Genomic DNA, 57,671 nt, shown 5'->3' on the forward strand with positions numbered 1-57,671 from the left:
AGCGGCGGCGCAGGCGGCGCAGGCGGCGCAGGCGGCGATGGCGGCAGCGGCGGCCCAGGCAGCGCAAGCGGCAGCGGCGCAAGCGGCAGCGGCGGCGCGGGCGGCGGCGGTCACGGCCATGGTTGCAGCTTCCGCGCGGCTGGCGACTCCGCCGGAGACGCGTCCCTCCTCGGCCTCGCCTTTGCTGGCCTGCTCGCCCTCCGGCGCCGCCGCGACTGATTGCATCTCTCCCGCAGTCCCACATCCGCGCCGAGAGCGCGCCCAGCCGCTCGGCTGCACGACGCGCACATGCCCCCGAATCCCGGCATAAAGGAAAAAGTCTTCCCCGAGGACTCGCCGCCGTGACCGCGCTTGATTCGATCCATGGACAGTGCAAGAAGGAGCGCCATGATTCTTCCCAAAAAACGTGACCCGCGGTTCATCACCGTCCGCCGCGGAGGGCTCCTGGATGAAGGCACCCATCACGCGTTGGCAATCTGGGCCGCAGATTGCGCGCAGCACGTCCTGGGGTTTTTCGATGAATACAGGCCAGACGATGACCGGCCGCGGAGAGCGATTGCACTCGTGCGAGCGTGGACCCGAGGTGAGGCCACAATGAAAGAGTGTCACAAGGCGGCGTTCGCTTCCAACGCCGCAGGCCGCGAGGCGCCCCCCGCCGCCCGGTTGGCTGCCCTGTCGGCGGGTCAGGCGGTGGCCGTGGCGCATGTCGCCGCCCATGAGTTGGGGGCTGCGGCGTACGCCATCAGGGCTGCCAGGGAAGCCGCACCCTCGGGCCAAGGGGACGCGGCTGCGCGAGCCGAACGCCAATGGCAGTGGGAACAACTGCCCGACGAAATACGAGACCTCGTTCTCGACGACCAAAAACTGCGAAACGCACTCTGTTGGAACGTGTTCGTCGACTGAGCCGACGGCACTGCAGCGGCGTGAGGCGACCTTTCAGGGGGCCGGCAGCAGGTCCCCGAACCGCGCGTCTCCCTCGAGCGACCAAGGGAGCGATTTGCGGGTCGCCTCGGCCACGGGGCCATTATAACGATGTCCCACGTCGGCGGTTTTTACGATACGCGTCGGAATCTTTGCCTCTCTCAGCCGCGCTGCCGCCCAGCGGGCGTCCCTCTCGCAGAACTTTTGAGAGCAGATGAAGAGCACGCGGTTGCCGCCGCCCTTGGCGAAAGCCTGCGCAACGTCGGGCTTCCACGCGTCATGGCCGCCTTCGATGAGCACGAGCCGCGGAAAATCCGCAGGGCGGCGGCTGGCGATCGCGACGCCTTGAATCGCGCCGAGGGAAAAGCCCATGTAAAGTGGAGGGCCGGGATCCACGTAATCGGGATAAGCCGCCGCGAGCGCCCGAAGGCCGGCGTCGATCTCCAGCTCGAGCACGGCGTTGCTCTCGTAGGTGAAGCGAATGTCGTCCGGGCCGGGAGAATCGTCGCGCGGGATGCCGCGAGGGCACAAGATGAACGCGCGATCCTCGAATAAGTCGCGAACGGCCTGACATTGCCATTCGGGCCGACCGTAATTGCCATGCACGGCGATGACGACGGGCCGGCGCGACGTCGCGCCGTTCGGCAGAGATACGACGGCCGCGGGATGACCGGGCACCGTGAGATCGACGAAGGGCGACGCGGCTCGGAGCGGACTCGGCTCCTTCGGCGCGACGACGGCCGAGGGCAGAGCCGGCGGCGCGCTCGGACTCGGGCTCGCGGTGGGCGCCGCGGCGCTGGGCTCGGCGCGGCGCGAGTCGCAGGAGGACGCGAGAGCCAAGAGGAGCGTGAGGATCGGCAGCGATCGAAACACGGGCTTTCGTGTTTAAGCGAAACATCTTCTTTGCACCAGCGATCCGCTCGTCGGCGGGGAGCTCTCTCGCGAGCGGGGCGGATCACAGCGGCGCGGGACGGGCTCGGGCAAGAAGAATGGGCGCGCCCCGAGCGAGGACGCGGACGCGGGGACGAAGCCGAGGCCCCGGCGCCGAAGAAGGCCGGCAAGGGCGCGAAAAAGGCGCCCGAGAAGCAGGGGAAGTTGTTCTAGACCTGCTCGGGGCTCCGGCCGCCCGTGGCGTGGGCGCCGACCCGTTGCGCGCGCCCTCGCCGCGGCGTGGACGAGGGCGCGGAAACGTGGACCCATCTCCCGCCGCGGCGTGGACGAGGGTGCGGAAACGACGCCCGACCCCCCGCCACGACGTCGACGAGGGATCGGAAACGTGTCGGAACACACCTCCACGGCGAGGCCGAGCCCTGCGCAACACGACGTGCCCCCTCGCCGCGCCGAGGCCGGGGCCCCGGCAGCGTCGCCGATCCCTCCGGCACGCCGCTGCGCCGCCTTCGGCAACGGCGCCCTCCCCGCGCCACGGTCGAGAACTTCCTCTGCGGACCAGGACGTTCCGCTGGCTACCCGCCTCTGACACCGTTGATGCACGGTACAATGCTCGGTTAGGATGGCCGCATGCCTACATCCCCAGCGCCCGACGCTGCTGCTCCCCCCGGCATGTGCCCCGGCGTGGTCGTCCTCGGTGGGGGCGGCGGCGCGGGTGGCGGGGATGGTGACGGCAGCGGCGGCAAGGACGGCAGCGGCGGCAGCGGCAGCGGGAGCGGCGAAGGGGGCGCGGGGGACGGGAAAGACGCGCGGGGAGCTCCCGATTACCAGAAGTATCCCGAGTGCGGGTATGCGTCGCACCCGGTCGACGTCGTCACCGGCCGAGCGTTCACGCATCCGATCACGGATCTGGAGCTGCCGGGCCCGCTGCCGCTCGCGTTCCAGCGCATGTACAGCTCCAAGATGGCCGCGCGCGATGCGGGCCTGGGGTACGGCTGGGGCCATACGTTCGGCTGGGAGATCGAGGTCGGGCGGCGTCGGATCACGGTATGGAACGAGCAAGGGATCGCCGTCGATTTTCCGATGATCGAGGCCGGGCGCGAGGTCATCGGGCCCTGGGGCTGGCTCCTGCGACGCGAGCAGGAGGGCTTCTCGCTCGACGCCGACGACGGGGTCTGGCGCCGGTTTTCCCCGGCGAGCGCAGGGAGCAAGCGTCATCGGCTCGCGGCGATCGAGGATCGCAACCATAACCGCATCGCGCTCACCTACCGAGACGGGGCGCTCGTCGAGATCGTGGACAGCGCCGGGCGGACCCTCCGCGTGCATACCACGCCGGAAGGGCGGATCGCGTCTCTCGAGGTCAAGAACGCCCTCGTGGGCGGGCGCTGGGTGGCGTTTGCCACGTACACCTACGACGAGCACGGGGATCTGATCGCGGCCCGGGACGCAGACGGCTTCGCCTCGCGCTACGCATACGACGACGAGCACCGGCTCACGGCCGATACGGACCGGACGGGCCTCACCTTCCATTTCGTGTACGATCACGAGGGCCGCTGCATCGAGTCGTGGGGCGACTACCCGGGCAAGCGCGATCCGAGCCTGTGCGACGGGCTGCCGGAGCGGCTTGCGGACGACAAGACGCGGGCGAAGGGGATCCATCACTGCCGGTTCGACTACCAGCCGGGCGGCTACAGCGAGGTCGCCGACTCGACCCAGGTGCGGCGCTTCTTCGGCAACGAGCACGGGACGCTGGACAAGCGCGTCGAGGGCAGCGCCGTGACGACGGCGACGTATCGCGCGGACGGGCATATCGTTTCACGCACCGACCCGCTGGGCGCGACCACCGTATTCGAGCGCGACGCGCGGGGGCGGCTGCTCGGGGTGAAAGACCCGCTGGGGCGGGTGACGGCGCTGGAGCGGGACGGCAATGGGCTGCCGATCGCGGTCACGGACCCGGCCGGCGGGGTGACGCGGATCGAGCGGGATCCGCGCGGGAATGTCCTTCTCGTCACCGACGCGGCCGGGGGCGTGAGCTCGTATCGCCACGATGACCGGGGCCTGTTGACAGAGGCGGTCTCGCCCACGGGGGCGCGCACGCAGTACGCGTATGATGCGCAGGGCAACCTGGTCGCGGCCACGATGGCGAATGGCGGGGTGTTTCGATTCGTCTACGACGCGCTGGGGAGGCGCTTGTCGTACACGGATCCTCTGGGCGCCGAGACGCGGTATGCCTATTCGGAGCGCGGTGATCTGGTCATGGTGCGCGACGCCGCGGGTGGGGTGACGCGTTATGGGTACGACGGCGAGGGTCACCTGACCCGGGTGGTGGAGCCGAAAGGGCACGTCATAGAGCTCGTATGGGGCGGTTATCACAAGCTCTGCCAGCGGACGGACGCGAACGGCAACGTCGTGCGCTTGCGGTACAACCTCGAGGGCGAGCTCGTCGAGGTGCACAACGAGCGCGGGGAGGTGCACCGGCTGACCTACAGCACGAGCGGGCTCTTGACGGGTGAGACGACGTTCGACGGGCGGGTGCTGCGCTACCGGAGCGACCTCGGCGGGCGGGTCGTGAAGATCGAGAATGGCGCGCGGGAGGTAACGGGGATGGAGTACGACCTCGCCGGGAAGCTCGTGAAGCGGTCGCTGCATGATGGCTCGGTGGAGGAGTACGCGTATGATTTGCTCGGCAATCTGGTCGCGGTGACGGGCCCAGCGGGCGAGTTCCGCTTCGCGCGCGACGCGCTCGGGCAGGTCGTGCGCGAGGCGCAGGTGGTCGGGGGGAAGGAGCACTGGGTCGAGAGCCTGTTCGACGGCGAGGGGGAGCGGATCGGGCGCAAGACGTCGCTCGGCCATACCGAGGCGGTGACGCGCGGGGCGCTCGGCGAGCGGGCGCGGACGGTGCTCGACGGTGGGCAGGTGGTGGAGCACCAGGCGGATATCCTGGGCCGGGAGACGGCGCGCGCGCTGTCGGGCGGCGGCTGGCTGCAGAGCCAGTACGACGCGATGGGCCGGGTGATAAGGCGGCGCGCGGGGGGCGCGGTGGTCGAGCCGTGGGGGCGCGCGGGCGAGCCGGAATGGCTGGGGGCGAGGCCGGAGGGGCTGACGGTCGACACGGCATACCGCTACGACGAGAGCGGCGAGCTCCTCGAGTCGTGGGATCGCGCGAAGGGGCCGACGCGATACGAATACGATCCCGTGGGCCAACTGCTCGCGATGGTCCCCGAGAAGGCGCGTGCGGAGCTGTTCCGGTACGATACAGCGGGTAACCTGCACGAGGCGGGCGAGGGCGCCGGGGAGCGGGTGTACGGGCGCGGGAACAGGCTCTTGCGCAAGGGGGATACGGAGTATCGGTGGGACGATGACGGGCGTCTCGTCGAGAAGCGGTGGCGGGACGGGACAAGCGGGAGGGAAGAGCTCTGGCGGTACGCGTGGAATGGTGCCGGGCTGTTGCAGGAGGTGGAGCGGCCGGACGGACTGCGCGTCGAGTTCGGGTATGATCCGTTCGCGCGGCGGGTCTCGAAGCGGGTGACGCGCGCGGGGGCGCTGCGACGTGAGCGGGTGGCCGTGTCGGAGACGCGGTTCGTATGGGATGGGGAGGTGCTCGTCCACGAGATCGAAGCACGTGCGCAGGCGGGCGGGGACCCGGTGGTCGAGGAGCGGACGTACTGGTTCGAGGATGATGGATTCGCGCCCGTAGCGCACAAGGAGCGCCGGCACGATGACGTGGGGAGGGAGCGCGGGGGGTGGTTCCATTATGTGAACGACCCAATCGGGACGCCGGAGCGGCTGATTGGGTCGGATGGCGCGGTGGCGTGCGAGCTGCGCCGGAGCGCGTGGGGCGAGACGGAGGAAGCGCCGGGCGGGAAGGCGAGCACGAGGATACGGTTTCAGGGGCAGTACGAGGATGAGGAGACGGGGTTACGGTACAACCGGTTCCGGTATTATGATGCGGGGTCGGGGAGGTTCGTCAGCGCAGATCCGATTGGGCTTCTTGGAGGGTTCAATGGCCACGCATATGTACCCAGCCCAATCACCGACATCGACCCGCTGGGGCTCAAAAAGTCCAGGTCCATCAGGAACGCGCAACAGGAGCTTCGAGACCTTGGAGCGCTCAGTGGACGATCGAGGAGCGACATTGAGAAGGAGTTGAAAAGTCGCGGATATAGATCCTGTGCCGCAGAAAGCGGTGGAACCGTTTGGACAAAGAAGATGTCCAAAGGGCAGACTGCGGTCGTTCGACTCGATCCCGCCGAGCAACGCGATCCGCCGAGGGGGTTTGCAGACGAGGTCCCGCATGCGCACAAGGAGATCATCGCGACCGCTGCGGTCAACAACCGCGGCAACTTCAAACGACGGGCGACGAAGCTCAACGACTCGGCTACGAAGACGGACGACCCGCGCCAAACGCATATTCCGATCCTATGGGACACATGAAGAACCGCGCCGCCCCCACCCCCGCTGAGGTCGAAGCGATCGCGAAGCTCGCACGCACAATCGGTGAGAACCCGCGCGATCGCGAATCCTTGTCACTGGCTGCCGAGCAGATCGCCACTGGGAATGGCGAACTCGTCTTCAATGGCTTGTTCGATACACAGCGCGGCACCGACGGAGACGACGCCTCGGCGATCAACGGCACGATGTCATTGCTGGAGTCGATGATGGGCACGAGCCCGGGCGTGGGAGGTTATCTCATGGCGAGGCTTTATCCCATCGCAAGGCGCCGGTATTTCCACCACACATGCGACGCCATCGAGCTCTGGATGGCCGACAGCACGAGCGAAGAGCTCGCCGAGAACCTGTCGAGGCTCGCGAAGGAAGGCGTCCGTCCGGTATTGCGGCGGAGCTACGAGGCATGGGCAGCCCAAATCCGCCAATTTCGTAAACCAGCCGGGTGAGCAAGCGGAAGCGTTCAGTCCCAGAGCCAGCCACGGTTCTCTCTGGTAGCCGACCTCCTCCCCCAAGAAACGCCGTTGACACCTCCGCCACGCTGTCGGTTACCCTGACCCGGGTACCCAGAACATGACCCAAGCCGACGTCCGAAAGCGCCTCGTCGAAGCGCTCGAAGCCGATCTCGTCGGTCCCTTCGTCCCCGACGCACACTCGAAGCGTGGGACCGAAGTCGCTGCGTTTTCTACTTCGTATGTGGAGAGCGCAAAGCTGTGCGGGCTCGACCCGAAAGCGTATCTGCGCACGGCGGTCATGGCTGCGCTGCGCGGAGAGCGGATCACGCTGCCGCACGAGGTCGCAGCCGCGCGATGGCGCGAGGAGAACAGCACGCCGTGTCCCACGAAAAGTGGACGTCGCCTGCAGCTCAGGTTACCAACCTCGGAGAGGAGTGACATGCGACAGTTTTTGTTTGGGCTCTCGTTCTCCGTCGTGTTCATGATCGGCTGCGCCGTTGGCACCCTACAGGCCCGCCAGGTCGCCATCGCGAATGAGCCCGCGCCACCTGGCGTCAAGCAGTGGGAGATCCGCTGCTACTCGGCGGAATCCATGGGTGGAAAGCTTGCCCTGTATGATGGTGATGGGTTGCAGGAGTGGAACAATGCGTTGGGAAAACTCGGCGCTGCGGGCTGGGAGCCTGCTTGGTTCGTTGACGCGAACGGGTATGGGCTGGGCGTGTGTATGAAGCGCCCCAAGCCATGACAACCGCCGATTGAAGGCTCGGGCCCTTCGCGAGACCAGCGCTCGGCTGTCGCGAGCTGCCAGGTCGAGCAATACGGGGCAAAGCTGAGCACCGAAAATGGTGGCCGGATGGATGCCCGGCCAGTTTCGCCTCGTGGGACCGCCGTACGCCCGCGTTCGGCGGTTGACGCGGCGCCGCGGGTTCGATAACCGCGATGCATGCTGATCCCGCGCTTCTCCGCCGTCCTGAACCGCGACCGGCTCGAACTTCGCGGCTGGCGGCTGACGCCGACCGGCGCGCGCCGTCTCGCCGACGAGCCCGCGCTGGCGACCGTCCGCGCGCTCGACCTGACGGGCAACGAGATCGGTGATGACGGCCTCGCGGCGCTGCTTGCCTCGCCGCACCTCGGGCGCGTGACGGAGCTGCGGCTCGCCGAGAACAACCTGACGGCCGCGGGCCTGCGTGCGCTCGCGGAGGCGCCGGCGCTCGCGGAGCTCGGCGAGCTCGACCTCGCCGACAACGCACTCGGCCCCGATGCGATCGCGGTCCTCGCCCCGCTGCTGCCGCGTCTCGAGATCCTCGACCTCGGCGACAACCGGATCGGCGACGCCGGGGCGCGCGCCCTGGCCGACGCCGGTTTCCGCGGCGAGGAGCTGGGGCTTGCGTTCACCGACATCGGCCCCGCCGGCCTGGCGGCGCTCGTCGACGGCGGCGCGCTCGCGCGGGCGTCCGGGCCGTCGCTCATTGGCAACCCCCTCGGCGACGAGGGCGCCGCCGTGTTCGCGCGCCTCGCCGGCCAGACCGACGGCTTCAGCAGCGTCGATCTCGGTTGGACCGGGCTGACCGCCGACGGCCTCGAGCGGCTGCTGGCGAGCGGCGTGTTTTCACGGGGGATCTCCCACCTCTGCCTGCGCGGCAACCCGCTCGGCGAGGCTGGCATGCGCGTGCTCGCGACCCACCCGGGCCTGCCGAAGGCGACCCTGCACCTCGACGATGTCCCGCCCGCGCTGCTCGCGGAGATCCGCGCGCGCACGCGGGCGATCGTCGCACCCTCGGTGGCGGAGGGCCGCGTGCTCGCCTGCCCTTATTGCTACGAGGCCCTCGATCTCGCGATAGCGAAGTGCCCGCATTGCCGGCTCGACGCCACCCGCGACGCGCCGACCGACGAGAGCGCCGCCCGCCACCGCGACGCCCCACGCCGGACCTGCCCGCATTGCGGCGGGGCGATGCACGCCCGCTATGCGTCGCGCTGCCCGCATTGCGCGCGCTGGGCCGTGGGCGCCGACGCGATCGCCCGCGATGGCGCGGTGGTCTGACGATTCGCGGTAAGCATCCCGCCGAGGGTCGGCCGGCTCGCCGAGGGGCCCCGGGCCCCTTGCGTGCGACTCCGCCGAACCCCTGCACGCCGAGGCTGTCGAGCGCCGTCCGATACGCCTATCGGCTTCGCCATCCCGGCTGCTAATCTCTCCGGCAACCCGGCGTTCGACACTCGGCCCCGTGCATGCCCATGAACGACCCTTCCCCGCTCGCTTTCCTCGTCCGCCCCGAGCTCGCAGAGCTCGCGGCATACGTCCCCCACCCGGGCACGTACGCCGTGCAACTCAACGCGAACGAGGCGCCCGATCTCCTGTCGCCCGACACGCGCAGGGCGCTCGCCGACGCGATGCTCCCGCCTTCGCTCGGCCGCTATCCCGAGTCGCATGCCGAATCCCTGCGCGAGCTGGTCGCGGCGCGTGTGGGCGCAGGGGCGCACGAGGTGCTCGCGACCGCAGGCTCGGTCGAGGCGATCTCGCTCCTCATCGGGACGCTCGGCCGGCCGCGGCAAGGGGCGGACGCGGCCACGATGGTCACCACGACCCCCACCTTCTTCATGTACAAGCACTGCGCACGGATGCACGGGATGCACGTCGTCGAGGTCCCCCTCGACGACGCCTGGGATCTCGACGTCGAGGCCATGCGCCACGCAATCACGCGCGCCCGGCCGAACCTCGTGTTCATCGCCACGCCGAATACCCCAACGAGCAACGCCGTGTCGGAGGATCGCCTGCGCGCAATCATCGAGGCCGCGCCCGATTCGCTCGTCGTGATCGACGAGGCCTACGCTGCCTTCGCCCGGCAGAGCGCCGGTCGCCTGCGGCGCGAATATCCCCATGTGGCCGTGCTGGGCTCGCTCTCGAAGCTCGGCTTCGCAGCGCTGCGCGTGGGCTGGGTGGTGGGGCCCGCCGCGATCCTCCACGAGGTCGACAAATTCAGGTTGCCTTACAACGTCCCGGGCCCCTCGCTGCGTGGCGCCGTGTTCGTGCTGCGCGAGCTCGGCGCCGAGCTCGTGCGGTTGACCTCGTTCGTGATCCACGAGAGGGAGAAGGTCGCGGTCGCGCTCGCGGGCATGGGCTTCGGCGTCGCGCCGAGCGAGGCGAACTTCCTCTGGGTCGATACGAAGGGGCCGTGCAAGGAGATCTTCGAGGGCCTCGCCGCCGACGGCGTGCTGGTCCAGAGCCATCATGCGCGCGAGGGCCGGATCGCGCGGCACCTGCGCATCACCGTGGGCATGTCGCACGAGAATGACCGGCTGCTCGAGACCATCGCGCGATGGGCGCCCGGCGCCGGCGAGAACGCCCGGCGCGGCTGAATACCCGCCTCATTCCCAGCGGAGCGCCTCGATGGGATTCAGGCGCGCCGCGCGCCAGGCTGGATAGAGGCCGAAGACGAGACCCGTGGCGACCGCCGCCCCCAGGCCGAGCAGGATCGCCTTCACGTCCGCGTAAAACGCCCATATCCCGAAGACGCCCTGCAACGCGAGCGCCGACAGGAGCGCGAGCACGAGCCCAACGCCCACCCCGAGCAACCCGCCGAGGAGGGCGAGCGCTCCGGACTCGATCAGGAATTGCACCAGGATCACCCGCGGCGTGGCCCCCACGGCGCGCCGGATCCCGATTTCGCGCGTCCGCTCGGTCACGGTCACGAGCATGATGTTCATGATGTTGATCCCACCGACGAACAACGCAATCGCGCCCGTGGCGAGCACGAGCGCCTGTATCACCCCGAGGATGAGCCGCTCCTGCTCCTTGCCCTTCTCCTCGACCAGCTCGTAGTTGCGCGCGCCGTGGTGCCGCCGGAAGAGCGTCTGATCGATCACCGCGCGGAGCACCTCCATGGGCGCAGCGACCGAGGGCTTGCGGACATGGATCCGCTTCACTTCATGCGTCGGCGAGAAGAGCGCGTCGTACGTCGTCTCGGGGATGAGCACCTTGCGATTCCAGATGTCCGTGCTCGTCGTCGCGCCGAGCAGCGGCTTGCGCCCGAGCACGCCCACCACCTCGAAGAGATGGCCTCCCACGAGGATCTGCACATCCTCGAGAGGTTTGTCGCCCATGATGAGCTTCGCCCAGACTTCATCGCCCACGACGCAGACCCGCCGCCGCTCCTGCACGTCCCCCTCGTTCACGAAGCGGCCGCGGGCGACCGCGAGCCGGTAGAGGGCGAGCGCAGAGGGCGTGACGCTGACCAAGCTCACCTTCTTCTTGCGGCCCTCGAAATGCGCCGTCGTCTGTCGTGATCCTTCGCTGCCCACGGCCGCGCCCGCGAGCGGCGCCGCCTGGCCGATCTCGTCGGCGTCGGCGCGGCTGAGAGGCCGCTGGGTCTTGTCGCGGTCTTTCCGCGGGACCTCGGCGCTGCCCACCTCGATGAGGTTCCCGTCCACGGCCTCCTGGCTCGCGTGCAGGAGCGCCGCCTCGCCCGCGTGCAGCAGGCTGGCGAGCAGGACGATCGAGCCCGTCCCGATGACGATGCCGAGCAGCGTGAGGGCCGCACGCGTGCGAGCCGCGAAGACGGCGCCGAGGGCGCGCAGGAGGTCACCCATTCTCATCGCCGCAGCGCCTCCACGACCACGAGCCGCGAAGCCCGTCGGGCCGGAAAGAACCCGAAAAGCGCGCCGATGCCGACCGAAACGCAAAGCGCCACCGCCGCCGCGCCCGTGGATACGCCCCCAGCCCACGTCTCGACCGCGCCGCGGAGCAGCGCCGACGCCCCCATCGCCGCGACCGCGCCGAGGCCGACGCCGAGCGCTCCCCCCAGCGCCGAGAGCAAGAGCGCCTCGCAGAGGAACTGCGCGCCGATGTCCCCAGGTGACGCGCCGAGCGCCTTGCGGATGCCGATCTCGCGCACCCGCTCCGAGACGCTGACCAGCATCATGTTCATGATGCCCACGCCGCCGACGACGAGCGCGATCGCCGCGATGAACCCGACGACGACCTGCATGATCAGGAAAATGGCGCGGAACTGGCCCATGATCCCGCTGAAATCGAAGATGGTGAAATCGTCGATATGGTGGTGGCGGCTCTCCAGGATCGCATTGACGATGCGCTTGACGACATCGTTCGACCGGGGATCGTCGGTCTTCACGAGGAACGCCAGGCTCGTGCGCGTCGCGGGCTCCACGGCGGCCATCGCCTCGGCCGGGACGACGAGCAAGTTCTGCCAGTCGAAGCCGAAGCTCACGCCGAACCGCGCCGCGGGCGCGATTTCGCCGATGACCCGACACCGGAATCCCCCCACGGTGAGCTTGCGTCCCACGGCCTCGCCCGACCACAGGCTCTTTTTCAGCGCGGGCCCAACCACGCAAACCCCGGCGTGCGCGAGGTCCTCCTCGTCCGAGAACGGTCTCCCGCGTGCGAGATCCATCCGGTATGCATCGAGGAAATGGGCGTCGGCGGCCACGAGGTCGGCGCGCGCCGTCTCTCCGGTATCCGCGACGATATCCCGCTTTCCGAGTGATGCGTACGCCGTGTGCCCCGCCACGTGCGGGAGGGCGGCGAGGATTTGCGCTCGATCGGCGCGCGTGATCCCTTTCGGATAGCTGTCCTTCTTGGCCGCCGCGCGCTCCGGCTCCTTGGGCGTGACGAGGACGAGCCGCGCGCCGCCGATCTCCTCGATCCCACGCACCAGCGTCTCGAGACCCCCCTCGGCGAGCGACATCATGAACACGATCGTGAACGCGCCGATCATGATGCTCGATATCGTGAGCAGCGAGCGGGTCCGGTGCGCGCCGAGCGCCCTCGTGGCCAGGACGAGGTAGCCGAGCCACATCACATCTTCGTCTCGTTCTGCGTGGCCGGGCCGGGATCGATGAGGAGCGCTTCCCCCTCCGCGATTCCGGAAACGACCTCCACCTCGCGGTCGTTGCGCGCGCCGAGCGTGACCTCGACCCGCTCGGTTCGCTGCAGGTTGTCCGGGCCCGTGATGACGCGGGTGAGCAGGTCCTTGCCTTTTTCCCGCCGGATGACCTCGAGCGGCGCGATGAGGACGTTTGGCTTCGCGTCGACGTGGATACGCACGTCCGCCGTCATTCCGGGCTTGATCTTCCCGTCGACCCTCTCGAGGCGCGCCTCCACGGGGAAGGCCTCGAAATCCTTGCCCGGCCGTCGCACCGAGGCGGGCGCGATTTTCGTGATCGACGCCTCGTACGTCTCCCCCGGCAGCGCGTCGAGGGTCACCGTGACCTTCTGGCCGCTTCGGACCTTGGCCGCGTCGATCTGGTTCAAATCGACCTCGACGAGGAGCACGGAGAGATCCGCGATGGTGAGGAGCGGTCTGCCCTCGAACGTGGACTGCACGCCCGGCACGACCACCTCCCCGGGGTCGATGTTGCGCTCGATCACCGTCCCCTCCATGGGCGAGGTAATCTTCGTATAGCGAATTTTGTCGCGCGCAATGCCGAGCGTGACCTGCGCCGCCTTCAGCCCGATCGATCGGGCGTTGACCTCGTGGTTGGCCGTGATGAGCTCGCTGCCCTGGATGACGTTCCCCGTGACGCCCGCTTCGATGCGGGCGCGGTTCGTCCGGGCAAAATCGAGCGCGGTCTTGGCCTGGGCGACGTCGGCATCGGCGCGAGCCGCCTCGCGCTCGTAATCGGTGGGGTCGAGCTGCACCAGCAGTTGCCCCTTGGTGACGTGCTCGCCCGCGTCGATCCGCACTTCGGTGACCTGCCCGGCGACGCGCGATTTGATCTCCACCCTGTCGCGCGGGGTGATCTTGCCCGTCTCGATGATGTCGATCGCCAGTGTGCCCCGCTTGGCGCGGACGACGAGGGCCGGGTCGATGGCGGGGGCCGCCTTGCCCTTTTGGCCGATGAGCACGAGGCTCGACGCGACCACGAGGAGCGTGACGAGCACCCATGGCCACCGCCGGCTCTTCCTTCGGGCGCTCACGGGCCACCCCCCGGAAGCTCATTCACATCGCCCTCTCGCCGGTCGCGGGCCGGCCCCTGGTTTTTCGTGCGCTCGTCGCCGACGATGCGACCGTCCTCGAAGGTGATCACCCGGCTCGCGTACGCCGCGACGTTCGGATCGTGGGTCACCAGGATCACGGTCATCCCCTGCGCGTGGAGCTCGCAAAAGAGCTCCATGATCTGCCGCGTATTGGTGGAGTCGAGCGCGCCGGTCGGCTCGTCTGCGAGTAACATGCGGGGCTCGTTGACGATCGCGCGGGCGATCGAGACGCGCTGCTGCTGGCCTCCGGAGAGCTGGGTCGGCAGGTGGTCGGCCCGATCGGCGAGCCCCACGCGCTCGAGGGCGCGCCTCGCCCGCTCCCGCCGGAGCGAGGGGCGCACGCGCGCGTAGACCATGGGCAGCTCCACGTTCGCGAGCGCCGTCTCCCGCGGCAGGAGGTGGAACGCCTGAAACACGAAGCCGAGCTTGCGGTTGCGCAGCTGGGCGAGCTCCTCCTCGTCGAGCTCCTCCACGGGCTCTCCATCGAGCGAATACCTCCCGCTCGTCGGTCGATCCAGCGTGCCGAGGACGTTGAGCGTGGTCGATTTCCCCGATCCGGACGCGCCCATGATGGCCACCATTTCACCCTGATGAATCTCCAGGGAGACCTCGCGCAGCGCGCGCACCTCCACCTGACCCATCGTATACGTCTTGGAGATCGACACGAAATGGGCGAGCGGCGGGGTCATCGCGGTCGTCCCCCACGGAGGTGACGGCGTTTCACGATGCCCCTCCCGCCGGCCTCGTCGACGTGGAGACCTCCGCGTCGGGCACGTCGCGCTCGACGTGGCGGATCGCCGGCGCGGTCGCGGCGATCACGCACGCGAGCCCGCCCAAGGCGCCGAGCACGAGGCACAGAAACCCCATCCCTCGCCCCGGTCCCGTGCCGAGCAGCAGGCCCACGCTGCCCGCGAGCGCGCCCCCGGGCTGGAGGAGCGGCTCGAAGACCCGATCCACGAGCGGCCCTGCGCTCAAGAAAGCGAGCGGCGCGCTCAGCGTCTGGAGGGTCCTGCGCGCCGAGAAGACGCGCCCCTGGAGCGAGGGCGGGACCTTGACCTGCCATATCGCCTGGGCCGCGCCGTTGATGAGAGGCGCGCTCGCGAACGCGAGCAGGACGCCGGCGGAGAGCAGCACGCGGCTCGGATAGAGGCCCGCGAGCGCCATCCCGGCGCTCATCACCAAGGCGAGAATCAGAATGCCCCGCATCCTGCGCCGCGGCACCCCGAAGGCGCCCGTGGCGACGGCACCGGCGAGCATGCCGAGCCCTGCGATCGAGATGATGGTCCCGAGCGCGGCGGGCGTGGCGAAGCTCAACACGAGGGGCGTGAGCAGCACCTGGAAGATCCCGAGGAGATAATTGAAGAAGCCGAGAAAGACGACGTTCGCGAGCAGGCCGGAGCGCGCCGCGATGAAGGAGAAGCCCGTGCGCATGTCCTTGTGCAGCGCCACGGCTTTCGCCGTCCGATCGGCGCCGTCCGAGGGGCGCGGGATGCGTACGAGGAGCAGCGCGGCCACGGCGACGAGGAAGGTCGCGACGTCGATGAGGATCACGCCCCCGATCCCCAAGGCGTGCAGGAGCAGCCCGGCCAGAAGCGGCGACAGGACGACCTCCGCAGCCTGCGGCAACTGGCTCAGACCACTCGCGCGGCCGAGATCGGACTTGGGGACCAGCAAGGTGGCCGAGGCCGCGAGCGCGGGCCCGAGGAAAGCCTCGAAGATGGAGCCGAGCGCGAGCAGTGGATACAGGATCCACACGGTGAGCATGCCCCGCATCACCAGGAGCGCGACCGCGAGGGTGGTCAGGAGGGAGACGACGTTGCTCGCGAGCATCACGCTGCGCCGGTCGTAGCGATCGATGATCGCGCCCGACAGCGGCGCAACGAGCAGCCCCGGGAGCATGGCGAAGAAAAGAAGCAACGCGAACAGGGTCGAGGAGCCGGTGCTCTCGTATACCCAGATCCCGATGGCGAAATGGGTCAAGCCGCTTCCGATGCGGGAGATGACCTGGCCGATCGAGAGGAGCGCGAATTGCTTCATGGCTGTGCTCCTGAACGAGACATATCAGGCCCCCGACGCTCGGAGCATTCCCTCGATCCGATCCGCGAGCGACGCGACGTGAGGCTCGTGGAGCATGCTGTAATGGTCGCCCTCGGCATCGATCGTCGAGAGCTCGCCGGCGAGGGCGCTCCACGCGCGATCGCTGTCCGGGAGCGGTGATTGCCGCGGCCGCGCGTAGATGACCACGCCGGGGAACGGCTCGGGCCGATGGCGCGCGGCGGCGACGACATTGCCCCGGAAGACGCGGTAGAGGCGCGTCCAGCGCGCGAGGTCGATCCCCGCGGCGGGGCGCCCCACGAGGTCGCGCGCGGCCGCGAGGAGCCGCTCGGCATCCATCGCCTCCCATTCGGCAGGCAATGCGCGTCCTCCCTCCCCCACGAGCCGCTGAAAATCCTGCACGAAGAGCTCCACCATCCGCGCCTCGGACAAACCGGCGAGGGCGTGATGATGGTCGGGCGGCTGCGTGTCGAGGAGCAGCAGGCGCGCGACGCGGCGCCCCGCGCGGTGCAGGCGTACTGCCATTTCGTGGGCGACGAGGCCCCCCATCGACCATCCGGCCAGCACGTAGGGGCCCTCGGGTCGGGCCGCGAGGACCGCCTGGAGGTAGCGCTCGGCCATGGCCCCGACGTCCTCGAGGGGCGTGTGGCGCGCCGTCAGGCCGAAGGCCTGGAGGCCATAGGACGGATACCGCGCGCCGAGGCGGCGAGCGAGCTCCGCATAACAGAGGACGTTCCCGCCGACCGGGTGCACCCAGAAGACGGGCGTGCCGGTGGTCGAGGGGTGGATGAGCACGAGCGGCGAAAAGGAGGGCTCCGCCTCGCGGAGGAGACGTGCGATCCCGCGCGGCGTCGGCGCGCCGAAGAGGGCGGCGATCGGAATGTCGCGACCGAACCGCTGCTCGATCCGGCCAGCGAACTGCACGGCGAGGAGCGAGTGTCCGCCGAGCTGGAAGAAATCGTCGTCGAGGCCCACCCGCCCGACACCGAGCACCTCGGCCATCACCTCGCAAAGCGCCTGCTCTCGTTCGTCCCGCGGGGCGACGTAGGAGGCCTTCGCCGCGGAGAGGTCGGGCCTCGGGAGCGCCTGCTCGTCGAGCTTGCCGCTCGCGTTGAGGGGCAGCGCGTCGAGCACGACGAAGGCCGCGGGGACCATGTGCGCGGGCAGCTCCGAGGCGAGCGCTCGGGCGAGCGCATCCGGGGCGAGCGGCGCGGGCGCGTCGACCGTCATTTCGGCGACGAGGTAAGCGACGAGCTGGACGTCGCCCGAGGCCATCTCCTTGGGGCGCACGACAGCGTGCCGGACGCCGGGCTGCGCGCGGAGCGCGATCTCGATCTCGCTGAGCTCGATGCGATGGCCGCGAAGCTTGAGCTGCTGGTCGCGCCGGCCGAGGTACTCGAGCGCGCCGTCGAAGAGCCTTCGCGCCCGATCCCCCGTGCGATACATGCGCGCGCCCGGCGTGCCGAAGGGATCCGGCAAGAATCGCTCGGCCGTCAGCGCCGCTCGCCCCAGGTAACCCCGCGCGACCCCTGCCCCTCCGACGTAAATCTCGCCGGGGACGCCATCGGGGACGGGCTCGAGCGCGTCGTCGAGCAGGTAGACCCGCGCGTTGTCGATCGGGGGACCGAGGCTGACCACGCGATCGCCGGCGGCGAACGTGCCGACGTTGGAGATGACCGTGATCTCGGTGGGGCCATAACAGTTGAGGACTTCGCGCCCCTCGGCCCAAGGCTCGAGCAGCTCGGGCCGGCTTGCCTCTCCGCCCACGGCCACGATGCGCAGCCGGGGCAGCTCCGCGCGCGGCAGGACGGCGAGCGCCGAGGGCGTGATGTGCAGGACCGTGACCCCGTGCCGCTCGAGGAACGCGCGCAGGTCGGGCCCCGGCAGCGTCGCCTCCCTCCGTCCGCAAACGAGCGTCGCCCCGAAGGCGAACGCGGCGACGATGTCGAGGATCGAGGCGTCGAAGACCGCCGACGCGAGCTGCAGGATCCGGTCGTCGGGGCGAGGCGCGAAGCTCCGACCCGCGGCGAGGGCCAAGTTGGTCAGGCCCCGATGGGGCACCATGACGCCCTTCGGTCGCCCCGTGGAGCCCGACGTGTAGAGAACGTACGCCAGGCTCTCGGGGAGCAGGGCGACATCGAGCGGGTCCGCGGACATGACATCGATCACGTCGTGCAGAGCGTCGAGGCAGAGGGGTTCGGCCGAGGCTGGGAGGCGAGAGGCGCCTTCATGGGTTGTCACCACGAGCCGGGCTCCGCTGTCCGAGAGCATCTGCGCGAGCCGCGGGCTCGGATACTCCGGGTGGAGCGGCAGGTAGGCGCCACCCGCCTTCAAGATCGCGAGGAGCGACGCGTACAGATCGACGGATTTGGGAAGGCAGACCGCGACCACGGTCTCGGGGCCGACGCCCCGGTCGCGCAAGAGCCGGGCGATCCGGTTGGCGCGCGCGTCGAGCATGGCGTAACTCGCCCGCTCGTCGTCCGTGATCACGGCCGGGTGATCGGGAGCGCGCGCGGCGTGCTGTTCGAAGGCACGGTGCACGCACCACGGGGGCAGCTCCCGCGCCGGGCCGAGACTGCGATCGTGCAGGACCGAGCGCCGCTCTTCCGCCGAGAGGAGCGGGAGATCGTCGATGCGACGCCCCGGGTCGTCGAGCGCTCCCGCGAGCAGGCGGAGGTAATGGCGCGCCATCGCCTCGATCGTCGCCGGCTCGAAGAGGTCCGCGTCGTACTGGAGGCTGCCGGAGAGCCCCTCGTCGGTCTCGACCAACCCGAGGGTCAGGTCGAACTTCGCCGCGGCGCCGTGCGACGCCTCCACCCGGACGTCGAGGCCGTCGAGGGAGAGCGTGGGCGCGGCCTGGTTCTGCAGCAGGAACATCACCTGGAAGAGAGGGTTTCGCCGCGGGTCACGCCGCGGGTTCAGCCGCTCGACCAGCTTCTCGAAAGGCAACTCCTGTCGCGAGAGCGCCTCGAGCGTCGTCACACCCGTCCGCCGCAAGACCTCGAGGAACGATGGCTGGCCGCGCAAGTCGCCGCGCAGCACGAGCGTGCTCACGAAGAGCCCGACGAGCGGCTCGATCTCGGGGCGGTCGCGGTTGGCCGCCGCGGTTCCGACGAGGATCTCGTCCTGCCCGCTGTAGCGGTGGAGCAGGAGGTAGAAGGTCGCGAGCAGGAGCATGTAGAGGGTCACGCCCTCGCGCTCGCAGAGGCGCCGCGCCGCGTCGGCCAGCGCGGGGGGCACGACGAACGGGTGGATCCCGGCGCGTGGCGGCCCTCCGCGGGAGCGACGTCCATCGGTGGGCAGCGCGAGCTCGGTGGGCGCGCTGCCGAGGGCTCGGGCCCAGGCGGAGAGCAACGCTTCGAGCGTCGGGCCCGCGAGACGCTCGCGCTGCTCGTAGGCGTGATCCGCGTAGCTCCGTGGCAGGGGGGCCAAGGCTGGGCGCTGGCCTGCACGGAAGCTCACGTAGGCGGCCTCGAGCTCGCGGAAGAGGACCGCGAGCGACCAGCCATCCGCGACGATGTGGTGGACCGTGAGCACGAGCGCGTGCCGATCCGGCCGGACACGAACGAGGAGGGCGCGGAGCACGGGGCCGTGCTCCAGATCGAACGGCCGCGTGACCTCGGCGCGCACCACCTCGGCGAGGGCGGCGTCCGTGTCGGATCGGCGTTCGATATCCCGTACGGCGAGCGTGAACGGGGCGGCGTCCTGCACGCGTTGAACGACCCGCTCGCCTTCCTGCGCGAACACGGTGCGCAGGGCCTCGTGCCGCTCGACGAGCGCGTGGAGCGCGCCCTCCAGCACGGGGACGTCGAGCGGGCCCTCCAGGTGGATGACCGTGGGGATGTTGTAGGCGGTGCTGGTGGGCGCCATGCGGTAGAGGAACCAGAGCCCCTCCTGCGCGAAGGACAGCGGCGCTTCCCTCCTGCCCGACGGGCCCACCGCTACCTCGGGCGCCGCCTCGGCCCTCCGCTCGCCTGCGATGTGCTGGGCGAGCGCCGCGATCGTGGGCGCCTCGAAGAACGAGGGCAGCGGCAACTCGACCCCCAGCCGCGTTCGGATGCGGGAGACGACCTGGGTCGCCAGGAGCGAATGGCCCCCGACCCGGAAGAAGTTGTCGTGGATGCCGATCCCTTCGCGACCGAGCACCTCGGACCAGATCTGCGCGAGGGCCTGCTCGGTCGGGTTCCGTGGCACCAGGATCGCGCCCTCGGTCGCGAAGATCGGGGCGGGCAGCGCCGCGCGGTCGAGCTTGCCGTTCGCCGTGAGCGGCAGGCGCGGCAGCCACACGAACGCTGCGGGCACCATGTAATCAGGGAGCCGTTGCCCGAGGTGCTCGCGCAGCACCTCGTCGGAGGGACGGCTCGGCGCGGCCACGTAGGCGACGAGGCGATCGTCTCCGTTGCTCCCGCGATGCAGGACGACGGCCGCCGCCTCGATGCCGGGATGCTGCCGCAGGGCGACCTCGATCTCGCCGGGCTCGATGCGGAAGCCTCGAATTTTCACCTGCTGATCGAGCCGGCCGAGGTACTCGACGGCGCCGCTCGGCAGCCTCCGCACCCGATCGCCGGTCCGATACATGCGCGCGCCGCCCTTCGGGTCGAAGGGGTCGGGCAAGAACCGCTCGGCCGTCAGGCCCGGTCGCCCGAGGTAGCCGCGGGCAACCCCGACGCCACCGATGTAGAGCTCCCCAGGGACCCCGTCGGGCACCGGCTCGAAGGCCTCGTCGAGGATGTAGCCGCTCTCGTTCTCGATCGGCGGACCGATGCTGACCACGGGATCGCCGGGCTGGAAGACGCCCACGCTCGAAAAGACGGTGGTCTCGGTGGGCCCGTAGTAGTTGAGGAGGGATCGGTCCGCCCTCGCCCACGGCTCGAGCAGCGCCGGTCGGCTCGCCTCGCCGCCCACGGCCACGACGCGCAGGTGCGGCACGTCGGCCACGGGGACGACGGCCAGCGCCGAGGGGGTGAGAATGAGGACCGTGATCCCGTGCCGCCGCACGAAGGCCACGAGATCGGGCCCCGGGTGCGTCTCGTCCCGGCTGCCGCAGACGAGCGTCGCGCCGAAGAGCAGCGCCGCGAAGATGTCGAAGATGGATACGTCGAAGCTCACCGAGGCGAACTGCAGGACGCGGTCGCCCGGGCGCGGCGCGACGATACGCTCGATGGCGAGGGCCAGGTTGGAGAGGGCCCCATGGTGGACCATGACGCCCTTGGGCCGCCCCGTGGAGCCCGACGTGTAAAGGACGTACGCGAGGCCATCGGGCGACGCGTCCTCGGCGAGGCCGTCGGCGGGCAGCGCCGCAAAGACCTCCCCCAGTTCGTCGAGGCAAACGACCTCGGTCACGCCCGAGAAGCGCGCGGCGCTCCGGCGGTGCGTCACGCAGAGCCGCGCCCCGCTGTCCGAGAGCATCTGCTGGAGTCGTGCGTCGGGGAAGCTCGGGTGGAGCGGCAGGTACGCCCCACCGGCCTTGAAAATGGCCAGGATCGACGCGTAGAGATCGACGGATTTTTCCAGACAGACGCCGACCACGGACTCCGGGCCCACGCCGGCCACGCGGAGGTGGCGCGCGATCCGGTTGGCGCGCGCGTCGAGCTCGGCGTAGGTCGCCTCCTCGCCGGGGGCGATCACGGCGATCTGCGCGGGCGCGCGCGCCGCTCGCTCTTCGAAGAGGCGGTGCACGCAGCGCGGAGCCGCGGAGGCGCGCGGGCCCAGGCTGCGCTCGCGCAAGATGCCCTCGCGTTCGGTGGGCGAGAGGAGCGGGATGTCGCGGATGCGCTGTCCGGGGTCCGCCACCACGCCCTCCAGCAGGCGGAGGAAATGCGCGGCCATGCGCTCGATGGTCGCCGCTGTGAAGAGGTCGGCGTCGTACTCCAGGGTGCCGACGAGGCCCTTTTCGGACTCGATGAACCCGAGCGTGAGATCGAACTTCGAGCCCGACGCGGGCAGGTTCTTCATGCGCACGGCGAGCCCGTCGAGGTGGGGCTCGGGCGTGGCCTGGTTCTGCAGCAAGAACATGACCTGGGTGAGCGGATTGCGTCGCGCGTCGCGCTCGGGGTTCAGTCGCGCGACCAGCTTCTCGAAGGGCAGCTCCTGGCGCGAGAGGGCCTCGAGCGTCGTCGCGCTCGTCCGCCGGAGCAGCTCGAGGAAGGTGGGATTGCCCCGGAGGTCCGCGGGCAGGACGAGGGTGTTCACGAAAAACCCCACGAGGGGCTCGACCTCGAGGCTCGTGCGGTTGCCGACGGGCGTGCAGAGCAGGAGCTGCTCCTGCCCGGAATATCGGTGGAGCAGGAGCTGGAAGACCGCGAGCAGGAGCATGTACGACGTCACCGACGCGCGCTCGCAGGCGCGCCGCACTCGGCCGGTGAGCTCGGGCGGCAAGGCAAACTCGTACGACCCGGCGCGCGCCTGTCCGAGGGGCGCGCGCCGCCCATCGGTGGGCAGGGCGAGCTCGGGTGGCACGGGGCCGATCTGGTCGATCCACCAGGCGAGAAGCTCGTCGAGCGCCGCGCCCCCGAGTTTGTCGCGCTGGCCTTGCGCGTAATCGGCGTACCGCATCGGGAGGTCCGGCACGCGCGGCGCCCGACCCTCGCGGAAGGCGCCGTACAGCTCTTCGAGCTCGCGCATCACGACGGCGAGGGACCATCCGTCGGAGACGATGTGGTGCATGTTGAGCACGAGCACGTGGCGCTCGGCGCGGGCGTGGATCAGGGTGGCGCGGAAGATGGGGCCGCGCTCGAGGTCGAAGGGGCGGCTGATCTCGGCGCGCTCCGCTTCGCCGAGCGCGCGTTCGAGGTCGGGCCCGCCCTCGAGGTCCTGGATCACGAGCGAGAAGGACGCAGGCTCCGCCGCTTCTTGTACGACGCCCGCGTCGGTCTCGGTGAACACCATGCGCAGCGCCTCGTGACGCTCGACGATGACGCGTAGCGCCTTCCCGAGCGCCTCGACGTCGAGCGAGCCCTCGATGTCGAGCGCGCAGGCGACGTTGTAGGCCGCGCTCCCGGGCTGCATCCGGTAGAGGAACCAGAGGCCCTCCTGGGTGAAGGAGAGCGGCGCGGGGCCCGTGGCGTGCACGCGGGGGGGCGCCGCGTCGGTGATCTTGGCCGTGGCGGAGATACGACGGGCCAGCCCTTCGATGGTGGGCGACTCGAAGAGCTCCCGGAGCGGCAACTCGACGCCGAAGGTGGTGCGGAGGCGGGAGACGAGGCGCGTGGCGAGCAGCGAATGGCCGCCGAGCTCGAAGAAATTGTCGCGGATACCCACCCGCTCCCGCCCGAGCACCTCGCGCCAGATCGTGGCGAGGGCCTCCTCGACGGGGGTACGTGGTGCCTCGCCCCCCGCGCCGGCGACGGTGGGATCCGGCAGGGCAGCGCGATCGACCTTGCCGCCCGGCGAGAGCGGCAGCCGATCGAGCACGACGACGGCGGCCGGCTGCATGTACTCGGGCAGGCGAGCTCGGAGGTGCTCGTGGAGGGCCCGGTCGTCGATCCCGGCCGGCGCCTCCACGTACGCGAGGAGCCGCTTGTCACCGCCCTGCCCCTTCACCACCACGATCGCGCCGACGACGCCCACGTGCTCGCGCAGGACGGCCTCGATCTCGCCCGGTTCGATGCGGAAGCCTCGGATCTTCACCTGCTGGTCGGCGCGGCCCAGGAAGTCGATCCTGCCCTCGGCGTTCCAGCGTGCGATGTCGCCGGTGCGGTACATGCGCGCGCCCGGCGCGGAGGAGAACGGGTCCGGGACGAAGCGAGCCGCGGTCATCGCAGGTTTTCCCTGGTAGCCGCGGGCGATGCCGTCCCCCGCCACGAACAGCTCGCCGGGCACACCGATGGGCGCCGGGTTGCCATGGCGATCGAGCACGTAGGCGCGCAGGTTGCCGACGCCGCGGCCGATGGGCACGGCGGCGGCGTCCTCGGCCAGCGCGCGCACCTCGTGCGTGGTCGAGAACGTCACGCATTCGGTCGGGCCATACCCGTTGATCACCCGCCGTTGCCCTCCCTCGGTGAGGGCCCGCCGCACACGCGTCGCGTCGAGCGCCTCGCCGCCGACGAGCACGTGCTCGACGGACGCGAAGGTCCGAGGCGCCTCGTCGACGCAGCGATTGAAAAGCGCCGCCGTGACGAACAGGGCGGTCGCGCCGCGGGCGCGCAGCGCCGCGCCCAGATCGCCGAGCACCTCGTCCCGATCGAAGACGGCGAGCCGTGCTCCATTCAAAAGCGCGCCCCAGATCTCCCAGGTGGCCGCGTCGAACGAGACGTTCGAAAGGTGCGCGACGACGTCCGCGGGGCCGAGCGGCGCGAAGCCGCTGTTGACCGCGATCCGGAGCACGCCCCGGTGCGGGACCATCACGCCCTTGGGCCGGCCCGTCGACCCCGATGTGTACATAACGTACCCGAGCGCGTCGCCGCCCCACGCCACGCCGGGATCCTCATCGTGGGGGCCGGGGTCCATGTGGCCGAGCTGCGGAAGCTCGTCCTCCACGCAGACCAGCCGAGAGCCCGTGCCCTCCATCCGCCCGAGCTCCGCCCGGCGCCCCAAAACGTGCCGGCACCCGGCGTCTTCGAGCATGTACCGCAGCCGTTCGTCGGGATACCCTGGGTCGAGCGGCACGTAGGCCGCGCCCGCTTTCAGGATCCCGAGCACGCAGACCACGAAATCGATCGAGCGTTCGAGACAAACGCCCACCCGTCCTTCGCGCTCCACGCCCAGCGCGAGCAGCCGGCGCGCGAGGCGGTTCGCTCGCTGCTCGAGCTCGCCGTACGTCAGCGTCCGATCTCCGTGCGAGATGGCCGTCGCGCTCGGGTGCCTGCGCGCCTGCGCGGAGAAGACGGCGCCCACGGGCACGTCCCGTGGATATTCCGCTTCGGTCTGGTTCCACTCCGAGAGGACACGACCGCGCTCCTCGTCGGACATGAGCGCGAGCTCCCCGATACGTTTGCCCGGGGCGCGGGTGATGGCGTCGAGCAGGACGCAGAAATGCTCGAGCAAGGGTGCGATCGTCGTCTCCCGCCATAAATCCAGGCTATGGTCGATGGCGAGCCCGATACCGCCGTCCTCGAGCTCCACCGCGTCGAGGCCGAGCTCGAATTTGATGGGCGCCTCCGCGATGGTGAGGGGCACGAGCGAGACACCCGCCATGCGACGCTCGCGCGCAGAGGACCGCGGCTCATACGAAAAGACGGCCTGGAAGAGAGGCATTCGGCTGGCGCTGCGATCGGGGGCGAGCTCGGCCGCGAGCACATCGAAGGGAACGTGCTGGTGCGCGAATGCATCGAGACAAACCTCACGTACGCGGCGCAAGAGCTCGGTGAACGTGGGGTCGCCGCCGAGGTCGGTGCAGATCGGCAGCATGTTGACGAAGAAGCCGACGACCTCCTCGAGCTCGGGTTGGCCCCGGTTGGTGATGGGCGTGCCGAGGACGAGCTTGCGCTGACCCGTGTATCGGTGGAGCAGCACCTCGAAGGCGGCGAGGAGCAGCATGAACATGGTCGCGCCCGTCGATTCGGCGAGCGAGCGCAGCGCGCGGGCCGTCTCGACGGAGAGGCGCGTCTCCACGTGGCCGCCCCGAGGCGAGAGGACCTTCGGGGGGGGCGCGTCCGTGGGCAGATCCAGCGAGGCGGGCGCGCCCGCGAGCTGCCGCCTCCAGTACGCGATTTCCTCCGCGAGCTGCGGCCCCTGGAATTGTTCGCGCTGCCAGTGCGCGAAATCGACGTACTGCAGCGCCGGCTCCGGCAGGGGGGAGTCTTCATTTTGGACAAACGCTTCGTAGAGGACGGCGAGCTCGTGCAGGAAGATCGCGTGCGATTGACCGTCGAAGACGGCGTGGTGCACGTTGACGTGCAGGATGTGCTCGTCCTCGGCGAGCCGGAGGAGATCGAATCGGCAGAGCGGGCCGCGATCGAGCGCAAAGGGCCGGAAGGCGAGCTCGCCGAGCAGCACGCGGAGCTTCCGCGCGCGTTCCTCGGCGGGCAGGTCGGAGAGATCCACGACCGGCAGCGGCAAGGAGAGCGCGGGCGCGATCTGCTGCACGATCTCCCCCTCCTCGTCCACGGCGAGCCGCGTGCGCAGCGCCTCGTGCCGGTTCGTGAGCTCGTGCAGGGCGCGCTCGAGGGCGCCTGCGTCGAGCGCGCCCACGAGCCGGAGCGGCAGCGGCATGTTGTACGCTCCGCTGCTCGGATCGAGCTGCTCCACGAACCACAGCCGCCGCTGCCCGAAGGAGGCGGGGAACTGGTAATACTCGTCCCCCCACGCGTCCTCGGCGCCCGCAGGCGCCTCCTTCGTCTCCGTGCTCTCCATTCGCTCGACCCTCGTCATCCGTGCGGAAACAAAGATTCATCCCGTCCGCTTGTGCGCCTCTCGCGGGAGGCGCTTGACGGGGGGCTTCGGCGAAGGCGCGCTCGGCGCGACCTTTCGGCCAAGGCGCGGCGCCCGGGGCAGGACCAGGCTCACGTAGAGGTCCCCTTCCTGGAAGAGCATTCGGCCGTCGACGAGCGCGGAGACCGTCGCCTCGGCCTCGGGCGTGCGCCCGAGATGACCCACGACGGTCGAGAGTCGAAGGGGTTTTTCGAATGCTTGCAGCGCCTTCAGGCCGAGCTCGCCGACATCACGCTCGACCACCTCGCCGAAGCGCGAATCCCGGATGACCGTGGGCCGCCCTTCCTCCGCCAGGAAATGCAGGTCCGGCGGGGCGCACCCGGGGGCGTGCGAATCGCGCCACGCGTCGACCCGCGCGCGGACCTTGTCGAGCCAGCTCACCATGTCCACGAAATACTCGGCCTCGAAATTGCGGTCGACGAAGTAATAGGCCATCTCGAAGATGTCCTCCTGCGGGAACGGATAAACGAGCTCGTAGAAATCGAAGGGGTGCAGATCGAGCTCGTACTCCTCGGCTTGCGTGAAATAAGGGCTGAACCTGTCGAAGCGTACGGGGTACGTGCCCGTGGGCGAAGGCAGGTGCACGAGCGACGGCAGGTCGCGCACGTATTTCTCGTACGTGTCCGCCGTCTCGCCCGGGAAACCGATGAGCAGGTTCCATTGCGGCTGCACCCCGTGGAGGGCGCAGTGCTTGAGGAGGCGGATGTTCTGGAACGACGTCGTTCCCTTGCGCATGAGCTTCAAGGTGGAGGTCGCGAGCGACTCCACGCCCGGCTGCACGGCCAGGACGCGCCCCTTCGCGAGCATCTCGATGTCCCGCTCGGTGAGGTTCGATTTCACCTCGTAGAACAGGTCCACGTCGGGCGGCACCTCGAGCTTGGCCACCACCTCATCGATGTAACTCTCCGGCAGGATGTTGTCGACGCTGTGGAAGGCCTTGCATTTCGAGGCGTACCGGCGCAAGAGCGAATGGATGAGGTCCAGCGCGAGCTCGGACTTCATCGAGCGGTACGCCATCGACGCCCCGTTCAGCCCGCAGAACGTGCAGTGGGCGCGCTCGCCCCACCAGCACCCCCGCGACGTCTCGAAGTAGAGCACCGTTTCCGTCGGGCGATCCGGGAAGTTCTTCTCCAGCGCCGCGAAGAAATCGTCGTAATCGAGCGCGACCGGCACGTCGATGGGGAGCTCCGCGCCGGCGGGGGCGACGTTGTTGCCGAGCGCCACGGGGCCGTCCTTCTCGCGCGTGTGGTTCTTCTTCGTGAACACGCCGTCGAGGCGCTCGTTCTTCGCCGCCTCGCCGCGCATGTGGTTCTCGACGAACTGCGGGAAATTGATGAGCGCCGGGCCGGAGAAGACGTAATCGATCTGCGGGGTGTTCTTCACGATCACCCGGCCCATGGGATGCTCGCAGTTCGCGCCGCCCATCACGGTGACGATGGTGGGGTCGAGCTCCTTGAGCTTCCGCGCCATCGCCATGCTCGCCGCGTTCTGCGAGAACATGGACGTGAGCCCCACGATCCGAGCCCCTTTCAGGTCGTAGGTCTCCGCGAGCTCGGAGAGGAACGCGTCGAGCCCCCGGCGCTTGGCGAGGAGCGTCCGGAGCACCGACGCGGTGCGCGGCGTGGGGTGCGCGAAATAACGCGTCGTGTACTCCTCGGTGTTGTCGGGCGCCTCCGGGAACGCCGCCTGCCGGAAGAACCACTCCCCCGTCCCCGCCGTGTGATGCTCCATCGAGCCCACCACCGCCTGGTACACGTCGTGACCGAGGTAATTGCAGAGGTCCTGGTTGAAATAGAGCACATCCACCCGCACGCGGTCGCCGAACTGCTCTTCGAGTCGACTCCGGAGCTGCGTGAGCGCGATGGACGGCGCGTGAATCCCCGCAAACGGCATGTTGAGCAGGCTGATTCGATACATCGTTTCTTCTCCTGATTCCCCGCACCCCGCCTCCAGGCGGCTCTTCAATCGAAATCACCGCGGCTCAACGCTGGCCGGTCCACCTTTCCCCCGAGGCCGATCGGCAGGCGCGAGAGAAAGACGATCCTCGTCGGGAGCATGTAATCGGGCAGCCGCGCCGCGACGTGCTCGCGCAGCGCGGCCTCGTCGGCGCCTTCCTTCGCGTCTACGTCTACGTACGCGACGAGCCGCTTCATGGCCCCCTCCCCCCGCACCACCACCGCCGCGTCCACCACCGCCGTGTGCTCGCGCAGCACACCCTCGATTTCACCGGGCTCGACGCGAAACCCGCGAATCTTGATCTGATCGTCGGCGCGTCCGAGGAACTCGAGCGCGCCATCCGGCAACACGCGGACGATGTCTCCCGTCCGATACATGCGGCCGCCTGGCTCCGCGCCGAAAGGGTCGGGCAAGAACCGCGACGCCGTGAGCCCCGGGGCGCCCTGGTAGCCGCGCGCGAGGCCCTCTCCACCGAGGTAGAGCTCCCCAGGCGTGCCCACGGGCACAGGCCCGAGGTGCCCATCGAGCACATGGAGCCGGAGGCCGCGCACCGCGTGCCCGATCGGCACCCGCGTCGCCCCCGGCGCGAGCGAGCGGACCTCGTGCATCGCGGCGATCGCCGTGCTCTCCGCGGGGCCATACGCGTTGACGAGCAGCTCCGGCGGATCCGCGGACAGCACCCGCAGGGCCCGCGCGGGATCGGCCGCTTCGCCGCCGAAGAGCATGTACTTCAGGCTCGCGAAGGCCCCGGGCAGCTCGTCCGCGAACCTGTGAAACAGCGCCGTGGTCAGGAGCATGGCCGTCACCCCGTGCGCGAAGAGCTGCTCCGGCAACTCGGGCGACAGCACCGTGTCCCGATCGAAGACCACGAGGGTGGCGCCGTTCAGGAGGGCGCCCCAGATCTCCCACGTCGCCGCGTCGAACGACACGCTGGAGACATGCGCCACGACGTCCCCGGGGCCCAGCATGAACAGGCCGTGGCGCGCGAGCCGCAACACACCGCGGTGCGTGACCATGACGCCCTTGGGGCGTCCCGTGGAGCCGGACGTGTAGACGACGTACGCGAGGCGCTCGCCCCCCGCGACGCAGCCCGGCGCCTCGTCCTGGGGCCCCGCCGGGAGCTGCTCGAGCGCCGCGATCTCCGCGCCGAGATCCACGAAGGCCACGCGCGCGCCCCCCAGACGCTCGTGCCCCGACGCACCCCCGAGCAGGAGGCGAGCGCCCGCGTCCTCGAGCATGTACCCGAGCCGTTCGTCCGGGTACGAGGGGTCGAGCGGCACGTAGGCCGAGCCAGCCTTCACGACGGCCACGACGCCGATGACCAGCGCGCTCGACCGCGCGAGACAAACGCCGATACGCGCCTCGTCCGCGACGCCGAGCGCGCGCAGTCGGTGGGCGAGTCGGTTCGTGATCCGGTCGAGAGCGGCGTACGTGTAGACGCGATCCCCATCCACGAGGGCGACGGCGTCGGGGCGTTCGCGCGCCCGGGCCGCGAGGATCTCGCCGAGCGGCGCGCCGCGCGGCAAGTCCACCCACGCCTCGTCCCAGCGCGTCTCGGGGCTCATGCGGACGTCCCCCCCGCCTCGCCCCGGCGGAGCGCAGCGCGGTCCACCTTCCCGTTCGGGGAGACGGGCAGCCGCGGAAGGACCGTGATCGTCGAGGGGTGCATGGCTTCGGGCAGCCGTCCCTTCAGGTGCTCGCGCAGCCCGCGCTCCTCGGCCCCGCCCGGCGCGCCCACGTACGCGACGAGCCGCTTGGTCATGCCCTCCTCCCGCACGAGGACGACGGCGTCGACCACCGCGGGGTGCTCGCGCAGGACGGCCTCGATCTCGCCGAGCTCGATCCGCACCCCGCGGAGTTTCACCTGATCGTCGACGCGCCCCAGAAACTCGAGCGCGCCGGAAGGCAATTGCCGCACGATATCCCCTGAGCGGTACATGCGGTGGCCCGGCTCGGCGGAGAACGGGTCCGGCAAGAAGCGCGCTGCCGTGAGGCCCGGAGCGCCCTGGTATCCGCGGGCGAGCCCGACCCCACCGACGTAAAGCTCCCCGGGTTCGCCATCGCCCACCCGCGCGAGGTCCTTGTCCAGCACGTGGAGCGTGATCCCTCGGACCGCGTGTCCGATCGGCACCCGCGTGGCTCCCGGTTCGAGCGAGCCTACCTCGTGCATCGCGCAGATGACCGTGGTCTCGGTCGGGCCGTAGACGTTCACGAGGCGCTCGGGCGGATCGCTCGCCAGCACGCGCGCGAGCCGCGCCGGATCCGCCGCCTCGCCGCCGAAGATCACGTACCGCAACGAGGAGAACGCGTTTGGCAGCTCGTCCGCGAAGTAGTTGAACAGCGCCGTGGGGAGCGTCAGGCTCGTCACGCCGTGCGCGAAGAGCGTATGCGGCAGCGTCGGTGACATCACCCTCGGGCGATCGATGATCACCAGCGCGGCGCCGCTGAGCAAGGTCGGCCAGATCTCCCACGTCGATCCGTCGAAGGATGCGTTGATCACCTGCGTCGCCACGTCCTCCGGGCCGAATTCGAACAGGCCGTGGTCGACGAGCCGCAGGACGCCCCGGTGCGTGATCATCACCCGTTTGGGCCGGCCTGTCGAACCGGAGGTGTACATGACATAGGCGAGGCGCTCGCCGCCTTCGACGCCGCCCGGCGCCTGGTCGTCAGGGGACGGCCCGAGACCCTCGAGCTCCCGAAGCTCGACGTCGAGATCCACGCCGCGCGCGCGCTCGCCGCCGAGGCGCGCGAGCTCCTGGGCGCGACCGAGCAAGAGCGCGCATCCCGCGTCCTCGCACATGTACCGGAGCCGATCGTCCGGGTACGAAGGGTCGAGCGGCACGTAGGCGCCGCCAGCCTTCACCACGGCCATGAGTGCAATCACCAGAGCGCTCGAGCGCTCGAGGCAGATGCCGACCCGCGCCTCGTCGACCACGCCCCGCGCGCGAAGCCTGTGGGCGAGCCGGTTCGCGAGCCGGTCGAGTTCGACGTAGGTGTAGACCTGCTCGCCATGCACCAGCGCCACGGAATCGGGGCGCGCGTGCGCACGGGCCGCGAGGACCTCGCCGAGCGACGTGCCCAGCGCGAGCCCCATGCGCGTCTCGTCCCAGGGCTTTGCGGCGCTCATGGTTTGCTCCGCCGGGGCGGGCGCACCAGGCGCTTGATCCCCGTCGCCTGCGTCTTGTCTTTTTCTCCGTCCGGCGGCGCGCCGTCGCCTTCGAGGAATTTCCGCGCGTACTCGGCGACCGTCGGCGCCTCGAAGAGGCTGCGCAGCGGGACGTTCCTGCCGAACGCCTTGCGGATCCGGGAGATGGCCTGGGTCGCGAGGAGCGAGTGGCCGCCGAGCTCGAAGAAATTGTCATGGACGCCGATGCTCCCGCGCTCGAGAACCTCGGCCCAGATTCGCGCCAGCGCCTCCTCCTTCGGGCTGCGGGGCGCCACGGCCTCCGTGGGGACGGCGGCGGACGTGGGATCCGGCAGGGCAGCTCGATCGACCTTGCCGCCCGGCGAGAGCGGCAGCCGATCGAGCAGCACGACGGCGGCGGGCTGCATGTACTCGGGGAGCCGCGCGCGGAGGTGGTCGCGCAGGGCACGCTCCTCCAGCGGGTCTTTCGCCTCCACGTAGGCCACGAGCCGTTTGTCCGCGCCCTGCCCCTTCACGACGACGATCGCGCCCGCGACGCCCGAGAGCTCGCGAAGCACGGCCTCGATCTCGCCAGGCTCGATGCGGAAGCCGCGGATCTTCACCTGGTCGTCGGCACGCCCGAGGAAGTCGAGGGAGCCCTCGACGTTCCAGCGCACGAGGTCGCCGGTGCGGTACATGCGCCCGCCGGGCGCGGCCGAGAAGGGATCGGGGACGAAGCGCGCGGCCGTCAGGCGTGAATTTCCGTGGTAGCCACGCGCGATGGCGTCGCCGGCCACGAAGAGCTCTCCGGCCACGCCCGGAGGGACCGGGTCGCCGTGAGCATCGAGCACGTAGAGGCGCAGGTTGCCGACGCCGCGGCCGATGGGGACGGCGGCGGCGTCGGCGGCGAGCGCGCGCACCTCGTGCGTGGCCGAGAACGTCACGCATTCGGTGGGGCCGTACCCGTTGATCACCCGCCCCTGCCCTCCTTCGACGAACGCGCGCCGCACGCGCGTCGCGTCGAGCGCCTCTCCGCCGACGAGCAGGTGCTCGACCGAAGCGAACGTGTCCGGCGCCTCGTCGACGCAGCGGTTGAAGAGCGCAGCCGTCACGAACATCGCGGTCACACGGCGGGCGCGCAGGGCCGCGCCGAGCTCGCCGAGGACGTCGTCGCGATGGAGGACGGCGAGGCGCGCGCCGCTCAGCAGTGCGCCCCAGAGCTCCCAGGTGGCGGCGTCGAAGGAGACGTTGGAGATGTGGGCCATGACGTCGTCGGGTCCGAGGGGCGCGAAGCCGCTGTTGACGGCGATGCGCAGGACGCCGCGGTGCGGGACCATCACGCCCTTGGGCCGGCCGGTCGAGCCCGAGGTGTACATGACGTAGGCGAGGGCCTCGCCGCCCGAGGCCACGCCAGGATCCTGGTCATGGGCGCCCGGATCCATGTGCACGATCCGCGCGAGCTCGTCGTCGGCGGAGAGGGGCGCGCAGGAGGTGCCCTCGAATCGCTGGAGGGCATCGTTGCTGCAAAGCAGCCGGCGGCAGCCGGCGTCTTGGAGCATGTAGTGGAGGCGTTCGTCCGGGTACGTCGGGTCGAGGGGGACGTAGGCCGCGCCCGCCTTGAGGATGGCGAGGACCGTGACGACGAAGGCGGTGGAGCGTTCGAGACAGACACCCACGCGCTCTTCCTGCGCGACGCCGAGCGCGAGGAGGCGGTGTGCGAGGCGGTTCGTCCGGCGTTCGAGCTCGCCGTAGGTCAGCGTCTGCTCGCCTTCCAGGATGGCAATCGCATCCTGGTGCTTCCGTGCCTCCGCGGAGAAGACGGCGCCGACCGCTGTGTCGCGCGGGTAGTCCGCGTCGGTCTCGTTCCACTCGAAGAGGACGCGCCGGCGCTCCTCCGCGGACATGAGCTCGATGTCCCCGATCTGCGTCGAGGGGCTCCGCGCGATGGCTTCGAGCAGGCGCACGTACCGCTCGGCCATCCGGGCGGCGGAGGAGCGCTCGAAGAGGTCGGCGTTGTACTCGATCCGCCCGAGGAGCCCCTCCGGATCCTGCGTCAGCTCGAGGGTCAGATCCACCTTCGCCGTGTCGTGCTGCACGTCGAGCGGCCGCGCGGACAAACCCGCGAGCCCCAGCGGCGATGGGCGCTGGAGGGTGAACATCGCCTGATAGAGCGGCGTTCGGCCGAGATCACGCGCCGGGGCGAGCTCCTCGACGAGCCGCTCGAAGGGCAGATCCTGATGGTCGTACGCGGCGAGCGTCGTCTCCCTGACCCTCTCGAGCACATCGAGAAAGCTCAGGTTTTTCGCCAGGCTCGTCCGCAGCACGATCGTGTTGACGAAGAAGCCGATGAGCGGCTCGATGTCGACGTGGCTCCGCCCAGCGGCCGGCGCGCCCACCGCGATGTCCTCTTGCCCCGTATGTCGGTAGAGGAGCGTGTAGAACGCGGCGAGTAGCAGCATGAAATCGGTCGCGCCGCGGGCGCGGGCGAGCGCGCGGAGTTGCTCCCCGAGCGGCTGCGGGATCCGGAACGCGAGGTGCCCTCCCGCGTACGAGTAGCTCCGTCCGCGCGGATGATCGGCAGGTAGCTCGAGCACGGGCGGCGTGGGGCCGAGCTGCTGCTTCCAGTACGCGAGGAGCTTTTCGAGCGTGGCCCCGTCGAGCTGGGTCCGCTGAAAGGCCGCGAAATCGGCGACCTGGATGCGCAGCGGCGGAAGCGGCGAGGGCGCTCCGCGCGCGAACGCCTCGTAGAGGACCTCCATCTCGTGGAAGAGCACGCCGATCGACCAGCCGTCGGCCACGATGTGGTGCATCGAGAGGACGAGGGCGTGCTCCTCGGCGCCGAGGCGCACGAGGGCGCCGCGGAAGAGCGGGCCGCGGCTCAGGTCGAAGGGGCGCCGAGCCTCCTCGGCGAGCAGGGCCGCGAGGGCGTCCTCGCGCTCGGGACCCTCGACGTCGAGGAGATCGTGCACCGAAAGGTCGATGGGCTCGGGGGGCCCGATCACCTGGAAGGGGCGCCCGCCCACCGAGGGGAAGGTGGTGCGCAGCGCCTCGTGGCGCGCGAGGATCTCGGTGAGGCTCCGCCGCAGCGCCTCCTCGTGCAAAGGCCCCTCGAGGCGGTAGGCCGCGACGACGTGATACGCGCGCGACGCTGTCTCCGCCATGCGGCTCAAGAACCATAACCGCTGCTGCGCGAAGGAGAGCGGGAGGTCGCCCTCACGCGAGGCGCAGGGGATGGGCCCTGCGTCGCCGAGGCGCATCCTGCCGCGCGCCGACTCGACCTGCCTGGCGACGGCCGCGATCGTACGCCCGACGAAGAGGTCGCGCAGCGGCAGGTCCACCTGGAAGACCGCGCGGACGCGGGAGACGACGCGCGCGGCGAGCAGCGAATGCCCGCCGAGCTCGAAGAAGTCGTCGTGGATGCCGACGTCGCCCCGCCCGAGCACGTCGGACCAGATGCCGAGGAGCGCCTCCTCGACGGGGCTCACCGGGCCCGCGGCCTTCGTCGAGGCTCCCTCACGCGTCGGCTCGGCGAGCGCGGACCGATCCACCTTTCCGCCTGGCGAGAGCGGCAGCCGCTCGAGCACCACCACCGCCGACGGCTGCATGTACTCGGGCAAACGCGCCCTCGAGCGCTCCCGGAGCGCACGCTCGTCCACCCCGCCCGGCGCCGCCACGTAGGCGACCAGCCGTTTGTCCGCGCCCTCGCCCTTCACCAGCACGACGGCGTCCGTCACGCCGTCGTGCTCGCGCAGGACCGCCTCGATCTCGCCCCGCTCGATGCGGAAGCCGCGGATCTTCACCTGTCCGTCGGCGCGGCCCACGAACTCCAGCGCGCCTTCGCCGTTCCAGCGCACGATGTCGCCCGTGCGGTACATCCGGCTGCCGGCGTGGCGAGAGAACGGGTCGGGGACGAGCTTCGACGCGGTCATCGCCGGGCTGTTCGCATACCCGCGCGAAAGACCATCGCCGGCCACGTAGAGCTCCCCGGGCACACCCACTGGCACGGGATTCAGATCCCGATCGAGCACGTAGAGGCGCAGGTTGCCGACGCCGCGGCCGATGGGCACGGAGGTGGCTCCCTCGGCGAGCGCGCGCGCCTCGTGCGTGGCCGAGAACGTCACGCATTCGGTGGGGCCATAGCCGTTGATCACCCGCCGTTGCCCACCCTCGGTGAGCGCGCGCCGCACGCGCGTCACGTCGAGCGCCTCGCCGCCCACCAGCGTGTGCTCGACCGACGCGAAGGTCGCCGGCGCCTCGTCCACGCAGCGGTTGAAGAGCGCCGCCGTCACGAACATCGCCGTCACGCCCCGCGCCCGCAGCGTCGCGCCCAGGTCGCCGAGCACCTCGTCCTGGTCGAGGACCGCGAGCCGCGCTCCGTTCAAGAGCGCGCCCCAGATCTCCCACGTCGCCGCGTCGAACGACACGTTCGACAGGTGGGCCATCACGTCGTCGCGGCCGAGCGGCGCGAAGCCGCTGTTGACCGCGATCCGCATGACGCCCCGGTGCGGGATCATCACCCCCTTCGGCCGGCCCGTCGAACCCGAGGTGTACATCACGTAGGCGAGCGCATCGCCGCCCCACGCCACGCCGGGATCCTCGTCGTGGTTCTCCGGATCCAGGCGCGCGACCCTGTCGAGCTCGTCCTCCACGCAGAGCAGCGCCAAGCCCGTGCCCCCGAGGCGCCCGAGCTCCGCGCGCCGCCCGAGGAGGTGCCGGCATCCAGCGTCCTCGAGCATGTACCGCAGCCGTTCGTCCGGGTACGCGGGGTCGAGCGGGACGTACGCCGCGCCGGCTTTCAGGATTCCGAGCACCGAGACCACGAAATCCGTCGAGCGCTCGAGCCACACGCCCACGCGCGCTTCACGCCCCACCCCGAGCGAGAGCAGCCGGTGCGCGAGCCGGTTTGCCCGCACCTCCAGCTCGCCGTACGAAAGCGTCCGATCCCCGTGCGTGATGGCCGTCGCATGCGGGTGCTTGCGCGCCTCGGCCGAAAACACGGCGCCGAGGGCCGCGTCGCGCGGATACTCCGCGTCGGTCTGGTTCCATTCGACCAGCACCCGCCTGCGCTCCTCCTCCGACACCAGCGCGAGGTCACAGACCCTCGACCCCGGCGACGCGGCGAGCGCGGCGAGCGCGCGGGCGAGGTGGCCGAGGATCGCCTCGCCAAACCCCTCGCCGAGCCGCCCGACGTCGTAGATCGCCCGCAGAGAGAGCTCCTCTCCGGGCAGGACGGCGATGGTCAGCGGGTAGTTCGTCCGCTCGCGCGAGGACACGTCGACGACACGCAAGCCCGTCGTCTCGTCCAGGAAGGACCGATCGAGCGGGTAGTTTTCGAAGACGAACAGGACCTCGAAGAGCCCGCCCCCCGCGCCGCAGGAGCGCTGAACGTGCGCGAGCGCGTCGTGCTCGTGTTGCCCGAGGCGCTGCGCCGCCTCGTGCGTTGCCGCGAGCAAGGCGGAGACGGGCGCGTCGGCGCGCCACGACAGGCGCAGCGGCAGCGTGTTGATGAACAGGCCCACCATCGCCTCGACGCCCGCGAGCTCGTAGGGGCGCCCCGCGACGGTCACGCCGAAGATCACGTCGTTCGTCCCGAGATACCGGCCGAGCACGAGGGCGAGCGCGGCCTCGGCGATCGTGTTCGTCGTGACGTGCTCGCGCTGCGCGAGGGCCTTGATCGTGGCCGTCGCGCGCGCGTCGAGCGTGGCCTCGGCCTCGCGGATCCCCCCGCCCGGCGCGGCGGTGGAGGCGGCCGGCAAGCGCGCCCCCGCGTCGAAGCCGTCGAGGGCCTCGCGCCAGTAGAGCTCGGAGAAGGCGGGCCGCTTCTGCAGCCAGTCGATGAAATCGCGGTAGGGCCGGACCTCGGGCCGCGGCGGTGACGCGCCGGCGCCGAGGCTCCGGTACACGTCGAAGAGCTGGTTGACGACCAGCGAGACCGACCAGCCATCGAGCAGGACATGGTGGAAGGTGAAGGCCAGCGCGAAGCGCGCGTCCTCGAGCTCGGCGCACAGGACCCGGATCGGCGGCGCGCGGAACGGATGGACCGCCGCCCGCTCCTCGGCGAGGAGCGCGGAGAGCGCGGCGCCCGTCGCGCGCAGATCGACGGCGCGCACGGGAGGAACGAAGCCCCGCACGACCACCTGGAGCGCCTCGCCTGCGTTGTCGCGGACGAACTGCGTACGGAGCGCGGGGTGGCGCGCGGCGACCTCCCCGAGAGCGGCCTCGAGGCGGGTCCGATCGACAGGGCCCGCGAGCTCGAAGCAGATCTGCTCCATGTAGAGCTGCTCGCCGCGCTCGTCGCGCTCGTGGAAGAGCAGGCCCTCCTGCGTGCTCGTCAGGGGATACGCGTCCTCGACGCGATCGGCGCCGCCGAAGAGGGTGCTCGCGAGCTCGTCCGAGAGCCTGGACCGCCCCGATCGGGACAGCGGCAGGCAATGGGCCGCGAGGGTGCAGAGCTCCTCGAGGTACGAGGCCGCGAGGCGCTCGACGGTCGCGCGGGCGTGCCGCTCCTCGCTGTATTGCCACTCGACCCGCAGCTTGCCGCCCCGGATCACGCAGACGACGTCGAACAGGTGGGGGCTCTGCCCTTCCCCTGCGATCGCCGCCTCGCGGATCTCGTCGACGAGCGCGAACGTCGAAGGGCCGAACGTCGCGTCGGAGCGCCCGAGGTAGTTGAAGCTCACGGCCGGGCTGGCGGCGAGCTCGGCCGCGATGGCCGGGTCGTCGCGCAGGTGGCGGAGCAAGCCGTAGCCGATCCCTCCACGCGGGACGGCGCCGAGCCGGGCACGCGTCTGCTGGATGTCCTCGCCCGGATCGCCGCCCTCCGAGGCCACGAGGGCGACAGGCGCGATCGTGGTGAACCAGCCGATGGTGCGGGAGACGTCGAGGCCCTCGTCGAGATCCTCGCGGCCATGGCGCTCGAGCGACACGGACAGGGCGCGGCGGCCCGACCAGCGGCAGACCGCGCGGGCGAACGCGGCGAGGAGCAGATCGAGCGGGCGTGTGTCGTACGCGCCGTTCGCCCGCGCCGCGAGCACCTCGGTGGTGTCCGCGTCGAGCTCGACCGAGACCACCCGGCGGCCCGCGAGCGTGCCGACGCCGCCCACGAAGTCGACGGGCAGATCGGGCTCGACGACCTGCTCGCGCCAGTATGCTCGTTCGGCAAGGAGGGCGTCCTGCCGGGCGAGCGCCGAGAGCGCCTCGCCCCACCGCTTCCACGAGGTGACCTCGGGCGGCAAACGGACGGGCGCGCCGCCCTCGAGCTGCTGGCAGGCGCGCTCGAGGTCCGAGAGCAGGATCCCCCAGGAGACGACGTCGATCGCGAGGTGGTGAACGCTGAGCAGCAGCCGATCGGGCCGGCCGGATCCCAGGCACGCCCGCGCCGCCGCGAGCAACGGGCCGGCGCCGATGTCGAGCGTCGCGGCGAGCGCGCGGGCCTCGTCCCGCAGGGCACGATCCACGTCCGTCGCGGCGGAGAGATCGATGTCGCGCACGACGGGCGGCTCGGTCGTCTCGACACACGCCTGCGTCCATGCGCCGTCGTCCGCTCGGCGGAAGCGCAGCCGCAGCGCGCCGTGGTGGGCGACGACGGCGGCGAGGGCACGCGTGAGCACGTCGGCGGAGAGGGGCCGGCCGAGCTCGAAGAGGAAGGTCTGCGTGAAGTGATGGACGTTCGACAGGCCGAGATCGAAGAACCAGCGCTGGATGGGCGTGAGGGGGACCGGGCCCGTGGCGCTTGCCTGCGTGGCCTCCGGGGCGACCTCGCTCCCGGCGAGTGCGGCGGCGAGCGCGCCGATGGTCGGGTGCTTGAAGAGCAGCCGCGGGGTGAGCGGGACGCCGGCCTCGCGCGCGCGGCCGACGACGCGCAGGCTGATGATCGAGTCTCCGCCGAGCGCGAAAAAGTTGTCGTCGATGCCCACCGCGGGCACGCCGAGTAGCTCCGCCCAGAGCGCGCAGAGGGTCCGCTCGACGTCGGTCCGGGGAGCCGTGGGCTCGCGCGGGGCCAGACGCGCGACGGGCAAGGCCGCGCGATCGACCTTGCCGTTCGGCGTGAGCGGGAGTTCGTCGAGCACGACGAAACTCGCGGGCACCATGTAATCGGGCAGGTGCTCGGCGAGGAAGGCGCGCAGCGCCTCGGGCTCGACCCGAGCGTCGGACGTATCGCAGGCGGCGTAGGCGCAGAGCCGCTTGTGGTCGTCCTCGACGACCACGGTCACGACCGCGTCGCGCACGGCGGGGTGGCGGCGCAGGGCCTCCTCGATCTCTCCGGGTTCGATGCGGAAGCCGCGGATCTTCACCTGCCGGTCGACGCGCCCGACGAACACGAGGTCGCCGCTCGGGCCGCGCCGCACGACGTCGCCGGTGCGGTAGAGCCGCCCGCCCGGCGGGCCGAAGGGGTTCGGCAGGAAGCGCTCGGCCGTGAGCCCGGGCCGCGCGTGATACCCACGCGCGAGCCCGTCGCCGCCGATGTACAGCTCGCCCGCGACGCCCGTGGGAACGGGACAGAGAAGGCGGTCGAGCACGTACACGGTGGTGTTGGCGAGGGGCCGCCCGATGGGGACCACGTCGGTGATGTCCTCGGCGCGCGTGACCTCGTGCGAGGAGGCGTAGATCGTGGACTCGGCGGGGCCGTACATGTGCACGAGGTGCCTGGGTTTGCCCACCTCGAGCAGGCGGCGTACGCGCGCCGGATCGGCCTTCTCCGCGCCGAAGAGGAGATACGACAGCCCGCCGAGCGCCTCGGGCGCGGCATCCACGGCGTAGTTGAACAGGGCCGTGGTGAGGAGCATCGCGGTGATGCCATGTCGCGTGATCCCCGCGACGAGCTCGCGCGGAGACAGCACGGTGTCCTTTGGAAAAACCACCACGCGCGCCCCGTGCGAGAGCGCGCTCCAGATCTCCCAGATGGCCGCGTCGAAGCAGACGTTGGAGATGTGGGCCACCCGATCCGTGGACGAGAGCGGGGCGTACCGAGCGTCCCAGAACGTACGCATGAGGGCGCGGTGCTCGAGCAGCACGCCCTTGGGTTTGCCCGTGGAGCCGGAGGTGTAGACGACGAGGGCCAGATCACGCCCGCTGCACGGGACGAAGAGCGGCTCATCCCCGCTGTCCGGCGCCGCCATCGAGGCCTCGAGGTCCAGGATCGGAACCTCGACACCACGGAGGCGCTCGCGGAGCGCCGCCACCGTGAGCAGGGCAGCGCTGCCGGTGTCGCGCACCATCAGCTCGATGCGCTCGTCCGGGTAGCCCGGATCGATCGGCACGTACGCCGCGCCGACCTTCACGATCCCGAGGACGCCCGCGATGAACGCCGCCGAGCGCTCGCCGCACAGCGCGACGCGCGCCCCTCGCTCGACGCCCATGCGCACGAGAGCACGCGCGACGCGGTCGGCCCGCCGATCGAGCTCCGCGTAGGTGACGGTCACGTCGCCGTCGATCACCGCCACGGCGTCGGGGCGCTCGCGGGCCTGCGCCTCGAAGAGGCGGTGGATGCCGCGGTCTTCGGGCAACGGTGCCCCGGTGGTGTTCCAGGCCTCGAGGTCGCGTAGCTCGGCCGCGGAGAGATACCCGAGCTCGCCCAGGCGCGCCTCGGGGCGACGCGTGATGTCTTCGAGGAGGTTTCCGAGGTGCGCGAGGAGGCGATCGACGAACGGCGCGTCGAACCGCTCGGTGTCGTAGCTCAGCCGCAGCGCGAGGCGTGAGCCCGGCATGATCACGAGCGTGAGGGGGTAGTTCGTCTGGTCGTGCCCCCAGAGGTCCTCGACGCGCACGCGGCCGAGATCGGCGAGCGCCCCGTCGGTGCGGTAATTCTCGAAGACGACCAGGCTATCGAAGAGCGCGCGCCCGCCGCCGACGTCGCTCCATTTCTGGATCTGGGCGAGGCTCGTGTGGTCGTAGCCCCAGTGCTCGAGCATCTGCGCCTGGATCGCGCCGAACAACGAGAGGGCGGACGCGCCCGGATCCAGCCGGACCCGGAGCGGCAACGTGTTGATGAAGAGGCCGAGCATCTCCTCGGCGCCAGGGAGATCGGTCGGTCGATTGGCGACCGTCACGCCGAAGACGACGTCGTCCCGGTGGGAGTAGCTCCCGACGAGCAGGGCCCACGCGCCCTGGATGAGGGTGCTCGGCGTGACCTTGCTCCGGCGGGCGAGCTCGGCGAGGGCCGCGGTCGTCTCCTCGGCGAGGTGGTGGATCCGGTCGCTGCGGCGCGTCCCGCCGAGCCCGGCCTGCGGTTCCGGCGCTCGGCCGCGCGGCGCGCCGCCGTCGATCTCGTTGGGGCTTTCGAAGCCGGCGAGGCGGCGGCGCCAGAAGTCCGCGACGTCGGTCGACCTCGAACGCAGGTGCGCGATGTAGTCGCGATAGGGACGGCTCTCGGGCCAGGCGGGCTCCCGGCCGTCGCAGAGCGCCTCGTAGGCGCCGAGCACCCGGCGGAGCAGCAGAAACCCCGACCAGCCGTCGAGCAGGAGGTGATGGAAGGAGACGACGAGCCGCGCGCGGTCGTCCGCGAGTTCGCAAAGGAGGAGCCGCAGGGGGGGCTCCTCCATGAGGGCGAAGGGGCTCGCCCGATCGGCCTCGAGCAGCGCCGCGATGCGCGCCTCCTGCTCCGCGGCGGAGAGACTCCGGAGGTCCTCGCGCACGAGCGCCGGGCTCGAGGTGCCGAGCACCACCTGGACAGGCTCGTCGAGCCCCTCCCACGCGAAGACGGTCCGGAGCACCGGATACTGCGCGGCCGCTTGTTGCCACGCCCGCTCCAGCATCGCGGGCTCTTGCGGGCCCCGCAGGGTGCACGCGAGCTGCACGAAATAGCCCTGCTTCCCGCCGTCGTAGACGTCGTGGAAGAGCATCCCCTGCTGCATGGGCGAGAGCGGGTAGATGTCGACGATGTCCGCGCCGTTCATACGCAATCAGGCTCCCGGCTTCTTGATCCTGGAAACGATGCGATCGAGCTGCGCCTGGCTGAGCGCGGCGAGGGGAAAGTCTGCAGGGCGCTTGCGGCGCTGCGTGGAGGACGAGGCCGCTGCGACGAGCTCGCGGACCACGGCGAGGTGGTCTTCGGCCAGGGTCCGGACCGTGCGCTCGTCGTGCACACGCGCGCTGTACGTCCACCGCGCGCGGAGGCGGCCGGCGGTGACGAACGTGTCGAGCTCGAGGAGGTGCCTGCGCGGTCCGCCCGAACGGCGCAGCGCGACCGCCTCGATTGGATCGGCAAACGTGAGCAGAGACACGCCAGCAGGCGCATCGAAGCGGCCCACGAAGTTGAAGCTCACCTCCGGCTCGCCGCGCTCCGCGATGGCCGCGCCGAGCTCCGGATCTCGCGCGAGGTATCGGAGCGCGCCGTAGCCGATCCCTCCATCCGGCACGCGGGCCGCCTCGGCTTCGACCCGCGCGAGCACCTCCAGCAGATCCTTCGTCCCCGACACGTCGAGCCGCCGGGGGTACATCGCGGTGAACCATCCGAGGGTACGCGAGAGATCGAGGTCCGGATCGATGTCGGCCCGGCCGTGCCCCTCGACGGAGACGGAGTGCGCTCGAGCGGACGTCCAGCGCGAGAGCGCGACGCCGAGCGCGGCGAGCAAGAGCTCCGCGGGGCGCGTCCCGTTCGTCGCTGGTAGCCCTGTCGTGAGCACGTTCGTCGTGGATTCGTCGAGCGTGACGGAGAGAACCCGCGCGTCCTCGGCGAGGTTGTCGCCCTCGTGATCCCGCGGCAACCGCGCGGGGGCGAGCTGCGCGATCCAGTGGGCGCGTTGGCTGCGCGTGGCCTCGCTCTCCGCGTAGGTCACCAGGCGCTCTCCCCACGCGGCGACGGAGACGGGGGGGGCGTAGAGCTCGACGGCGGCGCCGCGGAGCGCTTGCTCGCATCCGAACTGCAGGTCCTCGAGCAACGTGCGCAGCGAGACGACGTCCGCGACGAGGTGATGGACGACGAGCAAAACATGGGGGCGCGCCGCCTCCCCGTGCTCCCAGAGTACGGCCCGCAAGAGGGGACCACGCGCGAGGTGCAGCCGCGGCTCGAGCCGGTCGCGCGCGGCGGCGACGGCCGCCACGGCCTCGGCATCGGAGCCCGCGGGCAGGTGGACGACGTCGAGGAGGTTCTCACCCGAGCGCGGCGGGGAGATCCGCTGCTCCACGCCCGCGGGAAGCACCAGGAAGCGCGCACGCAGGGCTTCGTGCGTCCGCACCAGGGCCTCGAGCACCGCGCGCAGGACGGGCGCGCGCACGGCAGGATCGAGCCGGAGGAGGAGCTCGTACTGAAAGTGAGCCGGCGCCGCCGGCGGTCGCTCGAAGAACCATCGCTGGATCGGCAGCAGCGGCGCAGCGACGGCCTGCGTCGACGCCTGCGCGCGCGGGGCGGAGCGCTTGCTGCGCGCCACCTTGGCGAGCTTCTCGACGGTGTGGTGCTCGAAGATCTGGCTGTTCGTGATGACGAGCCCGGCGCGTCCGGCACGGGCGATGATCTGGAAGGACAGGATGGAGTCGCCGCCGAGGTCGAAGAAATCGTCGCGGAGACCCACCCGCGGCACCTGGAGGACTTCGGCCCAGATGCGCGCGAGGATGCGCTCCTCCTCGGTGCGGGGCGCGTCATCCGCGGGGGGAGCCGAGCGCTCGGGCGCGGGCAACGCGCTTCTGTCGAGCGCTCCTGCGGCCGTCAGGGGCAGGGCGTCGAGGGCGACGACGGCCTCGGGCACGCGGTGCTCGGGCAGCGCGCCGCGTACGGAGGCGAGCAGCGCGGGCTCGTCGATCGCCCGGCCCGGCTGCGGCACGACCCAGGCGAGCAAGCGTGGACGCTGGGCCTTTCCTGCGACGTCTCCGCTCTCGCGCGCGGCCACGACCGCCGCGACGCCCTCCGACGCATCGAGGAGCAGCGACTCGATTTCCATGGCGTCGAGCCATTCGCCTCGGATGCGACCTCCCCGATCGACGCGGCCGAGCAGCCGCAGTGTCCCCTGCCCCGTTGCAGTGGCACGGAGCCTCGTGCCTACCCGCGGCAGGTTCCCGACGCGGATCGCGAGCTCCCCGGGCACCCCCGGGGGGACCTCGTGGCCGGCGCGGTCCACGATCGCCGCGCGCCGTCCGCCGACGGCATGGCACGCGGGCGCTCGCGCTCCGCTCGACCAGACGAGCGCGACCCCGGCGAACGCGGTCTCGGGGGGGCCGACGAGGGATACGAGCTCCCAGGCGAGCCCGGGCGGCGGTCGGAGCGTGAGGGGCTCGACGTACGTGAAGACGCGTCGGAGCGCGCACGGAGGGAGCGAGGGCGAAAGGAGACCAAGCGCGTGCGCGGCAGGGGCATGGAGGGCGGTGACGCCTTCAGCGACGATCCAGTCGCGCAGCCGAGCGCCCCCCTGGCGCGCGCCTTCCGGCGCGAAGTGGAGGCACGTCCCCGCGGCGAGGCTCCACGCGACCGCGTGCAGGAGGGTGCGTTCGTCCAGCACGAGCCCGACGTGCTCACCTTCGGCGGGCGCGAGGCGCTCGTCACGCGCGAGGCCCGCGAGCGCGGCATGGGGCACGGCAACCATGCACCCGGGGGAGACCTCGTGAAAGAACGCGGGATCGCCGGGGCGCACCTCGTCGGCGAGCGGCGCGTCAGGCTCGCGCAGGGCCAGAGCCTCGGCGTCGGCGACCCGGAGGACGGGAAAACCCTCCACGCGGCGCGCTGGGCCGGGCTCCAGGATGACGATCGCGCCTGACTGGCCGAGGAGCCTGCCGAGGCGCGCGCCGTCCGTGCTCGCCTCGATGGGCAGGGTGGCCGCGCCGGTCGCCAGGATGGCAAGGAGAGCGACGACCGTTTCCATCGTCCCCTCGAGCCACAGCGCGACCACGGCGCCGGGACGCGCGCCGGCACTGCGGAGATGGCGGGCCAGGCGGCGGGCACGCTGGTCGAGCTCCGCGCGGCTCATCCGCCGGGTATCCTCGACGAGCGCGATCGCGTCGGGGGCGCGGTGGGCGATGGCGGTGAGCGCGGCGTGGAGGGATGGCGCAGCGGGCGCCTGGTCTTCCTGCGTGGCGGGCGCCTCCGGGGCGGGGGCGCCCCAGGGGAGGACATCCACAGGAGAGGCTGCGTGCTCGGGCATCCGCGCGAGGAGCTGCTCGAAGTGGGCGAGCAGGGCCTCGACCGCGGGCGGCGGCAGGCGTCGGGCATCGAACAGCGCGCGCAGCACGATGGCGCCGTCCGGGAGCACGATCATGTTGAGCGGGTAGTTGGTGCGCTCGAGGGTCCGGACGTTCGAGATGTCGAGCTCTGGATGCGACAGGCGCTCCGGGAGGTGATCGAAGACGAGGATGTGTTCGAACAGCGAGCGCGCGGAGGCCACGCCGCAAAGAGCGCCGATACGGGCGAGCGAGCTTGCCTCGTGATCCCGAAGCGAGAGGATCTGGCCGTGGAGCCGCGAGAGAAACGCGGAGAGGGGCTCGTCGCCGCGCAACATGACCCGCAGGGGCAACGTGTTGAGGAGGTTGCCTACCAGGTTGTCGACGCCGGTCACGGGGGCGGATCGGCCCGAGACGGTCAGGCCGAAAACGACGTCGGTCTCGTGGGCGTAGCAGCTGAGCAGGATCGCCCAGGCGGCGGTGAGCACCGTGTTCAGGGGGACGCGCTCCCGCCGGGCGAAGGCACGGATCTCGGCCTCGACGGCGGCCGGCACGACGCGCGTGCGCACCTCGTCACGGCGCGGAGCGGCGGAGGCGGGCTGCTCGATGCCGAGGGTCGTCGGGCCGGCGAGACCGAAGAGCGCCTCGCGCCAGTAGGCTTCCGAGGTGCCCGCGGACCTCTGCCACGCCACGAAGGCACGGAACGACGGAGGCGGGGCGAGGGTGAGCCTGACCTTGCGCCGCCGGGCGTCGTAGTGACGGAGGAGCTCCTCGAACAGGAGGGGGCTACTGTATTCGTCGAGGATCAGGTGGTGGAAGCTCCAGAAGAGCGTGTGAGCTCGCTCTGCCCAGCGGATGAGCGCCACACGAAAGAGCGGCGCCTCGCGTGGATCGAAGCCCTGCCGGCGGTCTTCGTCGCAGAGCTCCGACAGCCTGCGCGGGCGTTCGGCCGGATCGATGTGGCGCTCGTCGAGCAGGCGGAACGGCACGGCGGCGGAGGCGTGCTCGACCTGCACGGGCTCGCCCAGGTTCTCCCAGGCGAACGCGGTGCGGAGCGGGGCGTGGCGCGACGCGAGGTCGCCGCACGCCTGGGCGAACGCCTCGGCGTCGAGATCGCCGGCGATGTCGCCGAGCCATTGCACCACGTATTCGCCGGACCCCGGGTGCATGAGGGTATGGTGCAAGATGCCGAGCTGCATCGGCGTGAGGGGGTAGACGTCCCCGCGCGAGGCCGTCGTCCTGGCGTCCGCCCGCTGCGCGACGCGCACCATTTCCCGTGTGTTCTCCAGGAACGACTGGACGAGCGCCTCGACGGTCTCGCGCCGGTGTAGCTCCGTGCCGTAGCGGAGGTAGCCCTGGAGCTTGCCGTTGAAGACACGAGCCTCCACCTCGAAGTGGTAGAGGCGCGCATCGACTGGGGCGCGCGCCTCTCCCGCGGGCTCGGCCGTGAGACGCAGGAGCGAGGAGTCCTTGAGGACGTGATCCCACTGGCCGAGGTAATTGAAACTGACCTCGGCTCGGGGAATCGCGGCGAGCGACCGAGCGGCGGCCTCGTCCCCGCTCAGGTAGCGCAGGAGGCCGAAGCCGATGCCGTGGCGGGGGATGCGCGAGAGCGCCTCGTGCACGGCCCCGACGGCACTGCCGCAATCCGAGGCCGGGAGCCCGACGCACACCGGGAAGACCGTCGTGAACCAACCGACGGTGCGTGAGAGATCGACGTCGGGGAAGAGATCCTCGCGTCCGTGGCCCTCGACGTTGACGAGCAACGTCGTCTGGCCGCTCCACGCGCGAAGCGCGAGGAAAAGCGCCGCGAGGAGCAGCTCGTTGATCTTGGCTCCGTGAAAGGCCGCGGCCTCCCTCAGCAACCCGCCCGTGATCTCTTCGTCGAGCTCGAAGGTGATGGCCTCGGACGCCTCGACCGTGTTCCTGCTCCCAGGACCATCCACGGGCAGGGGCGCGATCGCGTCCCAGGGGTGCTGCTGCCAGAACGACAGCTCCCGCAAGAGCTCGGGGGACCGTGCGTGCTGCTCGAGCCGCCTTGCCCACGCCTGGAACGACGTCGTCCGCGGCGGTAGCCTCACGGGCTCTCCGCTTCGAAGCTGCCTGTAGGCGCGTTCGAGGTCCGTCAGGATCACGTTCCAGGACACTCCATCGACCACCACGTGATGGACGGCGATGAAGAGCATCTGCCGGCCGGTGCCCAGGTCGAAGAGCGCGGCGCGGATGCGCGGGCCCCGGTCGAGCGCGAAACTCGCCTGGAGGGCGTCGATGGCCCGCGCGCGTGCCTTCCGCTGCGCGTCCTCGGGGAGGGACGAGAGATCGATGCGCTCGACCCGCGGCGCCTCCTGCGAGGGATCGTGGCTCTGAACGACCTCGCTCCCCTGCCCTTCATAACGCATGCGCAGGGCGTCGTGGTGCGCGGCCACGTGCGCGAATGCATGCTCGAGTTGCTCGCGGTCGAGCGGCTCGAGCGGCTCGAGCACATACGCCTGGTTCCAGTGATGAGGGGCGGACAGGCCGAGCCCGAAGAAGAGACGCTGGACGGGCGTGAGGGGGACAGGGCCGGCCTGGGGAGCCTCCTCGGCGGGGCTCTTCGCGCGGCGAACGACGGGCGAAAGCGCAGCGATGGTCCCGTGGCGCATGAGCTCCACCGGGCTGAAGATCAATCCCTCCTGCGCCGCCTTGCCGGCGATGTGGATGCTCAGGATGGAGTCGCCGCCAATCTCGTAGAAATTATCGTGCACGCCGACGTGCTTCAGCCCGAGCGTCTCGGCCCAGATTCGCGCGAGGAGCGGCTCGATCGGCTCGCCTTCGTCCTGCTTGCTCTCGATCCGCTGCGCGTCCGCCATCGTGGCTCTTCTCTCTGCGGCCCTGCCGAGGCCGCCCCGCGCGATTCGATTCAAAAATACGAAGCGAGCTCCCCGCGGCGCCGCACGTCGAGGGTGGCGCAGTGGAAGGAGCCGCCGAAGGGCGTGTAGCTCGCGAAATTGCAGGGAATGGGCTCCAGGCCGAAGTCCCGGAGCGCTTTGATCGTCGGCTCCTGCCTCCGCTCCACGAGCACCCGCTTCTCGTCGAGCATCAGGACGTTGATGTTCATCCAGATGCTGACCGGGCTCCTCTGCTGCGCCTCCGATACGACGGGCGGCGGCGCCTCGAGGATATCCCACTTCCTGACGAACGCTGGCAGCTTGTCGACGTCGATGAAATGGGGGTTCACGAGCAGCTTCCCCGGGGCGAGCGGCATGAACGTGGTGTCGATGTGCATCGCCTGCTTGCACTTGACCTCGAGCTCGTGCACGCGATAACCCTCGCCGAGGTGCCTCCGCAGCCACTCGATGCCGGCGCGGTTCGTGACGTGGCTGCGCTGGGCGAAGATGTCGCGCCCGCACCGGACGAAGTCCGCCGCGTCGAACACGGGCTCATGCTCGGTCGTCACGAACCCGATCGTGCCCGGCTTGGCGAGCCGGGGGGCGTCAGGCGCGTAAAGCGCGTCGTCGAGCACGGGTTTCGGCGCCGCGACCCAGCGCGCGCCGCGCCGGAAGTACTCGCGGAGCAGAGCGCGGTAGGGCTGCGCCTCGAAGAAACGCCCACGATCGGCCATGGGCGCCTCGATCATCTGGTCGCCCACGACCAGGAAGACGTCCCGCGGATTGGCCGCGCAGAATCCGCCACCCACGTGCCACGATGGAGTCTGGAATGGGGCGGAAAAGTCGAACGGCCCCGGCCGCCGCACCGTCACGCCTTCGCCTTCGAGGATGTGGACGAGCTCGTCGAGGCACCGCTGGGCGGCGAGGATCTGCTCGTCGGGGATGGGGATCGCCTCCTCGCCGACCAGATCGAGCATCGCATGGAGCTCGTGCGCGTCGGGTGGGATCGTCGCCCGGGTGATGAGGTGCCACGACGGGAACATGGCCCCGTCGACGTGCCCAACGATCACCTCTTCGAGGGGATCCCACTCATTGTGGGAATTGACGGGCCGCTCCGGCAGCCCCTCCTTCATTGAAGGCGCATGCACATCAAAGCCCTGCGTTCACGGCGCCCCAGAGCCCATTTTTTCGCGCAAGCTGCGTGGACGCATGTCCGTCCACACCTGCTCGATGTGCTCGAGGCACTCCTGCTTGGTGCCTGTCTTGCCCGCGTCGCGCCACCCGAGGGGGTTCTCGCGCGACGCAGGCCAGATGGAATACTGCTCTTCGTGATTGACGACGACCTTATAAATCGTCGCGTCGTTGTCCTCGGACTGGGACATGCCTGACCCCTATCTGTCCACCCCGCGAGACGTGGATGTCCCCACGGCACAATAGGAATTACAGAACCTCGACCAGGGCGTCAAGGAATCTCGGACAGCTTCCGTTCGTGCGATCCAGGTCACCGCGCCATCTGAACGGGGACGCGTGCGTCGAGCGCGACAGGTGTCACTCGGGTGTGAGATTTCGTACTCGTGGAACGCGAGCCTTCTCCATGCGATTGCTCAGCATGCCGATCGCGCTGTACGACCGGCGCTCGAAGACGATCGCGTCCGTCCGCTGGGTCGATACCGAGCACCACCTCGTCGCGCTGGGGGTCACGCGGGCAATCATCAGGAGCTTCCTCGAACGCAAGTTTCGGCCCGTCGTGGTGGTAGACACGTTTCGTCGAGGCAAGCTGAAGGCGTTCGTCGAGGAGCTCACGACCGAGCCCGGCGCGAGCCATCGAATCGTGTCGCTGTACGCCGAGGACGACACGCTCCTCGCGCGCGTGGACTGCCGTCCGTCGAACGAGTTTCGGGAGCCCAAGGTATCGCTGCTGCTCAATGCCGAGATCCGGAAAAACCGTTAAGATCTTGAAGAGCTGATCGACACGACGCACCTCTCGCCTGCCGAGGTGGCGTCGCGCATACTCGACGCCCTGCGGAGGCCCGAATGAAGCTCGATGTCCTCGATCCACCGTCGAGCGCCCACCGCCCCCGCTGATGCGACCGCCGCCCACCGGACCCACGGTGCTTTCGTCGCCTATGGGGGCGGCGCAGGTTCAGAGCTTTTGGGGTGCGCCGGCTTCCGGGGCAGCATTGCCCGCGATTCCCTTCCCGTGGCCCTTCCCGGGCCCGCCGCCAGCCGTGCCGTTCACCTTCCTTGTAAGGTCGAGCGCGACCTGCCGTGCGCCGATGTCGCCGGCGATGAGGAGCGCGTCCACGTCGCACCGCGTTTCATGACGATGGGGTCCGGTTCGCGCCTACATCCCGCGAGCGAGTCGAACCGCCGTGCGAAAGGCGCCTTCGACATCCATGCTTCGTCTCGAATAATCGAGCGCGAGGAGCTCCTCGCCGAGAAACCCGTCGTATTTCTCGGCGTACTTGTTCCGCACGGTCCGTGCGAGTGCGACCGCGTCGGCTGGACCTGCGTCGGCCATCGCTCGCAGCTCCTCGCGGATGCGCTCCGGACGCGCACCGGGAATCGTGATGGCCACGCCATCGCGGACCGCCTCGAGCCTACGAGCCACGAGCTGGGCCACGAGCGTGTTCATGACCCGATCACCTACCCAGGCAAAAAGAACGGTATCTCCTGCGCACTCCAGCAACGCTCGTTCGTAAAGGCCGAGGCGCACGAAGTTCGTCCGGCCCTCCTCGAGGAGATCGCGCGCCCGTGTATCGAGGTAGATCGGCACCTCGACCGATTGATACACGGCGAGCATCTCCTGCCGTACCCGGTCATGCACGAGACCTCCGACGCCGCTCCAGGATGGCACCTTGCCGCCTTTCGCCTGCACGAGGTCGAGCACCTTCCGCTCCTCGTCGATCCCCGTGATGCGCCACCGCTTGCCCGCAAAAATGAGAAACATCCCCTCGAGCACAGGATAGTCGATCGGCAGGGTCCCGAGCGTCTTGCTCCCCGAGACGAGGCGCCACTCCTCGGGTGTGTGGAATGCGGTAAAAAAGCTGAAATGTCCCACGATGCGCTCGCCGACGCGACCGTGGAGCAGGGTCCCGTCCGAGCTCTGGACCACGAGATCGTGGCTCCCCATCACACGGAGCAAGGTGGCGAACGTCGATCGGGGTATGCCGGTGAATGGCCCGGTCTCGCAGAGGGTCTGATGGGCGCTCACCGCGGAAGCGCCGCCACGTTCGGCGATCAGGGAGAGCACCTGCTGTATCAAGGTCGACAGGTGGAGAGCGCCGACGGCCGGAGGCTCGCACCATCGGTCGCGCACGAGGAGATTGACCATGGCGATGGCCTGCACGAGCTCGGCTCGAATCATGTCCTGCGGGGGTGTCCTCTCCGTCACCTCCGGCTCGCGCACGTACATCCGCAGCACGGCGGGGCCGCCTTTCCTCCCCGACCTCCCGAGCCGTTGGCGCAGGCTGGACACGCTCACGGGCGCCCCGATCTGCGCGACGCTCTGCACTTGTCCGATGTCGATTCCCATCTCGAGTGTGCTCGTGCAGACCACGTTCGCCGGGCGCGTCTCGTCTCGCAAACGCGCCTCCGCGTTCTCGCGGAGTTCTTTGGCGAGGCTGCCATGATGCGCGAAGAACTCCACGGGGAGCCGCTCCTGTTCGCATCGACGCGCGAGGAGATCGGCGAACTGCTCCACGTCCGAGCGACGATTCGCGAAGATGAGATTCGTCGATCCACGCAGGGTCTTGAAGATGTGCTCGGCAATGGCGTGCGCGTCCTCCGCTGCGTCGAGCGCCTCCGGATCCGGCTCCTTCGTTCGGTAGCCGCGAACCTGAAGCTTGAGCTCCGCCCCGCCTTGCTGGGACACGATCCGTTCCACGCTCGTGCCACCCGCTGTCCGCAGGTACTCCGCGGCCAGCTCCATGTCGCCCAGGGTGGCACTCAGCGCAACACGCGGCACGCGCCTGCGGATCGCGCGCTCCACGCGATGCAGGAGCGACTGGAGCTGCCGACCCCGCTCGCTGCCGATGAACGCGTGCAGCTCATCGACGACGACAAACGATAGCGAACCGAAGAGCCGCGGGATGTGAGATCCGTGGACGACGAAGAGAGCCTCGAGGGATTCCGGGGTGATGATGAGGACCCCGCTCGGGTCTGCGAGAAGGCGCCGCTTCTTGTCCTGCGACACGTCCCCGTGCCATCGGTGCACGGCAAGACCCAGCCTGTCGCAGAGATCCGTGAGTCGCCTGTATTGATCGTTGATGAGGGCCTTGAGCGGGGAAACGGCGAGAACACGCACGCCCGAGGCCGGCTCTCCGAGGACATGCGTGCAGATGGGGAAAAACGCGGCCTCCGTCTTTCCGCTCGCGGTCGCGGCCGATAGAATCACGTCCTTGTTCGCGGACAAAATGGGCTCGATCGCACGTTCCTGGAGATCCCGCAGCTCGGTCCAGCGTTGCTCCCAGATCCACCGTCGAACCCCTTCGTTGAGCCGCATGAGCCCCGCGGAGGCCGGCGGTGCGGGCGCAAGTGCCTCTCCAGCAGGTCCAGAGGCGCCGTCAGAGCTTGAAGGAGGCGAGGTCGTCATCCGCATCTCCCCCATGCGACGGAGCCGCACCATGGGCGCTGTTCTGCGCGCCGTCCTCCTGAGAAACCTGCTCGAGGTCGGGGTTCGTCTCGCGGGAGATCGTTACGCCCCCGAGAAGATCGCTCCAGGGCGTGCCACGGTTCTGGTCGAGCACGGCGAGGAGCTGAACGAAGGCCGTGATGGTGCTCCGCGGCGTGCGGAAATAGGCATCCCCGATGCGCTTCGAGCAATGGGCCATGAAGGCGTGGATCCCCTCGTCGGACAGGAGGTAGGCCGCGGGGTCCCCCGAAGCGTAGACATGCCGCAGCTTCGTGAGCAGCACGTAGAGCTCCTCGGGCGTGAGGTTGCCGAGGCGTATGACCGGGCCGCTCAAATCGACGAGCCCGTCACGGGCGAAGGTATTCTCGGCGAGCCGGGACTGGAGTGCCTGGTAGCTGTAAAGCCCGCGGCGTGTATCCAGCAGGAACTCGGGGGTTCCGCCCAGCAAAAAACCGAGACCTTCCGCCGTTCCCTGCAAGCAGTCGTTGAGGATCCGCAGGATCTGCTCGTAATTGGTCGAGCGTGCCTTGGCGTTGGCGAGCTTGTAGAGGTTCACGAGCTCGTCGAGACACACGAGCAGGCCGTCGTATCCCGAAAGACGGACGAATCGACCGAGGAGCTTGAGCTGGTCGTAAACATTCGCGTCGTCGACGATGGTCCGGACGCCGAGCGCAGCCCTGGCGTCGGTGCGGGTTGAAAACTCTCCACGCAGCCACCGGACTGCGTCCGATTTCAGCGTCTCGTTCCCGGTATCATGGCCGCGCCAGTAGGCAGCGATGACCTCGGCGAAATCATAACCACCGACGAGCTCGGATAGACCTTCCAGGCGCTCGCGGATGACGGTCTCCGGCGAGACACCTCGGGTGCGAGCATCTGCGAGCGTGGTGCTGATGAAGCGCTCGACGACGCTGGCGAGGGCGCCGCCCTCGGGCTTCGCGCGCGTGGCCACGTTGCGCATGAGCTCGTTGTAGAGCGACCGAGCCTGCCCGCCTGTTCCATGCAGTCGTCTGTCGGGGCCGAGATCTGCGTGCGCCGTGACGAGCTTTTTCTCGAGCGCGATCGTCCGAACCAGGTTCAGGAAAAACGTCTTCCCCGACCCATATTCGCCGATGATGAAGCGAATGGCGGCGCCGCCGGCGGCAATGCGGTCGACGTCGTCGATGAGCGCCTTCACCTCGGCAGCTCTTCCCACCTGGATGTGCTGCTGGCCGCTGCGAGGAACCACGCCGGCCCGCAACGATTGCAAGATTGCGTCACGCTCTTTGGGTCGAATGCGGAGCTCGGTGCTCATCGAAGCATCTCCTTCACGATGTCCTGATCGAGTTCCAGGGGATCGTCCCCCGAGCAGACGGGTGCGCCGGACACCTCGAACGCGGCGTCATTGATGGCTTCGAGGGCGCCGTCCGGCATGAGCCCGAGCTCGGCAGCGAGCGTTTCGACCTCACCGCGAGCCCAGGAGGCCCGCTCCGCGAGCCTGCGCAGAAATTCCGATTCCTGCGGACCCAAGCTTCCGATGGTCGCGCCAGACGGCGGCGGCGGCGGGGGCGCCGGGGGGGCGTCCTCTTCGGCCACGAAGATCTTGTCCAGCATGATGGCGACATTCTTCGTGTCCTCCATCAGCTTGCCGACACGCGCCATATCGATGCGGATCTCGCCTGCCGCGGCAGCGGGCGATTGAGGAATGGCATACCCCCGCCCCGGCTCCGATGGCTTCACCGTCACGGGCTCGTCGGCTGCCGGGGTGGCAGCGGCGCTCAGGGCGTGAATGCGACGGTACACGGCTGCCTCGTCCATCCCGAGCATGGGCGCCATCTTCACGAGCGCCTTGACCTCGGCGGGCGTCACCCGCCCATCGGCGCACGCGACCGCGACGACGAAGTCCGCAATCTTGCCGCGCTTGTCCGAATCGAGGGCCGCCAGTCGCTTTTTCACCCCCGCGAGCCCAGGCCGTTCCCGCAAGAGCCACTGCACGTGCGCGTCCACGCGAGCCCGTTCGCCCTGGGACAGATGCATTGCGTCCTCGAGGTGCATGCGGAGCTGCTTCTCCTCGGTTTCGCTCACATCGTCGTCGGCTGCGGCAATGACCGTAGCGAGGTGCATGAGCAAGGCGACCGCATGATACTCGGGAGAAGGAGACGTCGGGGCATCGGTGGGCAAATTGAACACGACCACGCTCCCTTCTGCATCCGGCAGAGGCCCTCCGAAGCGCACATCGGGTTCGAGGCCGTAGCCCCGTCGCTGGAGGAGCTGCGCCACGGTCACGAAATCTGCCTTCGTGCGCTTTCCACGCAGTATTTCCTTGGTGGGCATGGTGGCCGAAGGGTTGCTACCCAATCGACGTCGGATCGCCTCGCACAACGTCGCGAGTTCCCCTCCTTCGGCGCTCGTCGCCAGCTCGGGTGGCAGCAGAGCCAGGGCTGCCAGGCTCCCGCGGCCATTCGGATTGCGACCGAGCCAGCGGCTGAGCGCATCGAGCTCCGCGGCGCATCGCCAGAGGAGCTCCCGCAGCTCGAGCCGAGGCGCGGAGCGCTCCGCGACATCGGGAACCCCCTCGACCGGGATGTTGATTTCCCCGCCGAACGATGCGCTTGCTGGTTTGTACCGTACGGCGATGTCCCGCCCGCGTTTGTCCAGTACAATACCCTTTCCGAAGCTGCCCTCGTAGCGGAGCAGGAACAGCTTTCGCAGCTCGTCCGGGCACCGCTGCGCGACGACCCCGAGCCGCGTCTCTGGATCGAAGAGGGTCCACAGGTAGGCCCACTCGGCGGGCACGGGGACGCCGTCCGCGGCGAGTTGACCGAGCCCAAGTCGAATCGAAAGGGGGTATTCCGCGCCGGGAGAGATGTGTACCGGTATCTTCGCATACGAGCGTGCGGCACCGTGGCTGATCTCGGCAACCGCCAGGAAGTCGGAGGCATAACGGCGGAACGAGTTATTGGATCCGTAAATCGAGAGAAGACGGCGGACCTCCACAAGGATGGCGGAACGTTCCTCGGGCGGCAGGGGATGGCGCTGTCCATCGGCCAAGATCCGGCGCTCGAGGCCATAGAAGAACAGGAACACGTACCCGATGTACGTGTTCTTCGCGCGGCGCCCTCCGGAAAGCCACTCGAGATAAGCGGCGCGATCGGCTGGCCTGATCTCGCTATACGAGGGCCAGTACGGCATCCCGTCGCCCGTTCGGTTGGGCAGGGCATCGACCGCGAGTCGGGGATTGACGAGCGCGGGCTCGACGCCGCGCAAGTATCCCGACACGGTGGTGAGATTGGCTCCGACGTACAACATGCCGGAATCAATGGTGTACCCCGCAATCGTGATCGTTTGTCCAGGCGGGATCCAGGAAGCTTCCCCGGCAGTGACCCGCGCCGCGGCGGGAGCTGGGGTCGGCGGCGTGACGACCGGGGTCGCCGCACGGGCCATCGCTTGGACGGCGAGGAGAGCTTGGTCCGCGGGGCTCCGAGAGGGTTCCGGAGCCGCGACCGGGGGCGGGGGCGGCAAGGGAACCGGCGCGCGGGCCGGAATCGAAGTGACCGCCGGAGGGGGCATCGGGGGAAGGATCGCCCGGGGGGCCTCGGGGACGGCGTGCATGGCAATGGTTGGCGCCACGCTCGACGCACCACGCTCTCGTCGGCTCGACGGTGCGACGGCAGGGGGCGCCACCGAGGTCGGTTGTTGGCTCGTCGTGGGGGAGCCCGTCCGCGCCAGATTCGATAACATGTTGAGCGCAGCGGCGGCCTGCTCGGCAGCGGCGGTGCGGCTCGCCTGGAGCACGATGTCCAATCCCTGCGACGAGCGGATCCTGAGCTGGCCGTATTGAACGACAGGGTGCTGGACGTTGTTGCTGAACCGGAGGTCGGGCGTTCCGTCCTTGCATACGTACCGCCACGTGGACCGAATGACGTGCGCATCCGGTGGCAGGGGGACAGCCTCCTCGACGAAAGACGTGACCTCCACATGCGCAGAGAGCTGAGCGTACGAAAACGCGGTGAATCGGCCGCCTTGATGGATGAGCAGGCTGTCGGGGAGGAACGTCAGCGTCTGCGGTCCCATGAAGAGGGACCATGCCTCCAGGTTCGTTTCGATGACGGGTACCGCATTGCGCATGCAATGGACACGCATCCGGTTGACGAGCGTGCCCGCCCCGGCGTTACGTCGTAAGTCATCCGTGCTCACCGCGGAAGAAACGAGCCAGAGCGCGCCGCAGGCTCCGAGGGCTTCGCCCACCGTGCATGCGAGCCCGAAGCGATCCATCGCGGCCGGATCGTCGACGTCGTAAAGCAGCCGCGCCGTTCGTCGCTCGTCGTTCCATGGGCGAACCAACACGCCGCCGATGGCAAGTGCAATGGCCAAGAACAACGCCACGATAGGCGCCGCCGGGAGCAACAGCAGGACGAGGATGAGCGAGCCGATCCAGTAGACACGAAAAAGATCGGAGCGCTCCGCGATTTGCTCGAGGACGCGCAAGCTTTGCTCGGAGGAGATGACGGGAAGAGCGACGAGCGGTATGGGCGGCGCGCCGTCGGGGACCGTCTCGACGTTTGCCCGGTATACGAAGCCGTAGGGGGACAGCGCTACGTATATGCCTTCGAGCCCGACCGGGACACGGCTACCGCGCACGGTCGGCGTGACGCCCAGGCTGGTCACCGAGAAGTGAGCGCGAAGCGGTTCGGGCTGCAGGTTTCTCAGGAAGGAGCTGCGCATGCAGGCAAGGTACCCCTGCCGATCACCCTTACACGAGTGCCGCGCCCAACTCAACCCTGGATGCGGTTCGCCCTCGAACGTGATTGCGGATGTCGGAGAATCTGTCCGTGGCAGGTGGTTTGGCGCGCTTGCGTAGGCGGCGCGGCTGGGGCGTGGTGGAGGCGAACCCCGCGTGGGC

Annotated in this window: 26 protein-coding genes; 8 read left to right on the forward strand and 18 right to left on the reverse strand. The window is 69.8% G+C overall.

Annotated features, from left to right (window positions below; all coding sequences use genetic code 11):
- Positions 1–219: hypothetical protein (locus QHF83_RS33665; protein ID WP_282422114.1), on the forward strand; the 219-nt coding region annotated here is incomplete at its 5' end.
- 168 nt (positions 220–387) lie between these two features.
- On the forward strand, positions 388–903 hold the full coding sequence (locus tag QHF83_RS33670; RefSeq protein ID WP_282422115.1) for a putative immunity protein: 516 nt from the start codon (positions 388–390) through the stop codon (positions 901–903).
- 33 nt (positions 904–936) lie between these two features.
- Here the strand turns inward: QHF83_RS33670 and QHF83_RS33675 are convergent, their stop codons facing one another.
- Positions 937–1,794 (reverse strand): hypothetical protein, encoded by an 858-nt coding sequence (locus tag QHF83_RS33675; RefSeq protein WP_282422116.1) that lies wholly within the window; start codon positions 1,792–1,794, stop codon positions 937–939.
- Between the two features lie 645 nt (positions 1,795–2,439).
- Between QHF83_RS33675 and QHF83_RS33680 the strand changes: the two genes are divergently transcribed.
- The 5 genes from QHF83_RS33680 to QHF83_RS33700 all read left to right on the forward strand — a co-directional run bounded on the left by QHF83_RS33680 (position 2,440) and on the right by QHF83_RS33700 (position 10,064).
- Positions 2,440–6,243, forward strand: coding sequence for an RHS repeat-associated core domain-containing protein (locus tag QHF83_RS33680; RefSeq protein ID WP_282422117.1), 3,804 nt, complete (start codon positions 2,440–2,442; stop codon positions 6,241–6,243).
- On the forward strand, positions 6,240–6,704 hold the full coding sequence (locus QHF83_RS33685) for a hypothetical protein (protein WP_282422118.1): 465 nt from the start codon (positions 6,240–6,242) through the stop codon (positions 6,702–6,704). Before QHF83_RS33680 ends, QHF83_RS33685 begins: the two co-directional genes overlap by 4 nt.
- 124 nt (positions 6,705–6,828) lie before the next feature.
- Positions 6,829–7,455 (forward strand): hypothetical protein, encoded by a 627-nt coding sequence (locus QHF83_RS33690; protein WP_282422119.1) that lies wholly within the window; start codon positions 6,829–6,831, stop codon positions 7,453–7,455.
- Between the two features lie 198 nt (positions 7,456–7,653).
- On the forward strand, positions 7,654–8,751 hold the full coding sequence (locus QHF83_RS33695; protein WP_282422120.1) for a hypothetical protein: 1,098 nt from the start codon (positions 7,654–7,656) through the stop codon (positions 8,749–8,751).
- A gap of 191 nt (positions 8,752–8,942) precedes the next feature.
- Positions 8,943–10,064, forward strand: a complete 1,122-nt coding sequence (locus tag QHF83_RS33700; protein WP_282422121.1) for an aminotransferase class I/II-fold pyridoxal phosphate-dependent enzyme — start codon at positions 8,943–8,945, stop codon at positions 10,062–10,064.
- Positions 10,065–10,073: 9 nt separating this feature from the next.
- Here the strand turns inward: QHF83_RS33700 and QHF83_RS33705 are convergent, their stop codons facing one another.
- Genes QHF83_RS33705 through QHF83_RS33765 form a run of 13 tightly spaced genes read right to left on the reverse strand, consistent with a single transcriptional unit; the run spans position 10,074 to position 49,541 of the window.
- Positions 10,074–11,300, reverse strand: a complete 1,227-nt coding sequence (locus QHF83_RS33705; RefSeq protein WP_282422122.1) for an ABC transporter permease — start codon at positions 11,298–11,300, stop codon at positions 10,074–10,076.
- A complete protein-coding gene (locus QHF83_RS33710; RefSeq protein WP_282422123.1) occupies positions 11,297–12,520 on the reverse strand; it encodes an ABC transporter permease in 1,224 nt (407 codons plus the stop codon). Before QHF83_RS33710 ends, QHF83_RS33705 begins: the two co-directional genes overlap by 4 nt.
- Complete coding sequence (locus QHF83_RS33715; RefSeq protein WP_282422124.1) at positions 12,520–13,641, reverse strand: efflux RND transporter periplasmic adaptor subunit; 1,122 nt, start codon at positions 13,639–13,641, stop codon at positions 12,520–12,522. The genes QHF83_RS33710 and QHF83_RS33715 overlap by 1 nt, the downstream gene beginning before the upstream one ends.
- A complete protein-coding gene (locus QHF83_RS33720; RefSeq protein WP_282422125.1) occupies positions 13,638–14,390 on the reverse strand; it encodes an ABC transporter ATP-binding protein in 753 nt (250 codons plus the stop codon). Before QHF83_RS33720 ends, QHF83_RS33715 begins: the two co-directional genes overlap by 4 nt.
- Before the next feature lie 31 nt (positions 14,391–14,421).
- Complete coding sequence (locus tag QHF83_RS33725; RefSeq protein ID WP_282422126.1) at positions 14,422–15,738, reverse strand: MFS transporter; 1,317 nt, start codon at positions 15,736–15,738, stop codon at positions 14,422–14,424.
- Positions 15,739–15,762: 24 nt separating this feature from the next.
- Positions 15,763–26,049 (reverse strand): non-ribosomal peptide synthetase, encoded by a 10,287-nt coding sequence (locus QHF83_RS33730; RefSeq protein ID WP_282422127.1) that lies wholly within the window; start codon positions 26,047–26,049, stop codon positions 15,763–15,765.
- A gap of 36 nt (positions 26,050–26,085) precedes the next feature.
- The gene (locus QHF83_RS33735; RefSeq protein ID WP_282422128.1) at positions 26,086–28,044 is read right to left on the reverse strand and encodes a RiPP maturation radical SAM C-methyltransferase; all 1,959 of its coding nucleotides are present in this window, start codon (positions 28,042–28,044) and stop codon (positions 26,086–26,088) included.
- A gap of 44 nt (positions 28,045–28,088) precedes the next feature.
- Positions 28,089–29,648 carry an amino acid adenylation domain-containing protein gene (locus QHF83_RS33740; RefSeq protein WP_282422129.1) on the reverse strand — a complete coding sequence of 520 codons (1,560 nt, stop codon included), beginning with the start codon at positions 29,646–29,648 and terminating at the stop codon, positions 28,089–28,091.
- On the reverse strand, positions 29,645–31,210 hold the full coding sequence (locus QHF83_RS33745) for an amino acid adenylation domain-containing protein (protein ID WP_282422130.1): 1,566 nt from the start codon (positions 31,208–31,210) through the stop codon (positions 29,645–29,647). Before QHF83_RS33745 ends, QHF83_RS33740 begins: the two co-directional genes overlap by 4 nt.
- Entirely contained in the window at positions 31,207–42,102 is a 10,896-nt protein-coding gene (locus QHF83_RS33750) for a non-ribosomal peptide synthetase (RefSeq protein ID WP_282422131.1), read from the reverse strand. Before QHF83_RS33750 ends, QHF83_RS33745 begins: the two co-directional genes overlap by 4 nt.
- A 6-nt stretch (positions 42,103–42,108) precedes the next feature.
- On the reverse strand, positions 42,109–48,141 hold the full coding sequence (locus QHF83_RS33755; protein ID WP_282422132.1) for a condensation domain-containing protein: 6,033 nt from the start codon (positions 48,139–48,141) through the stop codon (positions 42,109–42,111).
- A gap of 50 nt (positions 48,142–48,191) precedes the next feature.
- Positions 48,192–49,292: an inosamine-phosphate amidinotransferase 1 gene (locus QHF83_RS33760; protein ID WP_282422133.1), complete on the reverse strand. Its 1,101-nt coding sequence runs from the start codon at positions 49,290–49,292 to the stop codon at positions 48,192–48,194.
- Positions 49,293–49,322: 30 nt separating this feature from the next.
- Entirely contained in the window at positions 49,323–49,541 is a 219-nt protein-coding gene (locus tag QHF83_RS33765; protein ID WP_282422134.1) for an MbtH family protein, read from the reverse strand.
- Between the two features lie 212 nt (positions 49,542–49,753).
- Between QHF83_RS33765 and QHF83_RS33770 the strand changes: the two genes are divergently transcribed.
- Positions 49,754–50,110, forward strand: coding sequence for a hypothetical protein (locus QHF83_RS33770; RefSeq protein WP_282422135.1), 357 nt, complete (start codon positions 49,754–49,756; stop codon positions 50,108–50,110).
- Between the two features lie 192 nt (positions 50,111–50,302).
- Here the strand turns inward: QHF83_RS33770 and QHF83_RS33775 are convergent, their stop codons facing one another.
- The 4 genes from QHF83_RS33775 to QHF83_RS33790 form a co-directional block, all read right to left on the reverse strand.
- A complete protein-coding gene (locus tag QHF83_RS33775; protein ID WP_282422136.1) occupies positions 50,303–50,464 on the reverse strand; it encodes a hypothetical protein in 162 nt (53 codons plus the stop codon).
- Positions 50,465–50,503: 39 nt separating this feature from the next.
- Positions 50,504–52,663 (reverse strand): DEAD/DEAH box helicase, encoded by a 2,160-nt coding sequence (locus QHF83_RS33780; RefSeq protein WP_282422137.1) that lies wholly within the window; start codon positions 52,661–52,663, stop codon positions 50,504–50,506.
- A 61-nt stretch (positions 52,664–52,724) separates the two neighbouring features.
- A complete protein-coding gene (locus QHF83_RS33785) occupies positions 52,725–54,083 on the reverse strand; it encodes an ATP-binding protein (protein ID WP_282422138.1) in 1,359 nt (452 codons plus the stop codon).
- The gene (locus QHF83_RS33790; protein ID WP_282422139.1) at positions 54,080–57,436 is read right to left on the reverse strand and encodes a TerB N-terminal domain-containing protein; all 3,357 of its coding nucleotides are present in this window, start codon (positions 57,434–57,436) and stop codon (positions 54,080–54,082) included. The genes QHF83_RS33785 and QHF83_RS33790 overlap by 4 nt, the downstream gene beginning before the upstream one ends.
- Positions 57,437–57,671 lie beyond the last annotated feature (235 nt).

It is taken from the genome of Polyangium sp. 15x6 (genome assembly GCF_029960785.1).
GTDB lineage: Bacteria > Myxococcota_A > Polyangia > Polyangiales > Polyangiaceae > Polyangium.

Bases quoted from the DNA above. Each gene is read 5' to 3' on its own strand.
- QHF83_RS33760 (WP_282422133.1), bottom strand. From the start codon at position 49,292: ATGAAGGAGGGGCTGCCGGAGCGGCCCGTCAATTCCCACAATGAGTGG.
- QHF83_RS33785 (WP_282422138.1), bottom strand. From the start codon at position 54,083: ATGAGCACCGAGCTCCGCATTCGACCCAAAGAGCGTGACGCAATCTTG.
- QHF83_RS33780 (WP_282422137.1), bottom strand. From the start codon at position 52,663: ATGCGGCTCAACGAAGGGGTTCGACGGTGGATCTGGGAGCAACGCTGG.
- QHF83_RS33750 (WP_282422131.1), bottom strand. From the start codon at position 42,102: ATGAACGGCGCGGACATCGTCGACATCTACCCGCTCTCGCCCATGCAG.
- QHF83_RS33745 (WP_282422130.1), bottom strand. From the start codon at position 31,210: ATGAGCGCCGCAAAGCCCTGGGACGAGACGCGCATGGGGCTCGCGCTG.
- QHF83_RS33730 (WP_282422127.1), bottom strand. From the start codon at position 26,049: ATGGAGAGCACGGAGACGAAGGAGGCGCCTGCGGGCGCCGAGGACGCG.
- QHF83_RS33770 (WP_282422135.1), top strand. From the start codon at position 49,754: ATGCGATTGCTCAGCATGCCGATCGCGCTGTACGACCGGCGCTCGAAG.
- QHF83_RS33735 (WP_282422128.1), bottom strand. From the start codon at position 28,044: ATGTATCGAATCAGCCTGCTCAACATGCCGTTTGCGGGGATTCACGCG.
- QHF83_RS33740 (WP_282422129.1), bottom strand. From the start codon at position 29,648: ATGAGCCCCGAGACGCGCTGGGACGAGGCGTGGGTGGACTTGCCGCGC.
- QHF83_RS33670 (WP_282422115.1), top strand. From the start codon at position 388: ATGATTCTTCCCAAAAAACGTGACCCGCGGTTCATCACCGTCCGCCGC.
- QHF83_RS33720 (WP_282422125.1), bottom strand. From the start codon at position 14,390: ATGACCCCGCCGCTCGCCCATTTCGTGTCGATCTCCAAGACGTATACG.
- QHF83_RS33690 (WP_282422119.1), top strand. From the start codon at position 6,829: ATGACCCAAGCCGACGTCCGAAAGCGCCTCGTCGAAGCGCTCGAAGCC.
- QHF83_RS33725 (WP_282422126.1), bottom strand. From the start codon at position 15,738: ATGAAGCAATTCGCGCTCCTCTCGATCGGCCAGGTCATCTCCCGCATC.
- QHF83_RS33755 (WP_282422132.1), bottom strand. From the start codon at position 48,141: ATGGCGGACGCGCAGCGGATCGAGAGCAAGCAGGACGAAGGCGAGCCG.
- QHF83_RS33680 (WP_282422117.1), top strand. From the start codon at position 2,440: ATGCCTACATCCCCAGCGCCCGACGCTGCTGCTCCCCCCGGCATGTGC.
- QHF83_RS33705 (WP_282422122.1), bottom strand. From the start codon at position 11,300: ATGAGAATGGGTGACCTCCTGCGCGCCCTCGGCGCCGTCTTCGCGGCT.
- QHF83_RS33765 (WP_282422134.1), bottom strand. From the start codon at position 49,541: ATGTCCCAGTCCGAGGACAACGACGCGACGATTTATAAGGTCGTCGTC.
- QHF83_RS33695 (WP_282422120.1), top strand. From the start codon at position 7,654: ATGCTGATCCCGCGCTTCTCCGCCGTCCTGAACCGCGACCGGCTCGAA.
- QHF83_RS33685 (WP_282422118.1), top strand. From the start codon at position 6,240: ATGAAGAACCGCGCCGCCCCCACCCCCGCTGAGGTCGAAGCGATCGCG.
- QHF83_RS33710 (WP_282422123.1), bottom strand. From the start codon at position 12,520: ATGTGGCTCGGCTACCTCGTCCTGGCCACGAGGGCGCTCGGCGCGCAC.
- QHF83_RS33700 (WP_282422121.1), top strand. From the start codon at position 8,943: ATGAACGACCCTTCCCCGCTCGCTTTCCTCGTCCGCCCCGAGCTCGCA.